At 44.0% G+C, this 57,671-nt stretch carries 57 protein-coding genes and 1 riboswitch (1 of these 58 running past the window's edge); of the genes, 22 read left to right on the forward strand and 35 right to left on the reverse strand.

All coding sequences use genetic code 11. The features are described 5' to 3' along the window. Positions 1 to 170: 170 nt before the first annotated feature. Both K6Y31_RS00005 and K6Y31_RS00010 read right to left on the reverse strand, forming a co-directional pair. Entirely contained in the window at positions 171 to 458 is a 288-nt protein-coding gene (locus tag K6Y31_RS00005) for a hypothetical protein (protein WP_233050826.1), read from the reverse strand. Between the two features lie 75 nt (positions 459 to 533). Further along, the gene (locus tag K6Y31_RS00010; RefSeq protein WP_233050827.1) at positions 534 to 824 is read right to left on the reverse strand and encodes a hypothetical protein; all 291 of its coding nucleotides are present in this window, start codon (positions 822 to 824) and stop codon (positions 534 to 536) included. Between the two features lie 655 nt (positions 825 to 1,479). Here K6Y31_RS00010 and K6Y31_RS00015 point away from each other — a divergent pair. Then, entirely contained in the window at positions 1,480 to 1,740 is a 261-nt protein-coding gene (locus tag K6Y31_RS00015; RefSeq protein WP_233050829.1) for a DUF5062 family protein, read from the forward strand. A gap of 3 nt (positions 1,741 to 1,743) precedes the next feature. Here the strand turns inward: K6Y31_RS00015 and murQ are convergent, their stop codons facing one another. The 3 genes from murQ to ppsR form a co-directional block, all read right to left on the reverse strand. Then, the gene (gene murQ / locus K6Y31_RS00020; protein WP_233050830.1) at positions 1,744 to 2,637 is read right to left on the reverse strand and encodes an N-acetylmuramic acid 6-phosphate etherase; all 894 of its coding nucleotides are present in this window, start codon (positions 2,635 to 2,637) and stop codon (positions 1,744 to 1,746) included. A 27-nt stretch (positions 2,638 to 2,664) separates the two neighbouring features. Then, positions 2,665 to 3,021 carry a DUF2956 domain-containing protein gene (locus K6Y31_RS00025; RefSeq protein WP_233050831.1) on the reverse strand — a complete coding sequence of 119 codons (357 nt, stop codon included), beginning with the start codon at positions 3,019 to 3,021 and terminating at the stop codon, positions 2,665 to 2,667. A 245-nt stretch (positions 3,022 to 3,266) separates the two neighbouring features. After that, on the reverse strand, positions 3,267 to 4,100 hold the full coding sequence (gene ppsR, locus K6Y31_RS00030; protein WP_233050832.1) for a posphoenolpyruvate synthetase regulatory kinase/phosphorylase PpsR: 834 nt from the start codon (positions 4,098 to 4,100) through the stop codon (positions 3,267 to 3,269). Positions 4,101 to 4,346: 246 nt separating this feature from the next. Here ppsR and ppsA point away from each other — a divergent pair, with 246 nt between their 5' ends. After that, positions 4,347 to 6,728: a phosphoenolpyruvate synthase gene (gene ppsA, locus K6Y31_RS00035; protein WP_233050833.1), complete on the forward strand. Its 2,382-nt coding sequence runs from the start codon at positions 4,347 to 4,349 to the stop codon at positions 6,726 to 6,728. A gap of 311 nt (positions 6,729 to 7,039) precedes the next feature. On the opposite strand, the gene K6Y31_RS00040 is transcribed toward ppsA, so the two are convergent. Next, entirely contained in the window at positions 7,040 to 9,931 is a 2,892-nt protein-coding gene (locus K6Y31_RS00040; protein ID WP_345790218.1) for an FAD-binding and (Fe-S)-binding domain-containing protein, read from the reverse strand. 92 nt (positions 9,932 to 10,023) lie between these two features. Further along, positions 10,024 to 10,398: an ATP-binding protein gene (locus K6Y31_RS00045; RefSeq protein ID WP_233050834.1), complete on the reverse strand. Its 375-nt coding sequence runs from the start codon at positions 10,396 to 10,398 to the stop codon at positions 10,024 to 10,026. A 101-nt stretch (positions 10,399 to 10,499) separates the two neighbouring features. Between K6Y31_RS00045 and K6Y31_RS00050 the strand changes: the two genes are divergently transcribed. Further along, positions 10,500 to 11,330 (forward strand): hypothetical protein, encoded by an 831-nt coding sequence (locus tag K6Y31_RS00050; protein ID WP_233050835.1) that lies wholly within the window; start codon positions 10,500 to 10,502, stop codon positions 11,328 to 11,330. Between the two features lie 4 nt (positions 11,331 to 11,334). On the opposite strand, the gene K6Y31_RS00055 is transcribed toward K6Y31_RS00050, so the two are convergent. The 14 genes from K6Y31_RS00055 to cobU all read right to left on the reverse strand — a co-directional run bounded on the left by K6Y31_RS00055 (position 11,335) and on the right by cobU (position 23,144). Then, positions 11,335 to 12,222 (reverse strand): ABC transporter substrate-binding protein, encoded by an 888-nt coding sequence (locus K6Y31_RS00055; RefSeq protein WP_233050836.1) that lies wholly within the window; start codon positions 12,220 to 12,222, stop codon positions 11,335 to 11,337. After that, on the reverse strand, positions 12,212 to 13,105 hold the full coding sequence (locus K6Y31_RS00060) for a metal ABC transporter permease (RefSeq protein ID WP_233050837.1): 894 nt from the start codon (positions 13,103 to 13,105) through the stop codon (positions 12,212 to 12,214). Before K6Y31_RS00060 ends, K6Y31_RS00055 begins: the two co-directional genes overlap by 11 nt. Then, positions 13,102 to 13,866, reverse strand: coding sequence for a metal ABC transporter ATP-binding protein (locus tag K6Y31_RS00065; RefSeq protein WP_233050838.1), 765 nt, complete (start codon positions 13,864 to 13,866; stop codon positions 13,102 to 13,104). The genes K6Y31_RS00060 and K6Y31_RS00065 overlap by 4 nt, the downstream gene beginning before the upstream one ends. 52 nt (positions 13,867 to 13,918) lie before the next feature. Further along, entirely contained in the window at positions 13,919 to 14,842 is a 924-nt protein-coding gene (locus tag K6Y31_RS00070) for a metal ABC transporter solute-binding protein, Zn/Mn family (RefSeq protein ID WP_233050839.1), read from the reverse strand. 27 nt (positions 14,843 to 14,869) lie between these two features. Beyond that, complete coding sequence (locus K6Y31_RS00075) at positions 14,870 to 15,463, reverse strand: DUF6162 family protein (protein WP_233050840.1); 594 nt, start codon at positions 15,461 to 15,463, stop codon at positions 14,870 to 14,872. Then, positions 15,460 to 15,804, reverse strand: coding sequence for a hypothetical protein (locus K6Y31_RS00080; RefSeq protein WP_232802887.1), 345 nt, complete (start codon positions 15,802 to 15,804; stop codon positions 15,460 to 15,462). Before K6Y31_RS00080 ends, K6Y31_RS00075 begins: the two co-directional genes overlap by 4 nt. 15 nt (positions 15,805 to 15,819) lie before the next feature. Beyond that, entirely contained in the window at positions 15,820 to 16,656 is an 837-nt protein-coding gene (locus tag K6Y31_RS00085) for a DUF4198 domain-containing protein (RefSeq protein WP_233050841.1), read from the reverse strand. Between the two features lie 52 nt (positions 16,657 to 16,708). After that, positions 16,709 to 17,254 carry a DUF2271 domain-containing protein gene (locus K6Y31_RS00090; RefSeq protein ID WP_233050842.1) on the reverse strand — a complete coding sequence of 182 codons (546 nt, stop codon included), beginning with the start codon at positions 17,252 to 17,254 and terminating at the stop codon, positions 16,709 to 16,711. 23 nt (positions 17,255 to 17,277) lie between these two features. Then, positions 17,278 to 17,904, reverse strand: coding sequence for a PepSY-associated TM helix domain-containing protein (locus K6Y31_RS00095; RefSeq protein WP_233050843.1), 627 nt, complete (start codon positions 17,902 to 17,904; stop codon positions 17,278 to 17,280). Between the two features lie 82 nt (positions 17,905 to 17,986). Continuing rightward, positions 17,987 to 20,062, reverse strand: a complete 2,076-nt coding sequence (locus K6Y31_RS00100) for a TonB-dependent siderophore receptor (RefSeq protein ID WP_233050844.1) — start codon at positions 20,060 to 20,062, stop codon at positions 17,987 to 17,989. A gap of 159 nt (positions 20,063 to 20,221) precedes the next feature. Next, positions 20,222 to 20,881, reverse strand: coding sequence for a response regulator transcription factor (locus K6Y31_RS00105; RefSeq protein ID WP_233050845.1), 660 nt, complete (start codon positions 20,879 to 20,881; stop codon positions 20,222 to 20,224). 80 nt (positions 20,882 to 20,961) lie between these two features. Then, positions 20,962 to 21,864, reverse strand: a complete 903-nt coding sequence (locus K6Y31_RS00110; protein WP_233050846.1) for a cobalamin-binding protein — start codon at positions 21,862 to 21,864, stop codon at positions 20,962 to 20,964. Beyond that, the gene (gene cobO / locus K6Y31_RS00115; protein ID WP_232802893.1) at positions 21,864 to 22,469 is read right to left on the reverse strand and encodes a cob(I)yrinic acid a,c-diamide adenosyltransferase; all 606 of its coding nucleotides are present in this window, start codon (positions 22,467 to 22,469) and stop codon (positions 21,864 to 21,866) included. The genes K6Y31_RS00110 and cobO overlap by 1 nt, the downstream gene beginning before the upstream one ends. A 141-nt stretch (positions 22,470 to 22,610) precedes the next feature. After that, complete coding sequence (cobU, locus tag K6Y31_RS00120; RefSeq protein ID WP_233050847.1) at positions 22,611 to 23,144, reverse strand: bifunctional adenosylcobinamide kinase/adenosylcobinamide-phosphate guanylyltransferase; 534 nt, start codon at positions 23,142 to 23,144, stop codon at positions 22,611 to 22,613. Positions 23,145 to 23,760: 616 nt separating this feature from the next. Here cobU and K6Y31_RS00125 point away from each other — a divergent pair. The 7 genes from K6Y31_RS00125 (at position 23,761) to K6Y31_RS00155 (ending at position 31,737) form a co-directional block, all read left to right on the forward strand. After that, on the forward strand, positions 23,761 to 25,431 hold the full coding sequence (locus tag K6Y31_RS00125) for an ABC transporter substrate-binding protein (RefSeq protein WP_233050848.1): 1,671 nt from the start codon (positions 23,761 to 23,763) through the stop codon (positions 25,429 to 25,431). A 78-nt stretch (positions 25,432 to 25,509) separates the two neighbouring features. Next, positions 25,510 to 27,204 (forward strand): ABC transporter permease, encoded by a 1,695-nt coding sequence (locus K6Y31_RS00130; protein WP_233050849.1) that lies wholly within the window; start codon positions 25,510 to 25,512, stop codon positions 27,202 to 27,204. A gap of 58 nt (positions 27,205 to 27,262) precedes the next feature. Continuing rightward, positions 27,263 to 27,892 (forward strand): ATP-binding cassette domain-containing protein, encoded by a 630-nt coding sequence (locus K6Y31_RS00135; protein ID WP_233050850.1) that lies wholly within the window; start codon positions 27,263 to 27,265, stop codon positions 27,890 to 27,892. Positions 27,893 to 27,944: 52 nt separating this feature from the next. Next, positions 27,945 to 28,679: an alpha/beta hydrolase gene (locus tag K6Y31_RS00140; RefSeq protein ID WP_233050852.1), complete on the forward strand. Its 735-nt coding sequence runs from the start codon at positions 27,945 to 27,947 to the stop codon at positions 28,677 to 28,679. Positions 28,680 to 28,745: 66 nt separating this feature from the next. Then, positions 28,746 to 29,306 (forward strand): hypothetical protein, encoded by a 561-nt coding sequence (locus K6Y31_RS00145; protein WP_233050854.1) that lies wholly within the window; start codon positions 28,746 to 28,748, stop codon positions 29,304 to 29,306. 223 nt (positions 29,307 to 29,529) lie between these two features. Further along, a complete protein-coding gene (locus K6Y31_RS00150; RefSeq protein WP_233050855.1) occupies positions 29,530 to 31,218 on the forward strand; it encodes a sensor domain-containing diguanylate cyclase in 1,689 nt (562 codons plus the stop codon). Between the two features lie 66 nt (positions 31,219 to 31,284). Then, positions 31,285 to 31,737: a low molecular weight phosphatase family protein gene (locus K6Y31_RS00155; RefSeq protein WP_233050856.1), complete on the forward strand. Its 453-nt coding sequence runs from the start codon at positions 31,285 to 31,287 to the stop codon at positions 31,735 to 31,737. A 244-nt stretch (positions 31,738 to 31,981) separates the two neighbouring features. Here the strand turns inward: K6Y31_RS00155 and K6Y31_RS00160 are convergent, their stop codons facing one another. From K6Y31_RS00160 to fadI, 4 genes are all read right to left on the reverse strand, one after another. After that, positions 31,982 to 32,593, reverse strand: coding sequence for a GNAT family N-acetyltransferase (locus tag K6Y31_RS00160; RefSeq protein WP_233050857.1), 612 nt, complete (start codon positions 32,591 to 32,593; stop codon positions 31,982 to 31,984). 106 nt (positions 32,594 to 32,699) lie between these two features. After that, positions 32,700 to 33,350, reverse strand: coding sequence for a glycine-rich domain-containing protein (locus K6Y31_RS00165; protein WP_233050858.1), 651 nt, complete (start codon positions 33,348 to 33,350; stop codon positions 32,700 to 32,702). Positions 33,351 to 33,472: 122 nt separating this feature from the next. Then, positions 33,473 to 35,578 carry a fatty acid oxidation complex subunit alpha FadJ gene (gene fadJ / locus K6Y31_RS00170; protein ID WP_233050859.1) on the reverse strand — a complete coding sequence of 702 codons (2,106 nt, stop codon included), beginning with the start codon at positions 35,576 to 35,578 and terminating at the stop codon, positions 33,473 to 33,475. A 1-nt stretch (position 35,579) separates the two neighbouring features. After that, positions 35,580 to 36,881: an acetyl-CoA C-acyltransferase FadI gene (gene fadI / locus K6Y31_RS00175; RefSeq protein WP_233050860.1), complete on the reverse strand. Its 1,302-nt coding sequence runs from the start codon at positions 36,879 to 36,881 to the stop codon at positions 35,580 to 35,582. Positions 36,882 to 37,021: 140 nt separating this feature from the next. Between fadI and K6Y31_RS00180 the strand changes: the two genes are divergently transcribed. From K6Y31_RS00180 to K6Y31_RS00220, 9 genes are all read left to right on the forward strand, one after another. After that, the gene (locus tag K6Y31_RS00180; protein ID WP_233050862.1) at positions 37,022 to 37,981 is read left to right on the forward strand and encodes an AAA family ATPase; all 960 of its coding nucleotides are present in this window, start codon (positions 37,022 to 37,024) and stop codon (positions 37,979 to 37,981) included. After that, positions 37,978 to 38,925 (forward strand): DUF58 domain-containing protein, encoded by a 948-nt coding sequence (locus K6Y31_RS00185; RefSeq protein ID WP_233050864.1) that lies wholly within the window; start codon positions 37,978 to 37,980, stop codon positions 38,923 to 38,925. The genes K6Y31_RS00180 and K6Y31_RS00185 overlap by 4 nt, the downstream gene beginning before the upstream one ends. Before the next feature lie 63 nt (positions 38,926 to 38,988). Next, positions 38,989 to 39,501, forward strand: a complete 513-nt coding sequence (locus K6Y31_RS00190; protein ID WP_233050865.1) for a DUF4381 domain-containing protein — start codon at positions 38,989 to 38,991, stop codon at positions 39,499 to 39,501. Further along, the gene (locus tag K6Y31_RS00195; RefSeq protein WP_233050867.1) at positions 39,494 to 40,462 is read left to right on the forward strand and encodes a vWA domain-containing protein; all 969 of its coding nucleotides are present in this window, start codon (positions 39,494 to 39,496) and stop codon (positions 40,460 to 40,462) included. Before K6Y31_RS00190 ends, K6Y31_RS00195 begins: the two co-directional genes overlap by 8 nt. Position 40,463: 1 nt before the next feature. After that, entirely contained in the window at positions 40,464 to 42,344 is a 1,881-nt protein-coding gene (locus tag K6Y31_RS00200) for a vWA domain-containing protein (RefSeq protein ID WP_233050868.1), read from the forward strand. A 16-nt stretch (positions 42,345 to 42,360) separates the two neighbouring features. Further along, on the forward strand, positions 42,361 to 43,980 hold the full coding sequence (locus K6Y31_RS00205; protein WP_233050871.1) for a BatD family protein: 1,620 nt from the start codon (positions 42,361 to 42,363) through the stop codon (positions 43,978 to 43,980). A gap of 36 nt (positions 43,981 to 44,016) precedes the next feature. Next, a complete protein-coding gene (locus tag K6Y31_RS00210; RefSeq protein WP_232802941.1) occupies positions 44,017 to 44,586 on the forward strand; it encodes a sigma-70 family RNA polymerase sigma factor in 570 nt (189 codons plus the stop codon). Beyond that, positions 44,579 to 45,289 (forward strand): DUF3379 domain-containing protein, encoded by a 711-nt coding sequence (locus K6Y31_RS00215; RefSeq protein ID WP_233050872.1) that lies wholly within the window; start codon positions 44,579 to 44,581, stop codon positions 45,287 to 45,289. Before K6Y31_RS00210 ends, K6Y31_RS00215 begins: the two co-directional genes overlap by 8 nt. A gap of 142 nt (positions 45,290 to 45,431) precedes the next feature. Continuing rightward, on the forward strand, positions 45,432 to 46,652 hold the full coding sequence (locus K6Y31_RS00220) for an EAL and HDOD domain-containing protein (protein WP_233050873.1): 1,221 nt from the start codon (positions 45,432 to 45,434) through the stop codon (positions 46,650 to 46,652). Between the two features lie 67 nt (positions 46,653 to 46,719). Here K6Y31_RS00220 and K6Y31_RS00225 read toward each other — a convergent pair whose 3' ends face one another. Beyond that, positions 46,720 to 48,300, reverse strand: coding sequence for a Na+/H+ antiporter NhaC family protein (locus K6Y31_RS00225; protein ID WP_233050874.1), 1,581 nt, complete (start codon positions 48,298 to 48,300; stop codon positions 46,720 to 46,722). 39 nt (positions 48,301 to 48,339) lie between these two features. Beyond that, positions 48,340 to 48,512, reverse strand: a riboswitch (Lysine riboswitch). Between the two features lie 294 nt (positions 48,513 to 48,806). Between K6Y31_RS00225 and K6Y31_RS00230 the strand changes: the two genes are divergently transcribed. Beyond that, positions 48,807 to 49,199, forward strand: a complete 393-nt coding sequence (locus tag K6Y31_RS00230) for an H-NS family histone-like protein (RefSeq protein ID WP_233050875.1) — start codon at positions 48,807 to 48,809, stop codon at positions 49,197 to 49,199. Between the two features lie 189 nt (positions 49,200 to 49,388). On the opposite strand, the gene galE is transcribed toward K6Y31_RS00230, so the two are convergent. The 3 genes from galE to queE all read right to left on the reverse strand — a co-directional run bounded on the left by galE (position 49,389) and on the right by queE (position 51,419). Further along, positions 49,389 to 50,405 (reverse strand): UDP-glucose 4-epimerase GalE, encoded by a 1,017-nt coding sequence (gene galE, locus K6Y31_RS00235; protein ID WP_233050876.1) that lies wholly within the window; start codon positions 50,403 to 50,405, stop codon positions 49,389 to 49,391. A 112-nt stretch (positions 50,406 to 50,517) separates the two neighbouring features. After that, positions 50,518 to 50,739, reverse strand: a complete 222-nt coding sequence (locus tag K6Y31_RS00240; protein ID WP_233050877.1) for a DUF3820 family protein — start codon at positions 50,737 to 50,739, stop codon at positions 50,518 to 50,520. A gap of 2 nt (positions 50,740 to 50,741) precedes the next feature. Beyond that, entirely contained in the window at positions 50,742 to 51,419 is a 678-nt protein-coding gene (gene queE, locus K6Y31_RS00245; RefSeq protein ID WP_233050878.1) for a 7-carboxy-7-deazaguanine synthase QueE, read from the reverse strand. Between the two features lie 67 nt (positions 51,420 to 51,486). Here queE and queC point away from each other — a divergent pair, with 67 nt between their 5' ends. After that, positions 51,487 to 52,143: a 7-cyano-7-deazaguanine synthase QueC gene (queC, locus tag K6Y31_RS00250; protein ID WP_233050879.1), complete on the forward strand. Its 657-nt coding sequence runs from the start codon at positions 51,487 to 51,489 to the stop codon at positions 52,141 to 52,143. Between the two features lie 45 nt (positions 52,144 to 52,188). On the opposite strand, the gene K6Y31_RS00255 is transcribed toward queC, so the two are convergent. Continuing rightward, positions 52,189 to 52,776, reverse strand: coding sequence for a tRNA-uridine aminocarboxypropyltransferase (locus K6Y31_RS00255; protein ID WP_233050880.1), 588 nt, complete (start codon positions 52,774 to 52,776; stop codon positions 52,189 to 52,191). Between the two features lie 32 nt (positions 52,777 to 52,808). Here K6Y31_RS00255 and rrtA point away from each other — a divergent pair, with 32 nt between their 5' ends. Beyond that, positions 52,809 to 53,390 (forward strand): rhombosortase, encoded by a 582-nt coding sequence (rrtA, locus tag K6Y31_RS00260; protein ID WP_233050881.1) that lies wholly within the window; start codon positions 52,809 to 52,811, stop codon positions 53,388 to 53,390. A 36-nt stretch (positions 53,391 to 53,426) separates the two neighbouring features. On the opposite strand, the gene pyrF is transcribed toward rrtA, so the two are convergent. The 5 genes from pyrF to rpsA form a co-directional block, all read right to left on the reverse strand. Continuing rightward, positions 53,427 to 54,140, reverse strand: a complete 714-nt coding sequence (gene pyrF, locus K6Y31_RS00265; protein WP_233050882.1) for an orotidine-5'-phosphate decarboxylase — start codon at positions 54,138 to 54,140, stop codon at positions 53,427 to 53,429. Between the two features lies 1 nt (position 54,141). Beyond that, positions 54,142 to 55,311, reverse strand: coding sequence for a lipopolysaccharide assembly protein LapB (lapB, locus tag K6Y31_RS00270; protein ID WP_233050883.1), 1,170 nt, complete (start codon positions 55,309 to 55,311; stop codon positions 54,142 to 54,144). A 6-nt stretch (positions 55,312 to 55,317) separates the two neighbouring features. Continuing rightward, on the reverse strand, positions 55,318 to 55,605 hold the full coding sequence (locus K6Y31_RS00275) for a LapA family protein (protein WP_233050884.1): 288 nt from the start codon (positions 55,603 to 55,605) through the stop codon (positions 55,318 to 55,320). 125 nt (positions 55,606 to 55,730) lie between these two features. Further along, complete coding sequence (ihfB, locus tag K6Y31_RS00280) at positions 55,731 to 56,021, reverse strand: integration host factor subunit beta (RefSeq protein WP_232802976.1); 291 nt, start codon at positions 56,019 to 56,021, stop codon at positions 55,731 to 55,733. A 172-nt stretch (positions 56,022 to 56,193) separates the two neighbouring features. Next, positions 56,194 to 57,671, reverse strand: partial view of a 30S ribosomal protein S1 gene (gene rpsA / locus K6Y31_RS00285; protein ID WP_232802978.1) — the 3' portion only. It continues 199 nt past the right edge of the window; only the last 1,478 of its 1,677 coding nucleotides appear in the window; the start codon falls outside the window, past its right edge — the gene reads right to left on this strand; it ends in the stop codon at positions 56,194 to 56,196.

Consider the following 57,671-nt stretch of genomic DNA (forward strand, 5'->3'; position numbering starts at 1 on the left):
TTTTGCCATTTGCTTCCTTCAGATTTCACCTCGCGGTGAACACCCTTGCATAGGCTAACGGTTCTCTCTCGATTGAGCCCGTAGAGGACTTTCACCTCCTAGATCAACGCCATGCTCGGCGCACACACCTGAATATGGGGTGTCGGCTTCGCGACACCTATTCTTGTATGTTAAGTTTGCTCTTCACTAGTATTTATATTGGAAGGATTTAACTTCTCTTTATTAAATAGGAAGAATAAGAAAAATGCATATCCAATAATGCCCAAAAACATATTAATAAAAACCCAATACAGCGGCATTTGTTTAGGGCAAGCTTTAACTGCATGGATTATTGGCCACAGAAAAAGAAAGAGACCGGCAATAATTAATAAATTTTCACCTGCATGTTTAGATTCAAGAGCAACTGCAATTGCAACTACAATTAATGTAGTGGCAATTGCTATAAAAACTTTTTTCATATTACAACTTCCTTGTTATTAAATATTCGAGCTATCTGATAATTAACAATAAAACTTAACGACTTGTTAGGGATATTACTCCAACATAGCCTCTTTAGTTTCAATGAGTAAGCGAGCAACTTCAAGTGCCTTTTTATTATTTGCGGACAGTCCCATTGAGCCTGATTCTACTTTAATTAAATAAGCTGAAACCTCATGATCTTTAGAATCGTTGAGTAACAACTTAAAAACTTGAGGTAAATAGGATTGATATTCATCACGAGCCATCGGTATGTCACAAACACCTATAGGATCCCAAAGGTAAAATAGGATTTCATCAACTCGACGATATAGTCCTTTTTCCGAAGTGCTGAGCTTATTATTCATATATCCCTAACAGCGTATTACACGTTTTTCTTGATAAACCCAAACACTACCATCTAAGCCTAACCCATTAAAATAATTATTTATCATCCACTTACCACCGCTTTTCGCCATTAACTCTGAGCCCAGAGGAAAACAAAGCGAGCCTAGTATTTACCGAGACCAAATTTGGCCCCCATAAAGGATTTAGCTGATTTTTTTGTGATTATATATCAAAGCGTTAGAGATGAGGTGTGAACAAAGCGAGACTTTTACAATTTATTTACCGCGCCAAAACTTGGCAAAATCAGCCAACCCCCCATTATAACTGTATAAATAAACAGCACAAAAAGCAGGCGGTAGGTCATAGCTAAACCTCCATTTATCAAGACTATTAAAGCAAAGTTAGCCCTACTTGCTGATGGGCCACTGAGTTTGCTCGATGATAAGCCACCGATTCCGGTCGGCTGGCACAACCCTATCTCACGAGTATCAGGTATGAATGATACTCGTGTTAACATCTGTTGTAATCGCGCACTAAAACCAGCAACAATCTGCTACAAAACTGTTTTTTCCATTGGGCTCGTTCATTAATTTAGTTATAGTGAACCCAGATGTCTTGCCGTACTAACGGTGAAATAATGCTTTTGAACAGATAGTTAGCGATGCAGGATCAAGTATGAAAAAAGTAAAGAACGAAGCACAATTGCTGAAAAAAGCACTGGAAATTGGCCTAAAATACGCCGCTCAGCGTGGTTATGGTCAGTTAGAAAAGTATGTCACGCAAAAAGATAAGGTTGAGGTGGTTTATCGTTTGTTGGTACAAGATAAGCAAATTACGCCGTTGCCTGCCGATAAAGAAGACAGCCAACAGCTTAAGCATAAGTTGATTATTTGGATCAGTAAGATGCTGCCCGCTGATCACGAACTGCTCAAATAAACGTTACAAACAAGGGCGAATAAAGCCTTTATTGTCAGCTAATAACGCTTTTGCGTCACTGGCTGACAACTGAGCTAACAGCATCACAATGGCGGTTTTACAATGACCGCCACATTGTAACAAGGCATCACTCGCCTGCTCTCTACTGCATTCTGTTGCTGCCATCACAATGTTTTTTTGCCGTTCAACCAGTTTGGCATTGGTCGCTTCTACATCCACCATTAGGTTGCCATAAACCTTACCAATGCGGATCATCGCGCCAGTGGTAAGCATATTCAAAATCAGCTTTTGCGCTGTACCTGCTTTCATTCTTGATGAGCCAGTTACCACCTCTGGACCAACCACTGCGCATATTTCAATGTCAGCCAATTGCGCCATAGGGCAAGCCGGATTACAGGCCACGCTGATCACTGTCGCGCCTTGCGCTTTAGCATAATCCATCGCGCCCAGCACATAAGGGGTACGGCCACTTGCCGCAATGCCCACCAGCACGTCTTGGTCACTAAAATTAATCTGCTGTAAATCGATTCCGCCCTGCTCGCGATTATCTTCTGCGTTTTCCACTGCCGCTAAAATGGCTTGATGACCACCAGCAATTAAGCCCACCACTTGGCTAGGGTCGCTGCCAAAAGTAGGCGGACATTCACTGGCATCTAAAATGCCTAATCGTCCTGAGGTACCAGCGCCAACGTAGATCAACCGTCCTCCTTGTTGCAAGGCGGCGGCGATAACATCCACACTATGACTAATAGCGGGTAAAGCAGCCTCAACAGCAAGGGGCACCTTTTGGTCTTGCGCGTTAATCACTTTTAGCATGTCGAATGTGCTTAGGGTATCAATGTGCTCACTGGCAGGGTTACGACTTTCAGTAACAAGATGATTCAATTTTATTTGCATGGATTGGGCCATCGCCTTTGCAGAATATTAAGGGTGAAGTAGAAAAAAGTAACCCGCAAAGCCGAGCCAACTGACCGCTAATAACAGCCAAGGTAATACGCTTTGTTTTGCCGTTGTTGGTTGTGTCGGCAATGTTTCATTACTTATGGTTGGGTTAGTATGCTCTTGCTCAAGGGTTGATTTAGCTTGTTGTAACTTACGCTTTTGCTTATCTAATTCGCGGGCTTTTTCTTTATTGCGCTTTTTATATTCTTCAATGCCCTTTTGAATGCCTTGTGCAATCAGTTTGGTCTGCTCTTTGGTCTGACCCGGTTTTTGCGTGGCTTTTGCTACTTGCAATGCTTCAGCAACCACTTCCGGTGACACACTATTTCGTTTTGCCATGTTTACTCTTTGCTTAGGTACGTTAGGGCTATTATGCAATAGCATCAGAGCAACGCAACGGTCAGCGTGATAAAGATCCATTACTGACTTTTAACTCAGTGATAACAGCCACGCTCATTCCGCCAAAGTAGTTTACTTTTAGCCAGCTATCACCATAGAGAACACTAATAAGGGCGTATTTATACAACTTATTTATCCATGAAAATTAAGTTGTATAAATTATCAAGCCTATAAAATAAAAAATATCAGCACATAACCCTTTTTAAGCCACTAAGTTCTAACAACCTCGTTGAGATTTCTTCTACTGATAACGTAGTGGTATTTAGGTAAGGGATCGCTTCACGTCGAAATAAAGATTCCACTCGATTTAGCTCTTTTTCACATTGTTTTTGACTGCAATATTCACTATTTACATAACGCTCGTGTCGGATAGCCATTAAACGGTCAGTATTTATGGTGAGCCCGAAGGCCTTGAAACGAAAGGGCTCAATCTCTTTTGGCAGCTTTAACGACGCCATATCATCTTCAATAAACGGGTAATTAACGGCGCGAATACCAAACTGCATAGCAAGGTATAAACTGGTGGGGGTTTTTCCACATCGCGACACGCCAAGTAGAATAATATCAGCTTGTTCTAAGTTGTTTAACGACATGCCATCATCGTGGGCCAAGGTGTATTCCACAGCTGCTATTCGGTTTTGATAACTGGCGGCATCTTTTTCAATGCTGTGGGAACGGTGTAACTGTGGTGATGGCGCTAACCCAAGATCGCGTTTTAATGGTGCAACTAAACAATTTAATACATCATAAAAATACCCATTCCCTTGTTCAATAATGGCCTTGACTTCAGGGATCACGATTGAAAAAAACACTAATGGCTTTTGCCCAGTGCTAACATGCTTTTGATTAATAAGGCTTTTAACATAAATGGCACGTTCTTCAGTTTCAACAAAAGGCAGTGTTATCTGCGCAATTTCAATCGGAAACTGGCCCAAAACCGCATGACCTAATGTCTCAGATGTAATAGCGGTACCATCAGAAACGTAAAACACATCACGAAAATTTTTTTTGCACTGCATAAGAAGTTGAATCCTTTATGACGTCCTGTAATTTCAAAGCCGTGAATATTGATAACTAAATTTTCACAGTAATTTTACAAACCTATGGCTAAAGTGAGCATCATTGTGGATCAGTGGCTAACTTCACGCCACTGAAAAACAGCTAATTGAGACTTTAGTAACGCGCGACTAGCAACCTCACCGTTGCGTAGCGACTAAATGATAAGACGTAACATTTATTGTAAAACAAAGTCTAGGAGACATACCGTGGATCAGAATGTGGTTTGGTACGATGCTTTATCAATGAACGATGTTGATAAAGTGGGAGGTAAAAACGCATCTTTAGGTGAGATGGTTGCCAATCTTTCAAATGCTGGGGTAAAAGTGCCAAATGGTTATGCTACCACCGCTTTTGCTTTTAACCAATTTTTAGAAACCAACCAGTTAAATGATCGAATTTATCAATTGCTTGATAAATTGGATGTCGATGATGTTAACGCATTAAAAGCAGCGGGAACCACAATCCGCCAATGGGTGCTGGATGCCCCTTTTCCTGCTGAATTAGAAGATGGCATTCGACGCTTTTATCAAGCTCTGGGGGACGGTGACGAAATGCTGCCGGTGGCCGTTCGCTCTTCGGCAACTGCTGAAGATCTCCCCGATGCATCTTTTGCAGGTCAACAAGAAACCTTCTTAAATGTTCGTGGCATTGATGCGGTAATTGAAGCGACTAAACATGTCTTTGCTTCGCTGTTCAATGATCGTGCTATCTCCTATCGCGTTCACCAAGGTTTTGACCATAAAGGTGTTGCTCTTTCTGCTGGTATTCAGCGCATGGTGCGTTCAGATAAAGCGTCATCTGGCGTGATGTTTACTCTTGATACTGAATCAGGCTTTGATCAAGTAGTGTTCATTACCTCCTCATGGGGCTTAGGTGAAATGGTAGTGCAAGGTGCGGTGAATCCAGACGAATTCTACGTTCACAAACCTATGCTACAAGCGGGGAATCATGCCGTGGTACGTCGCACATTTGGCTCGAAACTCATTAAAATGGTTTACGCCGACGGCAAAGAAATCGGCACGCAAGTTGAGGTGATTGACACCACCACCCAAGAGCAGCGCCAATATTCCCTAAGGGATGACGAAATTGAAGAGTTGGCAAAACAGGCGGTGATCATTGAAAAGCACTACGGTCGCCCAATGGATATCGAGTGGGCAAAAGACGGTGTAACGGGTGAGCTATTGATTGTTCAAGCCCGCCCTGAAACGGTTCGTTCGCGCGATGATAAGCATGTAATGGAACGCTTCCAATTAAACAATCAATCATCAAACCAAACCTTGATTGAAGGCAGAGCAATTGGTCAACGTATTGGTGCGGGTGTGGTACGCGTTGTCACAAGCCTTGAGCAAATGGATCAAGTGCAAGCTGGCGATGTGCTGGTTGCCGATATGACAGATCCGGATTGGGAGCCGGTGATGAAAAAAGCGGCGGCAATTGTGACCAACCGCGGTGGCCGGACTTGTCATGCTGCAATCATTGCCCGTGAATTGGGCATTCCCGCGGTCGTTGGTTGTGGTGATGCCACCAGCTTACTAGAGAATGGGCAATCGGTTACGGTTTCTTGTGCTCAAGGTGAAACCGGTTATGTGTTTGCAGGAGAATTGGATTTTGAAATTAAACGTTCATCAGTCAGCGACCTACCCGACTTGCCATTAAAGGTCATGATGAATGTCGGTAACCCTGACCGCGCGTTTGATTTTGCCACTATTCCAAATGAAGGAGTTGGACTTGCACGTTTAGAATTCATTATTAACAAAATGATCAGCATTCATCCAAAAGCCCTGCTGAATTACGATGAACAATCAGCCGAGTTAAAAGCTGAAATTGATCAACGCATCGTCGGTTACGCGAGCCCCGTTGAGTTCTATATTGAAAAACTAACTGAAGGCATTGCAACGTTAGCTGCCGCATTCTGGCCAAAACGGGTGATAGTGCGAATGTCTGATTTCAAATCAAATGAATACCGTAATTTAGTGGGTGGCGTTAATTACGAACCCACTGAAGAAAACCCCATGCTCGGTTTTCGCGGTGCATCTCGTTACATTTCAGAAAAGTTTCAAGATTGTTTTGCTTTGGAGTGTGAAGCAATGAAACGAGTGCGTAACAAAATGGGTTTGAAAAACGTTGAAATAATGATCCCATTTGTACGCACCACGACAGAAGCGGCAGCTGTGATTGATCTACTGGCAAAGTTTGATCTACGCCGCGGCGAAGATGGCTTAAAAGTGATTATGATGTGTGAATTACCTGCCAATGCTATTTTGGCTGACGACTTTCTAAAGTTCTTTGATGGCTTCTCAATCGGCTCGAACGATATGACACAATTAACCCTTGGTCTTGACCGCGATTCTGGCGAAATTGCTCATATGTTCGACGAGCGCAACCCTGCGGTGAAAGCCATGCTTGCAATGGCGATTAAAGCTGCCAATAAAGCCGGTAAATACGTGGGTATCTGTGGCCAAGGCCCATCCGATCATGATGATCTAGCCCAATGGTTAATGGAGCAAGGCATCGATTCGGTTTCTTTAAATCCCGACACGGTGCTTGAAACTTGGCTACATTTAGGTGCAACTAAACCTGAGCAGTAACGACTAATTAATAGTTAAACACTATTCAGCCTGGGTTTTGTTTAAGTTTATCGCAGCCAGATAGAGTATGTTATACGGCAAAATTTCATTTTCAGGGATGAAAAGGCGAAACGTATAGGCATATATTCACAGCATTTTTGCAGGAAAGCATGCGATTACGCTTATCCAAAATTCAGGTTCTTAAATTAAATAAATCACCACGGCCTTGGCTGTGGTGATTGGTTGATATACAAAGAACTTTTTTAATCTAATGGGTGGATACGCTCACTCAGCGAGGTGTAACGTTGCCGCCAGCACTTGACATTTTTAATTTAACTGAGGGATGCACTCACCTGATGAACCAAATACACTAAGCCCTTATAACTTATGCCACTGTGTTCAGATAAACCTATCTCACAGGTACGGCTGTTACTCACGCCGATCTTACAATCATTAGGCACTTGCGATTTCAAATCCGCTAACGCAGAAGCGTTCAACTCGGGGTAAAGTAAGCCTTTATCGCCTGCAAAACCGCAACACTGCATATCTGGTGGCACAATCAATTGATGGGTACACATTGCTGCTATGCGCTGCATCGTCGCGGCTAAGCCACGTTTACGAGTACTACAGGTGATATGGAGCATTACCGGCTCATCAAGTGGGGTTAGGCTTAAACGCGGTAACACAAACTGCTCAATAAATTCAACAGAATCATATATTTTTAGGGTAGAAGTGATGCCCGCATTAGCGGTCATTGCGCAGGGGCTGGTATCCATGTAAATCGGATATTTACCGTGTTCACTGGCACTGAGTAGCGCATGCTCAAGTTGGTGAGACTTTTGCCGGGCTAAGTTCATTCTGCCTTTACTTTGATAAGCCATACCACAACAAAGCTCGGTGGTGGCTTCCGGCAAAATTACTCTAAAGCCCGCTTTATGTAATAAGGCAATGGTGGTTTCCATTAAGCTCAACTCTCCCTGCGCTGCCATGTCGGGATCTGGCCCCATCACGCGGCTGCTACAACTGGGAAAGTACACCACGGTCGGTTGCTCAATTGCTGCATCTGTTTGCGTGTTAACGGCTAGGCTTTGTATTGCAGTGAAATCCGGCGCACTCAGCGGAGCAAATTGACTCCACTTTATAAAACGATGTCCCGTTGCGTGATTTAACCCTTCGGTTAAACGCTGCAACCCGTCTCGGCCCAGTACTCGGCTGGTTAACTGGGCAAGGTTTAACCCCTGTTTGGCCAAGTTGATAACCTGGGAAAAATTCGCCGCGGTCCACTTTGCTAACTTAGAATGACTGGCCAATTGTTGACTGCGCAATTGTTTAATTAAGGCGCCAGTATCAATGCCAACGGGGCAACTGTCGGCACATAAACCGGTGGCGGCGCAAGTATCAATGCCTTGATATTGAAAGGCATCGAGTAAAGGCTCTAAGGTTTTTTCACTTTCACCAAGATTACGCCGTTGCTGAATATGCCGCCATAAAACAATACGTTGGCGCGGGGTTAAGGTCAGATCTTTACTGGGGCAGTTGGGCTCACAAAAGCCACACTCTATACATTTGTCAATAATGGCATCAGCAGCTGGTAAGGTTTTTAGATTTTTTAAATGAATAAAAGGATCTTCACTGAGCACCACTCCTGGGCTGAGAATATTGTCAGGGTCTAACAACCCTTTAATTTCCCACATTAGCTCATAGGCTTTTTTGCCCCACTCTAGTTCGACAAACGGTGCCATGTTACGCCCCGTGCCGTGCTCAGCTTTTAACGATCCTTGATGATCTAAGGCAATGAGCTGCACTACCCTTTGCATAAAATTCTGGTAACGCTCTATTTGCGCTGGACTATTAAAATCTTGGGTAAAAACAAAGTGCAAGTTGCCATCAAGGGCATGACCAAAAATAATGGCTTCATGGTAGCCATATTCTGCAAATAATTGCTGCAGTTGGCGTGTAGCGCTGGCTAATTGCTCTACGGCCACTGCAATGTCTTCAATAATTACCGTGGTGCCTGTATCACGCACCGCGCCTACCGCTGGAAATAGCCCTTTGCGAATCGCCCAAAGTTGCTCACAAGTAGCACGCTCTTGGGTAAAAGCGATACTATCTATTGGTTTAAACGCCGCTAAAACCTCTGCCAACTGGCTTATTTGCTGGCTTAACATAAGTTGATCATTCGCGCGGGTTTCTATCAACAACGCAGCATTGTTAATGTTTAACTGAGCAATAAAGGCTGGCATATCAGGTTTATCGGCAATGGCTTGTAAACTTGCACCGTCCATCAGTTCAACCGCTGCCACGTTCATTTGCTTTAATTTGGCCACCGCCAAACAGGTGGTTTCAATGTTTTCAAACACCACTAAAGAGCTCGCTTTAAAGGGTTGCTCTGGCACGGTGTGATAGGTGATGTTTGAAATAAAGCCCAGCGTTCCTTCTGAGCCAATCATTAAGTGCATCAAAATATCAATAGGGTCGGTAAAATCGACCAAGGCATTAATACTGTAACCCGTGGTATTTTTAAGGCGAAACTTATGCTTGATCAACGTGGCTAATTGCGCGTCATTTTTGGTTTGAATCGCTAATTGAGCCAGCTCATGTAGTAAGTGTTTATGGCTAACACAAAAGTCTCGTTTGCTTTGCTCATTGGCCGTATCAAGTACTGTGCCATCGGCTAAAATAAGCCGCATTGCCGCTAACGTACTGTAAGAATTTTGCGCGGTGCCGCAGCACATGCCACTGGAATTATTGGCCGCTATCCCGCCAATTTTACAGCTATTAATGGAAGCGGGATCAGGACCAATTTTGCGCTGCAATGGTGCTAGAATTTGGTTGACCCGTGCACCAATTAAGCCCGGTTGCAGGCGAATAAGCTCACCCTCATTAAGTAATTCATAATCGCGCCAATGGTTCGTCAGCTTAATTAAAATAGAATCGGTAATCGCTTGGCCCGATAAACTCGTGCCCGCCGCGCGAAAGGTAACAGGGAGATAAAACTCGGCGGCGAGTTGTAACACACGGATCACTTCGCTTTCATTATCAAGTAACAGTACCGCTTTAGGCACCAACCGATAGCAACTGGCATCGGTGCCGTAAGCTAAGGTGCGCAAGGGGTCTAGCATCACCCTGCTTTCAGGGATAAATTTTTTTACCTGTTCGGAGAACTGTTGCAACACGTCCAAATTAACCACCACTAACGAATGAATATCATTGATAACATTCACTAAAAGCGATGATCAGTGACAACACAAGTTTTAAAGGATGATTGCGCTTACAAGCTCACAAATTATCTTATTATTCCTTATTTAAATAGTGATTAATCCTGCCACTTCTGACGCATTTTTTTGATGGTTTCGGCTGGTACGCCATGAATGTTTTTATATTTACCGTGACAAACTTTGATGGTTAATGGAATGTTTAGAGTATTGGCCAAATCAACATAGGCCTGCATTTCCCAATGCTCAATAAAGGTATTAGATACCACCACTGATTGACCAGCTAATAAATATTCACGCGTCTGCGCTAAACACCATTGATGAGCATCTGGCAGTAATTGAGGTTGAAAATGATAATTCCCCTGTTCATTAACAAAGTATTGATCTGCCTCTAAATGAACGCCATCAAGGGTTTTAGCTAAGGTGGATTTACCGCTGCCGGGTAAACCTCGAATTAAGGTAAGTTGTTTGGCCATATTTTAATCCCAGACGCCATTAACTCTCATTAAATAAACCAAAATAGGCATTGCATAGCATTATGGCTACACTTATTAAACCAAGCAAAAAGGGCTAGCTTATGGTATTGGCAAAATATTTATGTCGTTATAGTGCGCTTATACTAACGCTTTGTGCCTTCAGTAGCACCAGTTACGGTAAAGAAACCATTACTTGGATCGAGTATGGTTTACCGCCTGTATTCATTTCCTCTGGACCACATAAAAACCAAGGTTTTGCAAACCAATCAGCCAAGTGGTTACAGCAACGTATGCCGCAATGGCGCCATGTTACTAAGTTGGGGGCGATCCCGCGCTTTTTGAGCATGGCAAAAACAAAACATTTGGTATGCAGTAGCGTATTGAAAAATGCAGCACGTGAGAACGATCTTTACTTCTCAAAACCACTGCAAAGTCTTTCACCTCATCGACTTTACTTTTTAGCCAAAAATAAAGCGGTATTAGAAACGAAAATAGGTCACTCCCTAAGCCAAATTATTAGCCTAGAAGAAATAATGAAACACCTAGATAAATTGGTGTTTGCTATCGCAGGGGGACGCAGCTATGGCGATAATCGCGATAAAATTCTCGATAAATACCGCGACCAAATGCATATTTCTACTCAATACAAACTCAGCTCTCAATTCATTACCCGACTACTCGCCGATCGGGTGGACCTTATCATTGAATACCCTTGGATTATTGCCTATGAACAAACGCAATTAAACTTCGAAAGAGACGATCTCGCTTCTGTCGCCATTGCTGAATCCGCACCTATTCTTGAAGTTTATATTGCTTGCTCAAAAACACCTGCTGGTAAAGCCGTGATTGACGCGATCAATCAGATCAGTGATGCGCATCCAGAAAGTCCGCTGCAACAATTTGTTGAACAATGGAATACCGCCACTAATTGAACCTTTAAAACTGCCAACGTTTCAATGGTGCTATTTCATCTATTCCTTGGCGACCAAGCCTGTCTATTGCATCCACTTGCCACCATTGTTCTGGCGTGACCAGTTCATTTAAAGGGTGCTTATTCGATAGCGCTTGTGTTGATAACACCCTTACATAGGGTTCACTTAAGATTTTTGCCAGTGCCTTTTTGTCTGCCTCGCTCCATGATAAGGCAGGCTTAAATTGACGATGTAGCACATATAACTGTAGCCCTGCCGCTAAGTCTTCCAATTCAGGAGACAGCAGCACCACCGCATCCAGCTGGTGTTGCGCGACATAAGCTTGCTGTGACAAACGTAGCGCTTTAATTTTAATGAGTAAATCAGCTTCATTTTGCGCTATCACTGGGGCTAATTTTGGCCAAATTTGCTGAAAATCATGGCTTACTATCTTGGCCATAGTGACTAAGTTGGCGCTATTAAGCCAAACATAAGGCGACACGCCTTGCTCGGTGCGCTGATAGACTACACCTCTCGCGTTTGGTCGCAGCGCTTGCGCCGCATCCACTTCAATAATCTGTATATTATACTCGCGCAAAGCCAAATAGAGCGGGTCTTGTGCCCATACCGAGCCTAACGTCACCACCACCTTTGCTTGCTTGGCTATTGGTGCCATTTTTTCTGAATGTTGCTTAAACCAATTGGGCAGGCGCGATAGTCCATAACGTGCGGGTGCCACGTAGTTTGTCTGCAATGGCGTATTAACGGTCAGCGCTTGACTTAACATGAGTGTCACGGGCGTTGTGGTAACAATATCAACTTTCTCGGCCATTACTGGCTTAGTGAATTCCAGCAAACACAGCAGAGTTATAGCCAAAAGTTGTAACATAATAGAGGAAAGATTAGACAGCACGTCTGCGCTCCTTAAAGATAATTTGATACAAACAAGCAATCAGAAAAAAAGTGGCTGAAACCATAATGATGGCCGCACCAGATGGCACCGGTAGTTTCAGCTCCATTGGCAACCAAGTGCCCAACAAACAACTCACAGTCGCAAGCACGGCAGACCAACGGACAAAGCTGCTCATATTAGGCGTAAATAAACGAGCCGTTGCACCAGGAATCAACAACAACGCGCCCACCAGCACGGCACCAATCATTTTCACCGCAGCAATAGTGATTAAAGTGATCATGATGACAAATAGATAATCGAAAAATGTAGCAGGCACACCTCGGACTTTAGCGATGTCAGGGCTGATACTACTCAACAAAATACGGTTAAACGTTGGCAGTAAACAAGCCAGAATCACCACACAGCTGATCAACAATAGCCATAGGTCTTGATCGGTCACCGTTAGAATCGAACCAAACAGCACATTTTCTAAAATATGCACGTTTACCTTACGCGCAACAAAGGTCAACATCGCCGCCCCAACGGCCAAGGCCAACGCCAAAAACACCCCAACTAAGGTGTCATAAGGCACTTGGGTTCTGCTACGGACAAAGTGCAGCAATAGAGCAAAGACCATACAGAAGGTGAACAGTCCAATCAGTGGACTTTGCACTGGCTCGCCTAACAAAATACCAAGGGCAATACCGGTTAATGCACCATGACCCACCGCTTCAGAAAAAAAAGCCAAGCGTTTAGCAATCACTAATGTGCCTAAACCTCCTAAAATAGGCCCTAAAATAAGCGCCGCTAATAATGCATTAATCAAAAAGCCATAGCTAAAACTTTCACTTAACCAACCTTGCTCGGCGGCATAAGCCGCGCCATCTCGAATACTTTGGATCACGCCATTGCCCTTATTTGATGGTTAGACTGATGCTGACTAAGCTGGCATAAGCTCACAAAGTCAGTCGGCTGCGCCTTAGGTAACACTTGGTCTACGCTACCACTGGTTACCAAGGTTTTATTTATAACATGCACCTGATGAGCGATACGTTTGATTGCGTTTAAGTCGTGGTGCACCGCCACAACGCTGGCACCTTTGGTGACTAATTCTTTGATTAAAAATTCAATTAAGCTTATCCCTTGCTCATCCATGCCATTAGCGGGCTCATCCAACATAATGAGATCCGGCGCATCAAGTAAGGCTTGAGCGAATAACACCCGCTGTTGCTCACCGCCCGATAAACGGCCCATTTTACGCTCTGCTTTTTCAACCATGCCCAGTACAGCCAGCTGGTCTTTTATCCGCGTGATGGTTTTCGCTTTGCGGCGCCAAAACAGTGGGGTTTGACTTTGGTTAAGTAACATAAAGTCCATCACAGTTAACGGCAGGCTGGGTTCGAAACTGGCTTTTTGCGGCACGTAAGCAACCCGGCCACGGCCGTTAGGCCAATCAAGATGAATGCGCCCAGTGAATGGCGTTAAGCCCAGCATGGAACGCAATAAAGACGTTTTACCTCCCCCATTTGGTCCCATTACCACATGACATTGACCGGCAGCTAAAGTATGGGTGATCGGGCCTAATATTTGCGCGTCGTGCTCGCCATAACTTAAACATACATTTTGCAGTTGAATTTGTGGCCCAGTGATTTTTATATTCATCATATCTGAAATGCACATTTTGCGGTTGAATTAGCGTTCCGTTCGTTTATTTGCATTATTGAACGGCCTCTTTTTGGGCAGACGCATTGGCGTAATGGATGGCTTTGATTAGGGTATTAATGTTACTTTGCATCTCAAGCATTACCTTTTCTGGCTCATAGTCACCATGGGTCATGTGGGAAAAGCGGAACAGCTTTACACCTGTCGCTTGCTCAATGGTGGTCACAAATCGGTTAGGCATGTCGAGTTCATAAAACAACACATCTATGCCACTGCTGCGAATTTGATTAATAGTATCTTGTAGCTGGCTGGCACTTGGGGCCACGCCATGGGCTGGTTCAATCACTGCGGGTGCGTCAATACCGAATTCTTGCAATAAATATCCGTATGCATCATGAGTGGTTGCCACCTTGATAGTTTGCATATCAACTTGCGCAAGCGCTTGCATGGCTTGGTATTTCATTGTTCTTAGCTGTTGGCCATAATGACGCGCATTTTGCCGATACAGACTGGCGTTACTTGGATAAAATGCCGCCAGTTGGTTAGCAATTTCATAAACTTGCGTCATGGTGGCACTTAGCCCCATAAAAGTGTGTGGGTTTACCGCCCCCTGCCCCACACTTTGCCCTCTGGCGGATAATAAAGGCACACTGGCATTCGCATCGATCACCAATAGATCACTACGCTGAGCGGCTTTGATCACCTTGAGAGCAAAGTCATCATGACCGATACCGTTAACCACAATGGCATCCATTTTTTGCACACGGGCAAGATCTTCTGGCTGCGGTTGATAGTTGTGGGGATTAAAGCCCGCAACCACGAGAGGCAATACCTCAGCGGTATCCCCAACAATGGCGCTAACATAGCTGTAATAGGGCTGTAAGGTAATACCAATAGTCGGTTTGTCTTTGGCTATTGCACCATTTGAATGAAGTAGCAAACTAAACCAAAACAGTAGACATAAATAGATTTGTTTCATGTAATTTCCTTGTGACCAAATAACCGGTTACTTTGTTGCTCGGGGACCCATAACCTGTTGCCAACCTTGCTTGATAAGCAGGTTGTCATTGATCGCAACATTAATATAAGAGGACGCAGATTTAGCCTTAATATCGGCCTCTTCATGGCCATGGCCGATGTTGCCACGAAACCATATTTGTGATGGCGTGGCTGATACATTAAGTAAATATTGTGGGTATGTTTGTGCTGACAGGCTGATCCCCTGATAAACCCCTGGGCTAATTTGCTGCCATTGGTGCTGTCCTTTATCAAGCCAACCTTTGTCGCGGACAAAAGGACTTAGCCACATGGCTTCAAGCTGCGCAATAGACGGCCAGTGCTCAGCGGAGCCAGACACTGATGCAGCTTTAAGTAGCTGAATTTCCATGTCCGCCAAGCGTAACTCAGACACCATGGCGTTGATGTTAGGATCTAACTGATTAACATCAACTTCATGGCTTGCTAATGATCTGCCCTGTTGCTGAGCTTGATGAAAAGGCAGCAGCCCAGCCCCAATTGCAACTAGCAGCGTAATGACCAAAGCAACCCAGCGCATTTCACGCACACCATTAGCGGCATGAATAACTTGCTGCACACTCATTTTTCACTGATCTCACTGCCATCACGTTCAACGGGCATCTCATGGCCAGCATCAAACACCACGTAAAAATCCCCTTGCGGTCGCGGCAGTTGTACCCGTGACTGCGCATCGGTGCGCGCCATCGCAATAACATTATCACTGTAGTCGTATACCTTGACGTCATAGTCCACGGCGCCGCTACCATCGCTGTATCCCGCTTCACAAATTAAGGCTTGCTGCTGATACCAACAAGCCATTAACGGAAAATGCGCCCAAGCAGGTGCGGCAAATAATGCTGTAAAAGCCACAGCAAAAGCCGGCAAGTTGATCTGTGGGTGCTTAACACCTTTGCTAAATAACATGATCTTCTCTTCTCACTAAGGCAAAACGGCTTCAAATGTTAAATGCAACGTTGCACCCGACTCGTCTGCCAGTGGGTTGCCTTCAAGCGGGCCTTCATGACGGGCTTTAAAGATGTAGCGGCCTGCATTCACTGGGGTAAAAGTCACTTTACCTTGCTCATCACTGGTCACCTCAATTTGCTCTTGGCTATTACGGTATAAGGTGCCATCTCGGGTGATCTCGGCTTTGACGCCGCTTTTTGGCTGACCTTGGTAATAAAGTTGAAAAGTCACAGGCGACCCCGCAACAATGTCCGCCGGATGCGTAATGGGTTTTAACTCTAAATACTTGCCTTCTAATTTAAAGGCTTCAGTGCTTGGTTTACCCACGGTAATGTAGGTTTCGACTCGGCTGACAGACAGTGTTGTGCTAATGTCTCGCGCATTACTCGGCAGTAATTGCAAACGGCTTACTTTATCTGCGCGTAACCATTTCTCCGTGTCACGCTTACCGGCTTTGTAACGGGTGTAATAGACAGGCTCGCTATTCACCGTTACTTTATGGGTACCCGTTTCAACAAAATGAAAGTCGAATACCGAGCGGCGCTTACCACGACTCACATGATCGGGGCGTAGCACCTGACCCGTAGGCAAGATGATACTGGCTGACTCGGCACTGGCAGGTTTATCCATTACAAACGTGCCATGTGAGGCTGTCACATCAAAGGTGATCCACTCACCGTCCGATTTAGAGACATTGAAGTGAGAAGGCAAGATCCAGCGCGGATGCGCCTGAGCTAAACCGCTGGCGAGTAACCCCGAAATAACAAAACTAGCGATGGCTAGTTGGCTAACACTCTGTTTAAAAATCATAAAAAGTTCCTATTCTTTAATCGTTAAAATTAACTAGCAACGATAAGCTTGGTTAGGGCTGATAAATCAGGCTGATAGGCCCTGTTTCAGCAGTGGGCTCTAACACTTTAACTACCCCTTGTTCGCCAAGATGTATGGGTTGCTTTAGGTAGTTGCGACCGCCGTGCTCACGGACGACTTCAATATGAACCGTGTAATCACCTGCTGGAATTTTTTCGCCCTGATCATCAATTAATGACCAGTCAAATTTATAACTGCCCGCGGGTTTAGTGGCACCTGTTACCCCGTCAAGCCATGGCTGTTGGTAGCGACCAATTTTTCGCCACCAACTGCGTAAGTCTTTATGCCATTCGTCTTTTCCGAGCCACAAACTCACGGTGCGAACCACTTCGCGATCTGCATTTTCAACCCAAACGGCCACATAAGGTCGGTTATATTGACTGGTTTTAATGTCAGGTAAGGCTAACTCAAAGGTTAACTTAGTCGCTGCCGGCACCGTTGTAGCAGCGCCGACAAAGGGCCAGCCCAGCGCAACAACTAAACAGGCGATAACACCAAGCTGACGTTTAATACCATTAGGTGAAGTAAAATTATTCATTGCTATCCTTGTACCAACTCCGATTAGGGAACTGCGATCCAATAGAGTAAAAAAGTCGCTAAACTGCCCCAACCACACCATTTCAGTCCAGCCATGAAGCTTTTCTTTTTCGGCACTAACAAACACACACCGGTTAGGACAAAACCCAGCATTAATAACGCGCTAATGTCGATAAATAACTGCCAAATTGCACCGCTGTTTCGACCTTTGTGTAAATCGTTTAACACCGCTATTAAGCCAAAACGCTGCTCTTCTACTTCTCCTTGACCGGTTAACATATCGATAAACACCGAGGCGCTATAACCCGGTCCTTTGAAGCTAAAGCTAATTTCACCCGCCACTAGCTCATCACCATCACGATCGCGGTACAACTCGTAGCCCGACACTTGGCCCGATAGCCCGCCATGGCTTTTGACAAACTCAACTAATGCCAATTGGTTTGGCGTGTCTGCTTGATCGTTACTTCGTAATAAAGCGGCCGGCACAGTGAATTCAACCAACCGCACAGCGGGCGTATCACTAACAAACCAAGCCGCACGATTTAATGTGATTCCCGTCACCACAAAAAACAGCACCACCATTAATAACGCCATCGAAATATAGATATGTAAAACCCGTGCCCAAGACTGAACACTTTTATTTTTCAACATGATAATTGTATTTTCAGTACCAAAAGCGGTGCACTAATGAAATGCAGGCAAAGGCGAGCCTTGCCTGCTATTGTTGTATGCCTTAGTAGCGGATCATCACAGATGCATTAAGGTTACGCCCTTCGCCGACTGCCGTACCAGATTGACCGCCACCTTTCAGGTAGTCTGTGTCTAGCAAGTTCTCAACATTAACGCGCATAATCACGTCTAGGTTTTCATCGTAATTAAGGGTATGAGACACGCCTAAGTCAAAACGGGTGTAAGCGTCTTTCTTATAGGTGTTTTGTTCATCGCCGTATCGCGCGCCTTGATAAATAGCGCCAAGGTTTACATCTGTTCCTTGCTCAAACGAATAACGAGCCCACAAGCTACCTGATAGTTCCGATACATCTGCAGGACGGTTACCATTAATGCTGGCATCAAATTTATCTTTAATTTCAGCATCTAATGCCATCATTGAGGCGCTTAATGACAGTGCATTGCTGATATAACCCGTGGCTGCAAGCTCCATACCGCGATGCACTTGTTCACCTGCTTGCGTGGTTTCGATTTGGCCATTTGGCGCATCTTGGCTGATTAAAATGTTCTCTTGGCTAATATCAAACAAGGCGCCAGAAAGGTACAAACGGTTATCAAGTAGCTCCCATTTGGTCCCCAACTCAAGTAACTTGCCTTTTATGGGGTCAAGCTCCATGCCATTGTTAACATCACGCGGGTTGTCAATCGGGCTTTTCGGCTCAAAACTTTCCGAATAAGTGAAGTAGATTGAGCTATTCACTTGTGGGTGCAAAATCACCGCCGCTTTTGGCAAAATGTTACTAAACGAGTCGGTTTTAGTTTCTTCGCGATCGAAGCGCACGCCCGCTAACACCTGCCAGTATTGGTTGATAGTCACTAAGTCTTGTAAATAAATACCGTATGAGTCGGTTTTAGTCGGATCGGATTTTTTGCCATTTTGGTAATTCAAACCAGCGGGTTTAGGCAGAGGCTGACCCACCGTACCCGTTAACCCTTTGATTTGTTGCATTTGTCTGGCGTAGTAATACTTTAACCAGTTTGCGCCAACTAAAAGCTGATGATCCATGCCCATGGCTGTCACGTGACCCGTTAAATCAACGTATGCCGTGTCAAAGCGCCAGTTGTCCCAGCGATCGTAACCACGATATTTAAATTGCCCGGTTGCCGGATCGTAAGACTTTGCGTCTGAGAAACTTTCAACGTCGCGACGCTCAAAATCCTGATGGTTATATGCCACGCTGAGGTTCCAGTTTTCTGATAACGCAGCATTGATGTCAAAACCAATGTTTTCAACATCGTTTTCAATTTTAGACCACTGCGCATCCCAGATATGCTTGTTGCCCAATACGGCTTTGCCATCTTGAATGTAGGCGCCAGAATCGACACTGCCATGATCATTGGTGCGATCGTAATGCATCGACAGCAGTACTTTATCGCTTAAGTCATAGTCCAAAAATAGCCCACCAACAAAACGCTCTGTTGAAGGGGTGCTACCATCGGTATAGCGACGCCAGTTATCATAACTTTGCTTAGCGAGCACAGTGCGGCCACGCAAAGTTTGCGCTTGGTTTAACGAGCCGCTGACATCGAGCACACTGCGAAAAGCATTATTTGCCCCCACGTCTTGAGAAAAATTAACCAAGGTGTCATGGGTTGGCTTTTTTGACACCATGTTAACTAAGCCGCCCGGAGCCGACTTACCATACAATAAGCCAGCGGGCCCTTTTAGCACTTCTACACGCTCAAGTAATTCAATAGGCTGACGATAGTGTGACCAATGCTGCTTACCATCACGTAAAAAGCTGCTACTGCTGCTTAATTCAAAACCACGCAAGGAAAATCGCTCACGGTTACGGCTATCACCACCCGCAGAGATACTGGCGTCATTTTCCAACACATCACCCAACGTACTCGCCCGTTGTTCATCGATAATTTGCTCATCAATTACATTCACTTGTCCTGGCGTTTCTAACTGCGTGGTTTCCATACGCATTGACGTTGAATTAGTATCCACTTTATAACTTGAGTGTTGACCAACCACGACCATGGCCTCATCACCGTTACTCGCTGTTTGAGCCAAAACAAAAGAAGGGGTTAAGATGGCCGCAATAATCAAACTGAGCGGGCTTTTTGCAAACATATTCCGTTATCTCCGAAAACAACTTATGCTACTTGCCCTGAAATTCTTCGTCAGCAAGTAACTAATTTAGGAGCCACCTAGGTGACTAACGCTTTAAGGGTGTGGAATATAACTGATAACTATTTTCATTTGCATTAAATTTACAATCTTTGCATTTGTCTATTTTGGCAGCTCAAATCGATAACCGACTCCGCGGACTGTTTTGATCAACAGCATATTGAGCCCCGTTTTGATCATTTTTTTTCTGATATTACTAATATGCACATCAAGGTTTCGATCAAACGGGCTATATTCACGCTGCAATACCCTTTGCTGCAGCTCTATTTTTGATACGGCATCACCACTTCGTTGTAACAAGTAGTTCAACAAGTCCATTTCGGTTGTGGTCAACGGAAGGCGTTTCAAACGTTGGTTAAATTGCATGTCGGCTGAAACCAGGTGTTTACGCTGCTGCTCAATACTCACGCGACGTAACATGGCATAGACACTGGCCAATAGCTCGTTACTGTTGCTCGATTTGGTTAAGCATAAATCTGCACCAAGGCGATAGGTTTGGGTGCGTTGCTCGGAATGGACAAAATCAGACCAGGCGATAATAGGCATCGCAAAGCGTTGACTGGCTCGCTGAATAAACGCGCGCCCTTGCACGGCAGGTAAATTAACTTCACTGATCACCAGATCAATCAGTTCAGTACTAAGAAAATTAAGTGCTTTTTCTGGGCAAGTTAACACTTGGCATTCATAGCCAGCTTGAAATAACTGCTGTTGGTTGGGTGCGCTAGCGGTGCGATCGGTATCAACAATAATAATACGAGACATTCAAAAAAATCTGTAATGATAATTGTTCTTATTGTATTTAAGTTTAGCCTTGAGTGCTAGCCCAAGGCTGGTGCTCAGGGCTAACTTGATTTAGGTTTGAGTTTTTGCTGCCTTACTTGGTCTAATGCATCACACAGGGCGTTAACGCCTAAGATTGATCGCGGCGTCGCGCGGTGCAACCAATCGGCATTCAAGGTAAAAATAGCATCATTGGCAACGGCAGGAATAGCGTACCATTGCTGCCAATTGATGGTCTGTTTTTGCCCCACTTCATCGGTCATAATAATGGCTTGTGGCGCAACCGATAATACACTTTCGGTGCTGATCACTGGGTATTGAGCAGGATTATCATAAAAAGGGTTTTCACCGCCACACACTTCAATATATTGCTGCACCCAGCTGCCTTTTGCTACGGTGCGCAGCGGATTAGGCCATAGCTGATAAAACACCGTCACTTTCGGCGCATCGCTATATTTTGCCTGTGCTAGTTGCAACTGTTTAAGGTAATCGTTCGCAACTTGCTTGGCTTTTTCTTGTGCGCCGGTTAATTCACCTAGCATGATAATGGTATCGGCAATGCCTGCTAGTGTCTTGGTATCACTGTCTACCAGTGTTAATCCTAAACTGCTTAGCTGGTTGAGTTCACGCGCGGAATTACCGCTGCCCCAACTGATGATCACATCTGGCTCAAGTTGAATGATTTGTTCAATATTTAAGCCATTATAGCCGCCCACGACGGGAATGCTTTTGGCCGCTTCGGGATAATCAGTGAATCGAGTCGTACCGACAATTTTATCGCCTTGACCAATTGCAAAGAGCATTTCGGCTGAATGAGGCGATAGAGTGATGATACGTTTAACAGGTTGTTTAATAGGTTGTTTAATAACTTGCTGCGACTCGGCTGCGACATGAGCAGTAACTAGCATTAACCCTACCCCCGCTAAGGCGCTAGCCTTAACGAGAGAAATAAAGCTTTTAATCATTAATAGTCAAAGCCTTTCTGCGCCTTAATACCCGCTTCAAAAGCGTGTTTGATACTTTGTACTTCACTGACCGTGTCGGCAATGTCGATAATACCACGATGACAAGCGCGGCCCGTGACCACGACATGCTGGTGCGCAGGACGATTTTGCAGTGCTTGGATCACTTGCTCTAGTTCAATGTATTTATAGGTAACCATGTAGGTTAATTCATCAAGTAACACGAAATCTAAGCTTTCATCTTGAAGTAATTTTTCGGCTTCAGCCCATGCTTGTTGCGCCGCTGCCGTGTCTTTTTCTTTGTCTTGTGTTTCCCAAGTAAAACCAGTGCCCATGACAAAAAATTCAACGCCATGCTGCGCTAATAGATCGCGCTCACCACAAGCCCATGTGCCTTTAATAAACTGCACAACCGCCGCCTTTAAACCATGACCCACCGCGCGAGTGACAGTACCGAAACCTGCAGTAGACTTGCCCTTACCGTTACCGGTGATCACCATTAACACCCCTTTTTCATCGGTGGCGTTAGCAATACGTGCGTCTACTTTTTCTTTTATACGTTGTTGGCGCTCTTTATGGCGTTGTGCTTTTTCATCTTGAGTCGACATGTTACTTCCTTCATTTATTTTATTTGTAGGGATAATTGTGCTGTTGCACTAATGTATGTGATTTAAATTTATTTAATCTCAGTTTTGCTTAAGCTAATTACAAGAGTAGAAATAGACTATTCTGCTTATCCAAAACTTGGGTTATTTAATTCGCTGCGGCAAGCCGGCTACCACCCAATAAACCTCGTCTGCAATCTCTGCAATGGCTTGATGTAGCCAACCTGTTTCATCAACAAATCGTCGGTTGATTGCCCCCATAGGTACGATGCCTGTGCCCACTTCATTGCTGACCAGAATGATGTCACCCGGCGCTTGCTTTAACGCTAACAAAAACTGTTGTTTTTGTTGCTGCCAGTGGGCGGTTAACTGGGTGTTTGCTTTGTCTATGTCATAACGCAATAGCTCGTTAGTCACCCACAGCGTTAAACAATCGACTAATAAGCAAGTGTCCGCTTGGCTGTGCTTGATAATTGCATCGCCAAGATCATGAGGCACTTCAAGTGTTTGCCAATTGGCTGGGCGGGTTTGTTGATGCCTAGCAATCCGTTCGCGCATTTCATTGTCCCAAATTTGCGCCGTTGCCACCACCGATACAGTATATGAAGATTGTAATGCCAGCTGTTCGCCATAGCTGCTTTTACCACTGCGAGCACCGCCTAGAATGAATCGGATCATCGTTTGCTTCCAAACTGAACATAAATCCGCGCTACGATACTGATTTTATCTCAGATTACAATGCGGACCGTTTTACGGCGGTCATAGAAAACAGCGGATTAGTCTATTTTTCATACTTAAGTAGCCACGCAAGTCACGAATTCTGAACTAAAATTAGACCTACAAAGCAAATTTCTTGGGTTGTTTTGCATTTATTGATCAAACCAGTAATCTGTTACTTATTCCATTGTGTGGGTCTAACCATTCGCCAGCAAGTACGCGGTGCTATCGAGTTTAGATCAATCATCAAGCATATAACGTGGCAATAACATTGTATTACCGACTCAGTAACGAAAATCGCCGAGTCAAGTGAGATTGATCTCAGTGGCAGAAAAAGCCAAAAGATTAGGCTAGTATTATGTAATTGTGTGCTTTATAAGGTTTAAGCTGATGCTAGGGCGTGATGACCTTTTGTGTTTTTTGCAGCTAAACGTTAGGCATTTTTACCTAACAAGGTCCTTTGGCTTGGCTACACGAAAGATAATTTGCCTCTAACAGGCTTAATGTTCAAAACCGATTACTTCTCCTTATCAGAGAATTTTGTTGTATCACCGATTAAGGGTAAAAAGGAATTCGAATGCTCGCGAAGATAACTAAACTATCCACCGCACTTTTGTTAGGTTTTTCTCTAACTGCACCATCAGTCAATGCGGCTGACCAAGTCTCCCTGACCATAGTGTCTGAGTTTCGTCCTCTTTGGCAACGCAACTTTAACCCTTTTGCCGCGACCGACCGCTTACCAACGACCATGCAATTCATTTACGAGCCGCTGGTAGTATTTAACGAAATGAAAGGCGGCACTCCCCATTATCGTTTGGCCAAAAAGCACTATTTTTCAGATGATTTAATGTCGTTATATTTTGATCTTCGCGAAGACGTGAAATGGTCTGATGGCACACCGTTTACCGCAGACGATGTCGTTTATTCTCTCAACCTAGCAGCCAAAGGCGGCAAAACAGACGTACAAGGTTTATCCAGTCATATTCTCAGCGTACATAAACTTTCAGACTATAGAGTAGAAGTGAAGCTGACCCAGGTAAATACCGGCATCGATACCCAAATTGTTCGAGCCCCTATCGTACCGAGACATATTTTCAGTAAAGCTGGCGACTTAACCACCTTCAAAAATGAAAACCCGGTGGGTACAGGGCCATTTACCAACATAGAAGTGTTCTCTTGGCAGGTTTATACCCAGTGTCGAAATCCTTATTACTATGACAATGACAACCTTGCCATTGATTGCTTAAAAAGCCCGATTATTCAAAACAACAAACAATTATTGGCGGCGGCCATTAAAGGCCGTTTAGATTGGACTTCTTCATTTATACCAAACATTGAAGAAGTGCTTCTTAGTAAAAACGCCAGTACTAAATACTGGTTCCCCGCAGCGGGCTCGGCCTCATTTATGGTGAACTTTAAAACCCCAAATGAGAACAACCGCAAAGCCTTTAACGACATTCAATTTCGCCGCGCCTTCTCAATGGCCATGGATAGAGAAAAAATTGTCAATGTGGCTGGGGCGGGTTATTGGTCAGTCAATGAATATCCATCCGGTTTAGGCGATCAATTTAAGGCCTGGGCTGACCCACAAGTTAAAAGTAAGTATGGTAAGTTCAACAAATTTGATATTGCTGGTGCACAAATCTTACTATCAACTGCAGGGTATCGCGATATTGATGGTGATGGCTTTGTTGAAAACCCCGATGGCAGCAAAATTGAGTTTGAAATTTTAGTACCTAAAGGTTGGTCGGATCATATTCAAACAGTAGAAATTGGCATTGAAGGATTAAACAAAATAGGTATTAACGCGAAGATCAGCACACCTGAATTTGGTGTGTTAAATGAATTAGTGAAAAGCGCCGATTTTGATGCCGCTTTTACCAACTATTTTGCCGGCGCTAACCCACATCGTTATTACTACACCGCTTTTCATTCTGAACAAATGGATAAAGCGCGTTTCGGTGGCCATCACTATATAGATAAAGATCTCGATAAGTTGATTGATTCATTCAACCAAACTGCCGATGAGCAAGAAAAACTAAACATTATGCATCGTATTGAGAACTACATCGGTGAGCGTCAAATTACCATGCCAGTGTTTAGTTCAAACTTTAACTTCCAATATGATGATGTCAGCTTTAAAGGATGGTTTAGTGCTAACAATCCCAAAGCAATTCCTGTAGTTTGGCCCGATACGCCAGAGCGTTTACTTCATGTGCTTGATATTGAGCCAGTAAAAACGCAATAAGCCGACATAGCGCCTGCTTTATGCAGGCGCATTAGTTTCACCTTCTAAAGACCAAGGATAGCGATCATTCTTTCCCGCTTGTCTTTTTGGCTGCTGGCCTTTTGTTTCATCGCCCTATTCTTGTTGCCACTGGCTATCGGGCTTTTCGGTACACTATTACCCGCACTTAATTATCTCCCCAGCTTAGGTCATAACGAGTTATCAACCACGGCTTTTTCAACACTGTTTAATCATCCAACTACTTTTAGCGCGACGTGGTTAACTTTGCGAGTCGGCTGGATCAGTACATTTATTTCGCTGTGTTTAGCTTTGTTTTTATTTGCCTGCTTTTATTTGCGGCCCAGCTGGCGTTGGATCAATGCCGCTTTAAGCCCAGTGCTGGCAACCCCCCACGCCGCATTGGCCGTTGGCTTAAGTTTTGTTATTGCGCCTTCCGGTTGGCTATTACGATTAACGTCTCCGGCTTTAACCGGCTTTGACTACCCGCCAAATTGGCAAACCACACAAGATCCTTGGGGTGTATCACTGATCTTGTTAATGGTATTAAAAGAAACCCCATTTCTGCTGTTAATGTTACTGTCGGCAGCCAAGAGTGTGCCGATTAAGCAAACTATTACGTTGGCACAAAGTATGGGCTATCACAGCAGCATAGCTTGGTTAAAATTGGTGCTACCGCAACTATTACCGCCACTGCGTTTACCCATCTGTGCGGTGCTGGCATGGTCGTTAAGCGCAGTGGATGTGAGCGTGATCTTAGGCCCATCAACTCCGCCAACGTTATCTGTATTGGTTTACTCTTGGTTTAATGACGCTGATATTGCTCTGCGCCTGCAAGGCGCTGCAGGCGCCATTTGGTTGTTAGGCCTCAATTTAGCCTCAATCGCCGTGTTATTTGTACTGCCTCGTATCGCTTGGCCTTGGCTGCAAGGTTGGTTAGTTAATGGTCAACGCCGCGGCCTATTAAGCCATATCAATAAATTAGGCACTGCCGTAGCAGTTAGCTATTTAATTTTAATTATCAGTAGCTTATTTGTCTTAGCTATTTGGTCTATCACCAAGCAATGGCGCTTTCCCGACCCGCTCCCTAGTCAATGGCGCTTGAGATACTGGCAACAGACCTTAGACCAATTTAGCCCTACCTTGATCAATAGCTTAAGTTTGGCTCTGCTCAGTGCGGCTATTGCATTACTGCTCTCGGTGGTTATTTTAGAATTAGAAACACGTCAGGCACAAATTGCCAAACACCGCGCTAATCCGCTGCGTTATGTGGCGTTGTTTTATTTGCCTTTGCTTATTCCTGATATTGCTTATCTATTTGGTATTCAGGTCAGTTTAGTTTTCACCGGCCTTGATGGGCAATATTTGCCGTTACTGTGGGGCCATTTGATGTTTGTATTGCCTTATTGTTTTTTGTCATTAGCACCTTATTACCGCCGCTTCGACTCACGGTATTGGCACCAAGCCATGCTATTGAGTGGCAGCCCATGGCGCAGCTTTTTCCAAATAAAATTAATGATGTTGCTCCCTGCTTTATTCAGTAGTCTCGCTTTAGGCTTTACCGTCAGCATGACATTATACCTGCCAACTTTATTTATTGGCGGCGGACGCTTCCCTACCCTTGCCACCGAGCTAGTCGCATTGGTCGCAGGTGCTGACAGGCGCTTAATCGCTGTATATGCACTGCTGTTACAAGGTTTACCCTTGCTAATGTTTGTTGCGGCCCTCGCTTTGCCGAGGATAATTTTCCGCCATCGCAAAGGCATGCGAATTTAAACAGCTGGCTTCAATTGTGATAAACAACGACCCCAGCAGTCATAAAGGATTAAACAATATGCGTTTTTGCTGTGAACAATTTTCAATCACACTTGAAGGCAAAGTCTTGTTTGCGCCCCTTAACTTTAATGCACAGGGGGGAGAGCAAGTGTGTATTATGGGGCCAAGTGGCTCAGGCAAATCGACCTTACTAAGCGCCATCGCTGGCACCATTGAGCCTATTTTTAGATGCCATGGCGACTTACGCTTAAACAATAACTCACTGATTGGGCAAAACTTAGCAAACCGTAAAGTGGGCATGATGTTTCAAGAAGACTTACTGTTTCCTCACTTGAATGTAGCGCAAAACTTAGCCTTTGCCCTGCCCCAAGGACTCTGCGCTGATCAACGTCGAGATAAAATAAACCAAGCTTTAGCTGCAGCTGACATGGCAGGTTTTAATACCCGTGATGTCGCGACTTTATCCGGTGGTCAACGTTCACGTATCAGCTTGCTACGCACCTTACTGGCTGAGCCCAAGTTATTGCTATTGGACGAGCCGTTTGCAAAGTTAGATAAACCCTTACGGCAGAGTTTTCGTCAATTTGTACTCAGCCATATTCAAGCCGCACAAATCCCTGCGATCTTGGTCAGCCATGATTTAAGTGATGCTGAGGATTGTCAGGTAGTTGAGTTATGTATACCATAGGACGCCCTGCAACCACTTAAAATATAAAGAAATTTAGCCTTAGGAAAAACTAATGATAAGCAGACTTGGCCTGATTGCCTTAATGTATTGTTGCCTTAGTTCGGCGCAAGCTGAAATCATTTATGATCAGTCTAGAAGTCGGTCTATTCCAATCGAGGTATCATATCCTGTTCAGAAAGCGAGTTGTCAGCCTCAACAACCGTGTTCCGTTGCATTTCTCAGTGCCGGCTATGGTGTACCTCATACTCATTACCAATTTTTAACCAAGCAACTCATTGAACTCGGTTATTTGGTTATCGCAATTGGCCATGAGCTCGCGGGCGACCCTGCGCTATCGGTCACAGGGGATCTTTTTGCAACCAGAAGTGAAAATTGGCACCGTGGCGCAACTACCCTTAACTTTCTCAGAAACGAGCTGCAACCGCGCTTTTCTCATTATGATTTTAATAACTTGCTATTAATCGGTCATTCTAATGGCGGAGATATTTCAGCTTGGCTCGGTAATGAGGGAAAACCTTATATTAAGTCAATCATAACTTTAGATCATCGACGCGTACCTTTACCACGCTCAGCTTCAATTAAAGTGCTTTCAATTCGTGCTAGTGATTTTCCTGCTGATAAAGGGGTGCTGCCTTCTGAGCGGGAGATGAGTCGCGATGGCAGCTGCGTCATCACTATCCCGAAAGCAAAACATAATGATATGTCAGATCAAGGACCACAATGGTTAAAGAGTCGTATCAACAGTGTTGTTAAGCTATTTTTACAGAGTCAGTCTTGTCCAAACTAATTCCTGACAATCACCATTACAAAACCGCCTAAAAATCAATCCACATTAGGTTCAATCGAGGTCAACTTGAAAACTCAAATTTATTGCTTGATGCTGTTATTTGTTACCGCAGCTGCAATGGCAGTGGATGAGAAGGTAAACTGCACGAGTGATACAAAAGAGCGCATGTTAGTGCTGCCAGCACCTCTAAACAGCATTGCCCGCATTGAATGTGGCTTGTTTGGCCAATCTATTGTCGCCAATGAACAGTGGACTTGGACACAAAGTATGCCTTATACCCATGGATTACCAGGTGGTATACCCGCCATCGGGACAGCGCGTTTATCAGCAGTATTAATGCAAGGGAATGAAGCTGAACTGGCCTACTTCACGCAAATATCCGTCTCTTCTCTACCAATAACAGCGCTAAAACAACAATCGATGGCAGAGTTAGCGTCCTTGGTTGATGCTGACATTAACCAAATAACTAAGCTATTCCACATCACCACAATCAACCAACTAGGTGATAAAAATACCTTAATCGCCTTAGAATATACTGACGAGTCTTATCGTTTTTTTGATGCCAACGAACGCGGTGATGTCATCATGCCAAAATTTAGTGCTTTCAAGCGTCCGCAGCGCCATTAAAAAATAGCCATGTTCAAGGTGATTGCCGTTAGTGAATTTACATCCAAGCAAACTATCTAATAAAACACTTGGTTTTTCTCAACGTAACAGCGGTTTTATCATAATTAATCATAAACAATTACCGAGATGTGCTGAGTGCCGCATTAATCGCGCTTGGCTCGCAAGGTGAATGTCTTAGGCCTGTGCTAGGATTTATTCATACTTAATTGAAATATTTGATGAAATGGCATTTTTACCATGCTCAATTTTGACCGCTGCTCGGATCACGTTATACAGCCTTGTGTTATTGTTCGTCATTTGCATTCCGGTCACTGGCTTTGCCTCCCCCTCCGCCACACTTGTTGGCAACGAAACGGTGGTTATTGACGATGTTGAACTTTGGCGAGCGATAGATCTAAAAAACCATGCAGTACCTGTGTCATTAACTGATTTAAGCCAATTATTCGCACATGCAAATGCGTTAAACGCTTCCTTAACAAATCAGTCCGGCGCTTATCTAGCGCGCCTGACATTGACAAACAGCGAGGACCGCGCCAGTAGCCGCTTTTTTCGTATTAATGCCAATTTTGTTGATATAGGGCTCGGCTTTTGGCAGTCCAATCAAACAACATCACTGCACCAAGTGGATTTTTCCCAGCACCATGACACCAACAATCCAAAATTAATGCACGCCCAAGCATTTGAACTCACATTAAACCCCAATGAAAGTGGTGAACTTTGGCTTTATATCAAAGCTGACCATTATGCTAAGCCGCTTACACTCAAGATCATTAGCAGCCAGCACTTTTTCCAGCAAATGTTTATGACTAACGCACTGACGATTTTTTCTATTGCTACCATGCTAGCGTTAGCCATTATCGCACTGGCCTTATACATAAAAACACGTTTAACCGTTACCCTTGCCTGCTCCGGCTATATTGGTTTACATGGTTTAGGTTGGGCGGCCGCCTCTGGCTTGATTGATGATCTGTTTAATATTCAGGTTATTAATACTACTTACCTTGGTATGATTTTATTTCCATTTGCCATAGCGGCAGCCTGTCAATTCACTAAACTTCTGTTTAATATGAATTATCACCGAAAGTCATGGGCAAAATTATTTAATTATGTGGCACTGGCTTGTATATTTTTTGGCGTGGTGACTCCTTTTGTTCCTTTCTCAATATCATTTGCCATCGCCCATATCATTGCTGTGCTTTGGGTACCATTAGCCATTTTAACCGGCTTTAAAATGATGATATTTAATGATTTCAGAGCAAAGTATTACCTCATTGGTAACATTTTGTATGGCGCATCTTTAATCTACTATATGCTTTCTCATAGCCCATTATTGCCAGCAGCAAGTCAAGCCGAGCTGGTGGTATTAGTAGCCCTCGCTGCCGATTGTATTTGTATTTTGCTGTCATTAGCCACTTGGTTACAGCATAAAAAACAAGATTACAGCCGCGCTTACAGCCAAGCTCGTATCGACCCTCTTACTCATGCGGGTAATCGACACGCATTGAATGAAGCATTAGCAAAATTGCCCAAGCATTATCTTGTCTGTTTTATTGATTATGATGGTGTAAAAACCATTAATGACAAACAGGGCCATGGTAAAGGTGACGAGCTATTACAATTTGGTACCCAACTCATGAATGAGGCGTTTAGGGGAGAAGGCGACATTTTTCGCACCGGCGGCGATGAGTTTATCTGCTTATTTAGCCTAAAATCTGCCAATCAATTTACACCAACGATACAAAACATTAAGCAGATGATCACAGACTGCCAAGTACGCTTACACGAAAAGTGGCCCACTAGCGGTATCAGTTACGGTATTGCAAGCTCTTTGGAAAGTGCGAACCAATCACAATGCTTAGCCCTAGCAGACCAGCGCATGTACCAACAAAAACGCAGTAAAAAAACGATATAACTCAGTAAGTAAAACGCTATGATTGGGTACTAGCAACGTTATATTTATTACCTAACTGGAGAAGTAATGAAAAAAGTTTTGTTTCTATGTACTGGCAACTATTATCGTAGCCGCATGGCTGAAGAATATTTTAACCATCTTTGTCAGGAGGCTAATCTAGACTACCACGCTGATTCGCGTGGTATTTCACAGTCACTAGAAGGCAATGGCAACGTTGGCAATATTGCACACGAAGTGGTTGAGATACTTAAGGCTATCGCAGTTACATGCCATAGCCAAAACCGCAAACCAATCAGCGTATCACCCCAAGACTTCGTCGAATATGATCATATTATTGCGCTTGATCGTACTGAGCATTTGCCCATGCTCAACGAAAACTTTGCCGCGTTTGCTGACAGGGTACACTATCTGAACGTTGGCGATGTACATGTAGAGCCTGTTTATGTGGCCGTGGTTAAATTAGTGAAGCAAATTGACTCGCTATTTCATAACTTGAACGCCGGAGATAAAGCGTTTTAGCGTACTGTCCCCTATGGAAAAATTCATCTGACGCGACTAAAAGCAAGATCTTTTCGACCTTCATCTAACTTTTAAGCAGCCGCTTTGGCATTACTTAAACTGATAACTAAGCTTTTGGTATCAAAAAGATAGTAAGCTTTTAAGGAAAAGAAATGAGAGCGCTTTTTTGGATAGTATTACTAAGCACTAAACTGCCCAGTGGTGAGTCTTGAAGGGCAGCATTTTTTACAACAAGCTCAATAAGTCAAAACTTGATACCATAACCAAACGAATGCTCAAACTGAGCGATTTGGCTAAAGCCCATTTTCTCATAAAAACGGATCGCAGTTTGATTCGATGCCGACACTTCAAGATGCAAACCTGACACGTTTAGCTGTTTCAGATTCTCGATAAAGGTTTCCATCAGTTTACGACCAATACCGTGTCCTTGAGTTTCTGGCAGTAAGTTAATGTGAAGATGGGCCGGATAGTCACGATATTCTGGTCGCGGTTGATAGCCTTGATGAAGATAAGATATTAACTTGTCGTTCAAACTGACTGGAGCCGAGTTAAGTAGCGGAAATTGTGCCCTCAGTTGAGGAAACCATTCATTTTCACAACGCTGTGCAAATCTTTGTGAACAACGCGTACCGACGACAAAGCCACAGGGCTTTTCATTATGGGTTACGATGAAACAAACGTCAGGTTCAAACACCCCATAAGGGGCAGCGTAGAAATGACCTACCAGCTTTTTATCTGCAAATAGATGGGAAGCGTCTTTACCGCCATCGGCTGTTAATAAGCAAATTTCATACAAGGCACTCAAATCACTTGGCTGATAAGGACGGATCTCAAACGGCAGTTTTTTTGTGGGCATGTTTTTTCCAGTACTAGTTTTTTATTTTGAGAATATCCACAAACTCAGTTCATAACAATGCATGAATAAACCATTTTAGCTATAAATAACAATTCATTGATTTAGCTTAATCTCCCCCGCCACAGCTGCTGCAACTTGAGCCGCCACAAGATGAATCGCTACTATCATAACCATCACCACTCCCGCCGCCACAACCAATGTGCCCAGCACAATAGCCACTGGCACCAGCAACTTGGCAGTTTAAATGATAAGTAAAACCATCGGCAATTTGTAATTTGGCATCAATGGCAAATAATAACGGCAGGGTAAACGCTGCATTAGGGTCAATGCGGTCTTTTTTACATGCAAAACGCCAGGCTCGTTTAATGCCCTCTTGGGCTATCGTTGGTGAGGTCATGGCTTCGGCGGGCGTGTGATGTAAAAAACGGCCCAGCCCTTGTTGACAAAACAAGGCATAATTACGCGTGAACAAAATAAACTCATGCCAAGCGACATCTACAACCTGAGAAGGCATAGACACCATTTTGTTACCCGCTAAGTTACATACTTGAAAGTAATCCCGTAGCCCTTGCATCACTAAGTCTATTTCTGACTCCGTTAAATGCGGGTAAACTTGCAGCACTTTAGCCTTGATGGATACGGGGAACTGAAAGGACAAAATGTACGCCTCTCGACGCTGAACTCTTTGTCCAGTGAAAACCTTTAATAGGCCAATAATGGCTATCACTATGATGGCTGCAATGATCACTTCAAACACTACAAACAACCTTTATCAATTTTTTGTAAAATGATAAAAGATATTGCTCTGGCTAGCAACGCAATACTGAGTGCTCATTGGGTTATCAGCCAACAATAAGCACGCAGCTAACTAAATCAATCCTACGGCACTGATGGTGCTGATATAGCCTTAATCATATTAACAACATCAGCTTCAGGGATAAAACGATCGCCATATAGCTTAGCAAACAGGGCCAATTTATCTAATATTACCGCTGCGCCCAGTTGTTTAATCATGTTAACAGGGCCACCTAAATGGGGCGGAAAGCCAATACCGAATACCGCGCCAACATCAGCATCGCGATCACTTTGCACGATGCCTTCATTTAAACAGCGGCACACTTCGAGCACCATTTGCAATACACAGCGCCACGCCATCTCGTCATCCGTTAGATTGGCATTTAAACGGATATCCAGCACATCATAAACCCTATCATCGGCTTGATTTAGAGACTTAGCATGATCATAACGATAAAAGCCTTTGCTGGCTTTTTTACCTAAACGCTGGTCACCCAGTAAATGATTAAATACATCGGGTGGCGTAAATCGCTTGCCTAACTCACGACTTAAAATAGGCGCAATTTTTGCCGCTACATCTAAGCCAACTTCATCCAATAAACGCAGCGGTCCCACCGGAAAACCAAATTGTGTTAACGCATGATCAATTTTGGCCACTTGCTCTCCCGCTAACAATAAGCGAGCAGCTTCGTTGATATAAGGCGCAAGAATACGGTTAACGTAAAAACCAGCGCAATCTTTCACTACTATGGGGGTTTTACCTTGGCGTAAAGCAAAGTTTACCGTGCGATTAATCGTTGCTTCGCTGGTATTCGCATGGGGGATCACTTCAACTAAAGGCATTTTTTCTGCCGGGCTAAAGTAATGTAGCCCTATGATGTTTTCTGGTCGCTTAGCATTCTTGGCAATGGCGGCGATAGGAATCGATGACGTGTTACTAGCAAAAATAGTGTCCTCTCGACCATAATGCTCTACGTCTGCGACCATTTGTTGTTTCAACTTAAGGTCTTCAAACACGGCCTCTATCACCAAATCGGCTTTACCCATGCCTTGATAATCTAACGTGCCTGAATAACGCGCCATGATTTGGTCATATTCAATCCGTGACAAATGCCGTTTACTGCGCTTTTGCTGTAATAAGCCATCACCGTAAGCCATCGCATGCGCCACACCGGATTGATGAATATCTTTGATCCGCACTGCTACGTTTGCGTTATTAACGCAGCTATAAGCAATACCGCCGCCCATAAAGCCACCGCCCAATAACCAAACTTGCGAGATGGCCTGATCATTGGCATCTTCGCGCTTTTTCTTTAGTTGGGTTGAAGCAAAAAACAAACCTCTCAAGGCTTGAGACTGCTTTGTCATCACTAATTGCGCAAACTGCTCAGCTTCAGTAGTGAAGGCTTTTTTACTCATGTTACGCACACTGAGTACATCTAAAATTGCGTCAATCGCGGGGTAATGACCTTTCGATTTAGCCAAGGCTTGTTGCCGCGCTTTTTTAAGTAAAAAACCGCGGCCAATAAATGAATTAAGCAGCGTTTCGGAAACATTTTGGCGACTCGAGCGTTTCACTTTTTTGCTTAATGCTGCGTATTCCATAGCGCTATTGAGTAACACGTCTTTAGGCAATACTTCATCTACCAGCCCTAATGCCAATGCTTGCTTTGCTCTTAGCTGCTTACCAGTCAAGATCAAATCCAGAGACTTCATCAAACCAATTCGTGCAACTAAGCGCTGGGTGCCGCCACTGCCGGGCAACAGGCCAAGTTGCACCTCGGGTAAACCTAAACGGGTTTTCGGGCTGTCAGACACGATGCGCATATCACACGCTAACGCTAACTCTAAGCCGCCGCCTAAACAGCTGCCGTCAATGGCAGCCACTACGCGAAACGGTAATTTACTTAAACGCTTAAATAGCTTTTGGCCCGCTTCAGACAAAGCCTGCGCTTGTTGCGCGGTTTGGCATTGATCTAACATGTTGATGTCTGCACCAGCAATAAAACAATCTTTTTTGCCACTGTAGATAACCAACCCTTTGATGCTGCTGTCTTGCTCAAGTTCATCTAATAGCGCTGACATTTTTTCGATGGCCGATTCTTGTAAGGTATTCACTCTCGCATCTGCCATTGAAATACAAATTTGCGCGATGTTATCTTCGGCTCGGATCAAGGTTAAATCTGCCATATTAATTCACCTCCAAGATAACCGCGCTGCCTAAGCCACCTGCGGCGCAAGCGGTACATAAGCCTAACCCGCCGCCACGGCGACGCAAATAACTTAAGGTTTGCAATATCATTCGTATTCCCGTAGCTGCAAAAGGATGACCATAAGCAATTGAACCACCAAGCGGGTTAAACTTATCCATATCTATGGTACCGATAGCGCCAGTAAGGCCGATGGAACGGCCAAATTGCTCTGATTCAAACATCTTTATATTGGCTAAAGTCTGCGCAGCAAAGGCTTCATGCATTTCAATGTAATCCATATCAGACAAACTTAAACCGGCTTTTTTTAATGCGATAGGCGTGGCGTGAGCAGGACCAAGTAGCATGTCTTGCCAGACATCAATCGCAGCAAATGCCCAACTGCGAATATAACCCAGTACAGGTATCCCTAGCGCCTTTGCTTTCGCTTCACTCATTAACATAATGGCACCCGCACCATCGGTCAGTGGCGTGGAATTTGCCGCCGTTACTGAGCCGTGTTTTTTATCAAATGCTGGCTTGAGATCGGCGTAATCTGCTAAATGTGAATCGGTGCGAATATTATTGTCTTGCAAGATGGCCTCGCGAAAAGGCGGGGTCCACGTTGGCATGACATGTTCTTTTAGCCAGCCTTGTTGCCATGCGTCACTAGCAAGACGATGTGAGCGATGAGCAAACGCATCTTGATCCGCTCGGCTAATAAGCCAGCTTTTAGCCATTTGCTCCGCCGTTTGCCCCATCGATAGCCCGGTGGAATATTCCGCGATAGCCGGCGCGACGGGCACTAAATCGGCCAATTTCAACTGGGATAATAATTGTAATTTCTGCCGTACATTCTTGGCCTTATTGAGTCGCACTAGTTGTTTTGCTAGCTGCTGCGACACACCAATGGGTAACACAGAGGTAGAATCCGCGCCACCAGCAATGCCTGTCTCAATGGAGCCCGCTAGAATAGACTCGGCAATATTGGCCACCGCCTGAAAACTAGTCGCACACGCACGTGACACGGAATAGGCGTCAGTGCTCGCGGGTAAGGCCGTGCCTAGCACAATTTCTCTGGCAATATTGGGCGCGGCAGGCATTTGCACCACTTGACCGAATACCACTTGCTCAATGGCGCTAGCTGGCAGGTCGGTGCGTTGTAGCAACTCAGACACCACCAGCTTACCCAGCGATAATGCAGGGATATCAGTATAGGCCGTCATTTGCTTAGCAAAGGGGGTTCGTAGCCCCGCAACAATAGCGATACGTGGTAACGTCGACGATGGTGAAACAGCTGACATACGGGCACCTTGAATTATTAGCAGCGTAAATTAATGTAAATGTTTATTATAATTCAACTATTTAATCATAGTCGGTCTTTTCAGATCTGTTGCTTAAGGGTAAGATTTGCACACTTATTTAACAGACTAAAGTTTTTCTCATGCCAGCACAAAATATTCAAGCGCTTAGAGCGTATCTAAATAACGAAATTCTGGGCCAAGCCGAGTTAGTGGACAGTTTGTTGATCGCCTTATTGGCAGACGGCCACATAATAGTAGAAGGTCCCCCAGGACTTGCCAAAACGCGCGCCGTAAAAGCCTTAGCCGATGGCATAGCGGGCGATTTTCACCGTATTCAGTTTACACCCGACCTATTACCCGCCGATTTAACCGGCACGGATATTTTTCGCCCACAAACCAGTGAGTTTGTATTTGAGTCAGGCCCATTGTTTCATAACTTAATTTTGGCCGATGAAATCAATCGCGCCCCGGCTAAGGTGCAGTCAGCATTATTAGAAGCCATGGCCGAGCACCAAGTGACCGTCGGAAAAAAAACCTACCCCTTACCAGAGCTATTTTTAGTGATGGCAACGCAAAACCCGCTTGAGCAAGAAGGTACTTACCCACTACCAGAAGCGCAACTAGACCGCTTTATCATGCATCTAGAGCTAGACTACCCAGATGGCGAAACAGAAAAAGCGATTTTGCGCTTAAATCAAAGTGAGATTGTAGGCGCGCAGAAAAAGCCACTAACAAAATTAACACCTGAAGACATCTTCTCCCTTCGCCAAGCCGTGATGAAGGTGACACTAGCGCCACAACTTGAACAATACGTTGTCGATCTTGTAATGGCCACGCGCCACCCTGAAAAATACTCAGCGGAGTTAGCCAGTTGGATCAGTTACGGCGTGAGCCCAAGGGCAACAATAGCGCTGGCTCGCACCAGCCGCGCGCGCGCTTGGTTAGAAGGCCGTGATTTTGTTACACCAGATGACATTATCCGCTGTTGCTATCCCGTATTTAGACACCGTTTACTACTGAGCTATGAAGCAGAAGCTGATGGCGTCAATGCCAACCAAGTGATCCAAAAAATTGTTCAACAAGTGGCGTTACCTGCATGATCAATCCAGCCCTTCCTTATAGTGACGGACTTAATCTAACACTAAAAGAGTTGCTGTATTATCAACAACAAAAGAAACCTCGCGCCAGCCAAGGCATGGCTAAAAGCATGTTAGCGGGCCCTTATCGCTCGCTCATTAAAGGCCGAGGCATGGAGTTTGATGAAGTTCGTCAATACCAAGCCGGTGATGACGTGCGCGCCATTGACTGGCGCGTCACAGCACGCACCGGCAGTACCCATACCAAGGTGTTTAAAGAAGAAAAAGAGCGCCCAGTGCTGCTTTTGGTCGACTTTTCTGACAGTATGATTTTTGGCTCTCAGTTATTATTAAAGTCCGTTCAAGCGGCTCATTTGGCTGCGCAACTGGCTTGGCAAGCTAAGCAAAGAGGCGATCGTATTGGCGGCGTGATCTTTAATCATGATCAGCACCTAGAGCTACGCCCGAAAGGCCGAGCCAGCGGTGTATTAAAATTAGTTCATCAATTACAAAATTTACATCGAAATCAGCCTCAAGCCTTGCAAAACGCGCCCAACCAGCCTGAAAGCGGCGAACGACATATCGATCCGGGACAGTATTTTACCGAGCAGCTTACCCGGCTCCGCCGCTTGGCCAATACCGGCAGTCAGATCCACATTATCAGTGATTTTGCTCATTTAAACGACGAAGGTGAAAAACAGCTGGCGTTAATTAAACGGCATAATCAAGTCACCGCTTGGCAGCTTCATGATCCTTTAGAACAGAGCATCCCAACGGGCGCCACCGCTTCTTTGAATGTGGTTAGCGAGCAAGGCCGCGGCTGGCTAAATTTAGGTAAGGACAATCGCCGCTATCAGCAGCAAGCACTATTACGTCAACAATCCCTAGAGCTGCGCCTTAAGCGTCGTGCAATTGGACACCGTCAAGTGAATGCTGGACAGCCGTTACTGCAACAAATGTCAATATGACCACGCTGAGATGTGTCTCAATGAAGTGATATCCGTGATTAAAACTTTTGGAGTGTAACAACAATGCAAGCAAATCCCGCCGTGCCAGATTTGGGGCTGCATGACATTATATTGCCACCCCCGCCATCAAGTTGGCCGCCGTCTCTATTAGCCCTACTGATTGCCTTGGTAATTGTTATTTTAATCGTCGTAGGTGTGGTGTTTTTTATTCAATATCGCGCTAAACGCAAGGTGAAACGCGCCGCAATAACACAACTCATGCAACTAAAAGCGACCCAAGCATCCATTACCGAGCTGAGCGCGTTACTCAAACAAGCTGCATTACATTATTATCCACGCGAGCAAGTCGCTTCGTTGCACGGCGCAGCTTGGTTGGATTACTTAAGTCAAAGCAGCCAACAAAAAGCAAACTTTAGCGATGTTAAATCACGCTGGCTAGCCGCATTTTATCAACGCAGTGTCATGGCCAATGACGCTGATTTTACCCTTGCGAAAAACTGGCTAATCCATGCCTTGCCAGCCAATCATACAGAATTAAAAGTAACTAGCAGCAAGGGGAGCCCGGCCCATGTTTGAGTTTAGTTATTTATGGTTAGCATTATTACTGCCTTTACCTTTGCTATTACTACTGTTAAAACCCCTCGCCCGCCAGCAATTAAGTTTGTGGCTACCACTCGCCCCCATTAGCGAGCAGCAAACAACGGTCAATGTTCAAACAAAATTGCCTCAACTATTGCTTTGGCTGGCTTGGCTATTTTTTGTATTAGCGTTAATGCGACCAACCTGGGTTGGAGAGCCCATTCGCATCACCCAACAGCATCGCGATGTGATGCTCGCGCTGGACTTATCCCGTAGTATGGAAATTGAAGACATGGAGCTTGGCATAAGCCAAGTCAATCGCTTAGCCGTGAGTAAAAAAGTGATCAGTGACTTTATCTCCCGTCGCAGTGGCGATCGCCTGGGCTTGATCTTGTTTGCCGATCACGCCTACTTACAAGCGCCATTAACATTTGACTTAGCCACACTGCAAACATTAATGCAGGAAACTGAAATTGGCCTAGTCGGTGATAAAACAGCCATCGGCGAAGGAATTGGCTTGGCAGTAAAACGCTTCATTGAAGCGGAGAATGAACAGCGCGTGCTGATTTTACTGACCGATGGTCAAAATACCTCTGGTAGCTTAACCCCCCAGCAAGCTGGTGAATTAGCCAAACAGCAAAACATTAAAATTTATACTATTGGCTTAGGAGCTGATGTGATGATCCAACGCAACCTGTTTGGAAGTCACAAAGTGAATCCTTCCGCTGATTTAGATGAAAAAACCTTGTTTGATATCGCGACGATGACAGGTGGACAATATTTTCGCGCCCGCAGCAGTGAAGATCTCGAGCAAATTTACCAAAACCTCGACCAGCTTGAACCTATCGCCAATGAAGAGCAAAGTTTTCGGCCTGAGAAAAATCTCTTTTTCTGGCCCTTGTTACTTAGCTTAATTCTATTTAGCTGTCGTTTAGTTTTAGTTAAGGAGCGCAATTAATATGGAATTACTCCGCCCTTATTATTTATTGTTGCTGCCAATGGTGGCATTAGTATGGTGGCAATTAAAGCGCCGCTGCCCCAAACAGTCGTTGCAACAGTTAATCGCGCCCCATTTAAGTAAGCAGCTAGTGACAGGCGATACGGCATCGCAACAGGGCGTTAATTTAATTGCTGCGCTGCTCGTTATTGCTGTAATCGCACTTTCTGGCCCGAGTTTTCGCAGTCATGAAGTACCGATAAAACAAATTAGCCCTGCCCGCGTTATCGTCATGGATATGTCTGCTAATATGCTGGCCACGGATTTAAAGCCGAACCGTTTAACCCAAGCTCGATTTAAAGCATTCGATTTGGTAAAGCAACGCACCGAAGGTGAGCAAGCTTTGATCGCCTACGCAGGCGACGCTTTTACCATTAGCCCGCTTACCTCAGACGCGGGTAACTTATTAAACCTTATCCCTAATTTAGCGCCCAACATTATGCCAGCAATGGGCAATAATCCCCTATCAGGCTTAGATTTAGGAATTGAACTGCTTACTAATTCAGGCTATCAACACGGTGATATCATTTTTATCAGCGGCGGTTTTAGCGCCAGCCAAGCTGAACAAATGCAATCACGTTTAAAGGGTCAACCGTGGCGCATATCGGTGCTGGCGACAGGTACAGCAAAAGGTGCGCCGATCAGCTTAGCTAACGGTGACTTACTCAAAGATGCACAAGGCAACATAGTGGTTGCACAACTGGATGCACCAGCAATGCAGCAACTGGCTCGAGCAAGTGGTGGCATTTACGTGCCTCTGAGTGCCAGCAAACGAGATATCGAGCTACTCAATAACATTGAGTTGTTAGACGCTCAGCTCAGCCGCACCGATAGCCAAGAACAACAGCAAACCAATCAAGCCGTTGATGATGGCTACTGGCTGATGTTTCTGATCTTACCTTTTTTCTTATTGGCTTTTCGCCGTGGTCAGCTGGCTTCAATCATCTTGGTGGGCATATTGACAGTCCCTCAACCAAGTCAAGCCAGTTGGTGGCAAAACAGCCAAAAACAAGCCTATGATGCGTTTGAGCAACAAAACTACGAGCAAGCCGCACAACAGTTTGATGATCCCCTTTGGCAAGGCTCCACACTTTATAAAGCGCAAGATTACCAAGGCGCCGCCGAGGCATTTAAGCAAGTTGAAACTGCTGAAGGCTTTTACAACTTAGGCAATGCCCTTGCTATGCAGCAAGACTTTAAAGGCGCAATAGCAGCGTATGATCAAGCCCTTAAGTTAGCACCTAACTTGCAGCCAGCTAAAGACAATAAAGCTAAGATTGAAGAATTGCTCAAACCCCAAGAGCAACAAAACCAGGACCAGCAAAATAATCAACAATCAGAACAGCAAGATAAAGAGCAACAGGGCCAGGATCAGCAGTCCCAAGAGCAACAATCACAAAGTGATCAGTCGCAGCAGCCATCCGAGGATCAACAATCCAGCGAACAGTCACAACAAAGTCAGTCTGGGCAAAATCAATCGCAGCAAAACAGCGAAGAGCAAAACACGCAAAACCAAGAGGCACAAAACGCTGAAAACCAACGTGATCAACAACAAGATGAAAATGCACAGCGACAAGACCAGTCTCAACAAAATGAGCAGGCACAAACTGAGCCCAGCCCTGTCCCGTCAAGCCAACAAGGCAGCGTAGCCAGTCCTGAGCCAAGTGACGAACAACAATCAGCTCAACAGGCAATAAGCCAAGCAATTGAAGGCGAAGCAGAGCCTGAAGAGGAAGGCCCTGAAATGCCTTATTTATTGCAACAAATGCCCGATGATCCAGCCATTTTATTACGCAATAAAATGCGTCTTGAATATCAAAAACGTCAACGTGAAAACCGCTAACAGCAAGGAACAACAAGTGAAACGAGCAGTGAACAAGATAAACGCTTTTTTATTACTTTTGTGTGGGCTATGGTCTTTCTCAAGTTTGGCGGCCATTAATGCCAGTGTCAGCCAAAACCCTGTTTATGTCGGTGAAATTTTCACTTTACAGGTAGAGGCTGATGAAAGCTTGGATCCTGATGAACTGAGCACTAAAGCACTTGAGCCCTATTTTGACGTCTTTCAACCTTCGGTAAGTCGGCAAAAGAATTTTATTAATGGTGAATTTTCCAGCAGTACCCGTTGGAGTATCTCGTTAATGGCGAAACAAGCAGGGCAAGTATTGATCCCGCCTTTAACCGTTGCCGGACAAACCACTTTACCGATTAAACTCACCGTATTAAGTGAAAACCAACAACCTGACCAACAAAAAAACCAAGATGTGTTTATTGAAGCCTCGTTGGATCAAAACAATATCTATGTCGGGCAACAGATAATTTATACCTTGGATCTTTATATCGGTGCAATGTTAGAAAATGCCAGCCTATCTAATCCAGAATTAGTTCAAGCCGATGTCGTTCAAATGGGACAAGATGCTAAAGAGGTAGTGGTAAAAAATGGCATGAAGTACCAAAAAATTACCCGTAAGTTTGCTATCACACCTAACCAATCGGGTGATCTAACCATTGCTGGCCCTAAGCTAACCGGTGAATTATATAAAACCGTTAGCCAAAGCGGCTACCGCCCTCGCACCGTGCGTCAGGTATTAGATATTCAAGCTGATGACATAAAATTAACGGTGAAAGATAAACCCGCCATTTTTACTGGTAAACAATGGTTAGTCAGTGATGAAGTCATGTTAAGCGAAGAGCTGCAAGACAATGTGATCACATTGACCGTTGGTCAGCCTGTCACCCGCACCTTTACGCTTATTGCCGCTAACACCAGTGAAAAATCACTGCCAAAGCTAACGTTTGACTACCCTAATACAGTCCGTGTTTACCCCGATAAAGATGAGGTAAGTGGTTTTATTCATCAAGGTACTGCTTTTGCACAGCGCATCAGTAGCCATGCTATTATCGCCGAGCAAGCTGGTGAATTAATATTGCCTGAGGTAGTTATTCCTTGGTGGAACAGTCAAACAGACCAACTTGAATATGCAAAAGTCCCCGCGCGTAAACTGAAGGTAGTTGCCAACAGTGAAACACCTGAGGTAGCACTACCAGAAGTGACTCCCTCACCGACCACTGTTGTCAATGACGCCGGATTTTGGCCTTACCTAACATTGCTATTTGCCATTGCTTGGTTTATTACCTTATTGCTTTATCTACGTAAGCCAAGCTACCCTGTGGCAAAAAATGACATAACCAAAACAGCTTCTTCAGACCCTTATAAACAATTATTGGCAGCAGCTAAAGCCAATAATAGTCAAGCAGCTTGGCAAGGGTTAGTCGAATGGTCTAATAGCCAATGGCCTGAGATTAAATCTGTCAGTCAGATTCCCGTTTCTACTGAACTACAATTAGCCATAAAAGAATTACAACAGGCCATTGCAAAAGGCGAAGCATGGCAAGGGGCTTCGCTTAGTAAGGCATTAGGGGCACAACGGAAATCGCCAACCCCAACCAATACGTTAGGGCCAATTAATCCGGTATAAAGATGAGCATAATCATTATGCTCAGGAGATTTTTACATGTTGAGTAAAATTCTGGGAAATAAAAAGCCCCCGAATACGGTCATTAAAGATATGGCTAATAAACAAAAGCGCTATGAAGCCCTAGTACAGGTTTATCATGGCGATATATACCGATACGCGTACTGGTTATGCCGTGACAAACACGTGGCTGAAGACATTGTTCAGGACACGTTTTTACGGGCTTGGCGAGCATTAGACTCATTACAAGATGAAAAGGCGGCAAAAGCGTGGTTAATCACTATTTTACGCCGCGAGAATGCAAGGCGATTTGAACGCAAACAATTTGATATGGTCGATATGGAAACTGATACCGTGGTTGATACGGTATCAACAGACAGTGAACAAACCATGGAAAACGAGTGGTTACGCCGACAAATAGATAAATTGCCAGAAGAGTATAGGCAGCCCTTAATTCTTCAGGTGCTTGGTGGACTGTCAGGTGATGAAATAGCCGAGCAACTGAACTTAAACAAAAATACCGTGATGACTCGGCTTTTTCGTGCGCGCAATCAGCTCAAAGAAGCACTGGATAACAAAACACAACTAAGGGGGCAAAATAATGGATGATCTCGAATTTCGTCGCCGCGCTTATAGTAACCCTAACGATCAAGATGAAGCGTTCTTGTCTGCCGCTTTTGAAGACGAGCAAAATAAAAAATTTTTAGACGAAATAAAGCATTTTGATGAACAAATTGAAGCCAGTCTGAAAGATATACCGGTGCCTGAAGGCTTAGCGGATCGCATTTTACTCAATCAATCTTTTGAACAATTCCAAGAGAAGCAAAGAACGAGTCGTTGGCATCTAGCCCTCGCGGCTTCTATTGCCTTTTTAATAGGGATGAGCGTTAACTTAGTGCAATTTCCAACGTCACCCAATATGGGGGAAATTGCAATTAAACATGTACAAGATGAGTGGATTTTTACCGAAAAAATTAATGAAAACGCCGACCTTAATGCCGTTAATGCAAAATTAATCAAATATGGCGGTACCGTTAAGGAAGATATAGGCCACATTTATTACGTCAATCACTGTTCGTTTAATGGTGCCCCTGCTTTTCATATGATCATGGCCGGCGAGAAAGGTAAGGTAACCTTATTCGTTGTGCCAAAATCTAAGTCTTTAACCATAGATCCTATGTACAGCAAGGGAGACATGCGCGCACTAGTGATGCCGGTGCAAAATGCGAACCTCATTATCGTTGCTGATAAAAATGAGCCTGTTGGCAAACTTGAGCAAAAGCTAGAATCGACTATTAACTGGTCTATTTAGCCTTGCACTAAAAGTCATAAAAATGTGAAAGCAGAGCAAGCTCTGCTTTTTTTGTATCCTTTGCTATAAAATAACTATTTTATTAGTAATCGATCCCTGATACTGAAACGACTATACGATAATTAGGATTTTAGTTTCGCCTATGTATTCTTTTGTAGCCCGCCAGCCGATATTAAACCAGCGTAAACAAGTGGTCGCCTACGAACTTTTGTTTCGAGACAGCGCTGAAAACATATTCCCTAACATCGATTCTGATGATGCGACTAGGACGTTAATGTCCAACAGTTTTCTGAATGTAGGCTTTGAAAACATTGCTGACAATAAAACCTGCTACATCAATTTTTCTTATCAAGCCGTATTACAGCAACTGCCTCGTATGCTACCCAAAGAAAAAGTTGTGATTGAGCTACTCGAAGACATTCAACCAACAGAGGAATTACTAGAAGAAGTCAAAGCTTTACATAAATTGGGCTACACGCTCGCCTTAGATGACTTTGAATACACCTCCGACTGGCAACGCTTTTTTCGCTATATCGATATTATTAAGTTTGACTTACGTGCAACTTCTTTCGCAGACATCAGGTCAGTTATTGGATTTTCCCGGCATCACAACATTCAATACTTAGCTGAAAAAGTAGAAACTCATGAAGAGTTTGAACAGGCAAGCCGACTAGGCATTAACTTATTTCAAGGTTACTTTTTTAGCCGACCAGAGCTACTTAAACATCGAGCCCTTTCACCAAGCCAGTTGGTGGTGCTGGAGCTTTTAAGTGAAATTAATAAGCCAAATATTAATTTTAATCAGATAGAAGATATTTTTGCCCATGATGTTTCTCTTTCTTACAAATTATTAATGTTTGTTAATAAACAAATAAAATCTGACGCCAAGCCGATCGCCTCGTTCAAACAAGCCACCATTTATTTAGGCGAAGAGCGACTAAGAAAGTTTATTTCACTGGTGGCGACGTCCCTTTCCAGTAAAGATAAGCCATCTGAGCTATACGTCATGTCGGTGATCCGAGCGCGGTTTTGTGAAAGAATTATCAGCGAATTTTCTTCAACATACTCGCCTGATGAAGCGTTTATGACCGGTCTGTTTTCTTTACTTGATAGCCTACTAGACCAACCAATGAATTTATTAATAGAACAAATTCAATTAAATGACCGAGTGAAAGAAGCATTATTACAACGTCAAGGACCACTTGCTTTATGCCTTCGTTGTATTGAACACTTTGAGATGGGGTTGTGGCCAAAAATTGATGAGGATGCAGTGCAGTTAAACACCACACAAGAAAAGGTCGCACAGGTTTATCTTGAATCGCTTATTTGGGCGAAAACATTTAGCTTAACCTCCCCCCCCTAGCTATGACTGTGATAAGTAGAATTAGCTGAGCACTTGCCCAGCTAATTCCATTGCTTAGACCTGAACTTTAAGAAGTCGCTATCACTTCTTTTGGATTAGACACTTTTTCTTTATACACATAAAAACTAACAAGTGTGATAAAACTTATTAGTGCTACACATAAGCCTACCAATACTGAGCCTGTAAGACCAAGTACCACGTAACCTATTAGCGTTACTCCCGCCACCACTAGCGCGTAAGGCAACTGGGTCATTACATGATCAATATGATGACAGCTCGCGCCCGTTGAAGACAAAATAGTAGTATCAGAAATAGGTGAACAATGATCGCCAAACACCGCACCTGCTAACACACTGGCCATCATAGGTAAAAGTAATGTGGTGTCGGTACCCATGGCTAAATCAGCAGCAATGGGTAGCATGATGCCAAACGTGCCCCAGCTGGTCCCCGTGGCAAACGCCATAAAACCGGCCAATACAAATAAAATTGCTGGCAAGTAAGCCGTGTGAATACTGCCATCCACTAAACTAGACAAGTATTTACCGGTTTCTAATTGGCTAATAACACTGGCCATGGACCAAGCAAAAAGTAAGATAATAATAGCGGGAAACATAGAGCGCGCGCCATGCCAAAGAGAGATAAAAAAGTCCTTTGCTTGAATACGCCCACGCAGCACCATGGCGATTGTGACAAATAGCCCAATTAAACCACCATAAACCAATGCCCCTGTTGCATCGGTATTAGCAAATGCCAAAATAAGATTGAATGGCCCATCGGTAGCCTTTGCTCCCAAATAAACAATTGAAAATACAGTGGCAATAATCAGGCTCAGAATCGGAATTAATAAATCTTTTACTTGTGCTTGGTTAACTTGTGCCGGAGGTACTATTTGGCCTGCAGGTACGCCCGATTCAGGATTAAATAACTGCCCTTTTTGCGCAGCGTCCTCGTGGCTTTTCATTGCGCCAATGTCTAATTTAAACCACGCCGTCAACAGCACCAGTAGTAACGCAAAGACCGCATAAAAATTCATCGGCGCCATTTCAATAAACACCATTAATGGGCTCATGTCGGTTAATTTGTGCGTTGCTAGAATGCCACCTAAAATAGCGATAATATAGGCACCCCAACTAGAAATAGGCATAATAACGCACATAGGCGCTGCGGTGGAATCAAGTAGGTAAGCAAGCTTTGCGCGAGAAATTTTATATTGGTCGGTCACGGGCCGTGCGATACTTCCCACCGCTAGGCTATTAAAGTAATCATCAATAAAAATGAAAATACCTAAAAGTACCGTTAGCATTTTTGCACCGCGTTGGCTCTTTATTCGCGTCGCGGCCCAAGTGGCAAAAGCCTTAGTGGCACCTGAGATGGTCATTAAGCTAGTCATCATGCCCAACAAGACCAGAAATACTATTATATCGACATTCCATTTGTTAATTTCACCCTCTTGCCAAAACAGTGAAAAAACCGTTTGGAATAGGTATTCAAGACCTAAAATCGGGTTAGTGTCTGCGACCAAAAATGAGCCAAGTAATACGCCAAGCCCCAATGACAATAAAACACGTCGAGTAATGATCGCAAGCAAAACCGCTACAACGGGCGGTAACAGTGAAAGCGCGGAGTGAGATAAGCTTATTAATTCCATTTGTTTTCTTTTTTGTAAATGGGGAATAAGCAAAACAAGGCATGCAGTAGCTCCCCATAGTGATTAACTATGACAGTGTTGTACTTATTCAATACAACCCCAACCAAGTCGCCTGATAAACGGCTCGATTTCGGCGCCATAACCTTTCAATTCAGCTCACTGGTATCACCCTAACTGAAAATACTAATTTATCGCGCACCTCTACGATTAAGCGCCATAAAATAACAAAAACATGGTCAAAGATAAACAGAAACAGAAATATTTCAGATTTAAATGATAGTAGGCATCATTAACAATAAGATTAATATAAAACAAAAAATGATAAAAATTAAAACGTCAAACATAGTGAAAAGAAATCAAATTAATACAATGGTGTTTCAATCATAAATAAACACTGTTTAATCAATAGTTTTAGGTTAATCTATAAACTAATTGAGACTAGAATTATTAAAAAAATAAGTCTATATTGTACCACTCTCTCACTAATCCAAACGATGGTAATAAAAATGAGCGATATAATTAAAGCACTGCTAAATGCTCGCAGCTTAAAAGCCGCTGCAAAAGAACTAACCCTAGAGCAATTGGAAGAATCATTAGCTAAATTCAGCAAAATTGTTGAAGATCGCAGAGCAGAAGAAGAAGCAATTCGCGCAGCAAATGAAGATAAGCTACGTAAACTAGAAGAATACAAAGAAATGCTTAAAGCGGATGGAATTGATCCCGCTGAATTATTAGGCGCACTTGCTACTGAAACGAAAAAACGTGAACCTCGTCCACCGAAGTATCAATATGTTGATGATGAAGGCCAAACACAAAAATGGACCGGCCAAGGCCGTAAGCCAAAAGCAATCCAACGCGCATTAGACGAAGGTAAACGCTTAGAAGATTTTCTAATTTAGTCTGTCTGATAGATAGTTATAAGAAGAACGAATAATAAAAAAGGCCGATTCCGGCCTTTTTTATTATTGTAAATGACTATTTATTAACCTGCCGTTTTACTTATCACCCTGAAGATCGTTTTTATTACTAACGCGCGGGTATTTTCTATTTGTAACCCTGCAGGTTATTCTTATTTATAACCCTGCGGGTTATTCTTGTTTATAACCCTGCGGGTTATTTGACTGCCAACGCCAGCTGTCTGTAGTCATATCATTAATGGTTTTTTCTGCTTGCCAATTCAATTCCTGTTTCGCGAAAGCCGGATCTGCATAACACTGCGCGATATCACCCGCACGACGCGGTGCGATTTGATACGGAATATCTTGTTCTGACGCAGCAGCAAACGCTTCAATCATTTCAAGCACTGAATAACCACGGCCAGTGCCTAGGTTATAAGTGGCTAGTCCCGGGATTTGTTTTAATTTTTCAACTGCTTTAACGTGGCCTTTGGCCAAATCAACTACATGAATATAGTCGCGAACACCCGTTCCATCTGGCGTATTATAATCATCACCAAACACATTCACTTGCTTTAATTTACCAACCGCAACTTGCGCAATATAAGGCATAAGGTTATTTGGAATACCGTTCGGGTCTTCACCTATGGTGCCACTAATATGTGCCCCCACTGGATTAAAATAACGTAAATTAATCACATTCCATGAATGATCACTACGATATAAATCAGCCAATATCTCTTCAATAAACAATTTACTGCGGCCATACGCATTTGTGGCAGACGTAGGAAAATCTTCAGTAATAGGCACAGTTGCAGGATCGCCATATACGGTGGCAGAAGAGCTAAACACGATGTTTTTAACATTATGTTTTGCCATCACTTCACACAAAGTGACTGTGCCTGAAATGTTGTTATCGTAGTAAGTTAGCGGAATTTGGGTTGACTCCCCTACTGCTTTTAATCCAGCAAAATGAATAACGCTGTCAAAATCATGCTGACTGAATAAGCGGTCAAGTGCCCCTTTGTCACGAATATCCATTTCAAAAAAAGGAATTTTTTTCCCCGTTATGGTTTCAACGCGAGCCAATGATTCCACATTAGAATTGCATAAATTATCAATTACTACTACGTCGTAGTCCGCCGCTAATAGCTCCACTAAGGTATGACTACCGATATAGCCGGCACCACCCGTAATTAGAATGCTCACATTCATCTCCATTGAGTATTGATTAAATCAAAATATTTATAATAAATTGATTGTATTACAGTGCGTAGTTAAAGTGTAGTAATTCGCTAATTTTGACTTTTTAGAGGAAGAATTAGCGCTGCAACAATGGTTTTAACATGGTTTCTAAACCATTAAGTTTAACTTCATAAGCCAGAGCCAATTGCTGGCCTAATAACCCTTCAGGAAAACCTTGCTGAGAAAACCACACTAAATAGGGCTCAGGTAAATCTATTAGCCTTAGGCCTTTGTATTTACCAAAAGGCATCACTTGTTCTAATGCGGCTTTCATTTGCTCAATATGTGCTTGGTCCATAATTAATCGATCCCTAGGTACTTATGAGTTTGAATAGATAACCGCCAATTACGCGCGATACACGTTTCCATGGCGAGTTGGGTCGCTCTGGTTTTTTGGCTAATGGGCTGCAAACAAACCTGAGGCGGTGTTGTCCATTTGCACTGCGCTAAAAGCGCATCAAGGGCATCGATGTCTTTCTCGGTGGCCACGGGGTGCTTTATTTCATTGGCGCGCAGCAGTGCGTCAGGACGCACCACTAAGCCCCCCTTCATTTTTACTTTTGGCGAAACCGTCACAAACGCAGCGTCATCAACCAGTACTTCATAAGTACCGCTGGTTTCAATTTGGCTTTGATAACCCTGCACTGCTAACGCTTGGGTTAGCTCACGCAAATCATACATACAAGGCTCACCACCAGTGATCACCACATGATTAGCTTGATACCCCAAACGAATAAATTCATTGAGAATTTCAGCTGTAGTGGCATTTGCCCAAGCATCCGAAGTGTCGCTTTTGTCGGTTACCTGGTTCAGATTTGTCTCTCGGTCTGGTGAAACCGTCCAAGTGTGCTGTGTATCGCACCAAGGGCAGCCAACATCACAACCCTGTAAGCGAACAAAAATAGCGGGTACGCCAGTGAATAAACCTTCCCCTTGGATAGTTTGAAATATTTCGTTGATTGGGTAGCGCTGAGCCATTGGTTTATACACCTGTTTTGCGTAAAATCGGCTGTTATATGTGAATAATAAGCGAAACTCAAGACTTATGAGCAAAAAAGTAGTGGTGATTTACTCCGGTGGCATGGACTCATTTACCGTATTAAACAAAGCCATCAGGCAAGGCTATGAAGTTTATGCCCTTACGTTTAATTACGGCCAACGTCACGTTAAAGAAGTGGATGTGGCCAGTCAGTTTTGTATGCACAATCATATCAATCATAAAATCGTAGATATTTCAGCTATCAACCAGCTTATTGGCGGTTCATCGCTAACTTCAGATATCGATATTCCAGAAGGCGATTACGATCCTGATAATATGTCATCAACGGTCGTGCCTAACCGCAATATGATCTTACTCTCTCTGGCCATTGGTTATGCTGTTTCTATCAAAGCCGAACAAGTGATGTATGGCGCCCATGGCGGCGATCACGATATCTATCCTGATTGTAGGCCTGAGTTTGTGCGTCGCATGAATGATGTTGCTGCGATCGCAAATTATGAAGCCGTGGAAATTGTTACGCCTTATCTTACCGCCTCAAAAGAAGCCATTTTGAGGGACGGCATCAAAATGGGCTTAGACTATCAATATACTTGGACTTGTTATAATGGCCGTGAACAAGCCTGCGGTAAATGTGGTGCCTGTAAAGAGCGTTTAGGCGCATTTGCCGCTAATGGCATTAATGACCCACTAAGCTACGAATAACTATCCCGCGAGAGGCTTATACACGCCTCTCGTTACTTTTACAGGCTATTTAGCGTAATGCTTTGCGACAATACTGGACGGCATTTGCTTAAGCTGAAAATCTATCATCCCTTGGAACACCTCCAGTAACGGTTGGTATTTGGCTTCGTTACCTTCCAATTGACTTAATAAATAATACCCCGCTTCAACACTCGACACGCCTTGCTGTTTAGATGACTTGCGTATCTTATACTGTGTTTGCTGTTTTACATCTATTGCCACACAAGGCAAGCTTTGCAAACTAGGATTGGTTTGCAGTAAACGATAGGCTTTTTTCCAACTGCCATCAAGTAACACAAATTGACTGTCCGCTGGAATACAAGTGTCACCAGCCTGAGTTGTGTTTTGCTCACTGGGATAAAGTAAATAGGTAGGCGCTGCTTCAATTAACCCAGCAGGTAAGGTTTCAGAACAAATAATCTCACAGCGTTTCAAGCTTAACGATAATATGCGCGCCGTTCCGATGGCTTTATTTGCTTCACTGGGATGCTGTAGAATGATCAGTTTGTATTGATTGTCTATCTCAGTGATCATATGACAAATACAAGCTACTTGTGCCTTTTTGCAACGCGTGCACCATGGCCGAGTCGACATGCTTTTTCCTCTTTCTTGGAGCGCTCAGACAGATGAGGTCCACTTTTTTATTCATCGTTATTCTAATCTTTACCATGGCGCTGATCATGCTTAATCAAACATGGGCTCAAATGTGGCTCATTTATTCGCGCCACGATCTACCTTGGCAAGCTTGGCGTTTTTTAACCGCCTCGTTTTGTCATACTAACAGTTACCATTTCGCTATCAATAGCGCTGGGCTAATCGTCATATGGCAGCTATTTAAGCCTCACTTACCTTGGCAACGCTTATTCGCTCTGATAATCATGGTTAGCAGCTTCGTCGGGCTTGGCTTGTGGCTATTTAATCCTGACGTTATTTGGTATGTCGGCTTATCCGGCACACTACACGGCCTATTTAGTTATGGGGTTTGTAAAGACATCGCGCAGAAAGTGTCATTGGCTTGGCCGTTGCTGTTTGGTCTAATCGGTAAGTTAGCGTTTGAACAATTTGGCTCAGAGCCAACCATGATGGCCAACTTGATTGAGGCAAATGTCATGGTCGATGCCCATTTATATGGCGCCATAATAGGATTAATTTGCTATTTAACCGGCTTTTTTACGCTTCAATTTAAACACAAAGAATCAAAGCATTAGCCCTCGTCACGGCAAAGGGCTAATGACCTTGTAGCATTACACCATTAAGCTTTGATTGATTTCTGCCAACACTTGAGCAGGATTTACTGCTTGGGTAATTGGACGGCCAATAACTAAGTAATGCGAGCCTGCTTGAATCGCTTCTGCTGGGGTCATGATACGACGTTGGTCGCCAGCATCACTGCCAACAGGTCGAATACCGGGAGTGACAAGCTTAAATTCTTTACCAAGGGATTGGCTCAGCATGCTGGCTTCTTGCGCCGAACACACAACACCGTCTAGGCCTGAATCTTGAGTGAGTTTAGCTAAACGTTTTACGTGCTCTTGCGGTGAGACATTAATCCCCACTTCCGCTAAATCCTGTGCTTCCATACTGGTTAACACCGTCACAGCAATAAGCAGAGGTGCATCTTTACCATAGCTATCAAGTGATGCCTTCGCAGCTTCCATCATGCGACGACCACCACTAGCATGTACATTGACCATCCAAACACCTAAGTCAGCCGAGGCAGCAACCGCTTTCGCCACCGTATTTGGGATATCGTGAAACTTAAGGTCTAAAAATAAATCAAATTTGCGATCGACAATTTGTTTGGCAAAGGCAGGGCCAAAATGAGTAAACATTTCTTTGCCAATTTTTAAGCGACAACTGCTGGGATCAATTTGATCAATAAAATTTAGTGCCGCTTTTTGGTCGGCATAATCAAGCGCCACCACAACTTTAGGATCGGCAACAAGGTTGGTATTCATTTTATTCTCCATCTAATCCGCGTATCGGTTTTACTGAGCCCCAACTCTTACATGAGGGGCACTGCCAAAAAATCGATTTAGTGGCAAAGCCACATTTTCGACACCGGCAGTTGGGACTCATCTTCAATTGTTCTAGTACCAGTTTTCTTAAACTGTCCAAGCTGGTTTTTGCTCGACCATCTTCAGCTAATTCGAGGTGATAGACCATCAGCTGATAAAAACCTTTCATGGTTGGGTTTTTAACTAATTGTTTCGCCACAGCGGCCTCACCACTTTCAATACCTTGCCTTTGAGCAATATAGTCAGCGATTTTTAAACCAACGGATGCACCCGCCCCTTTATTCCAGGCATTGTCTAAACAGCTGATCATCCCTTGTTGGTCTTGAGTCTGGCGAAAACATGTTTCTAGGCGCGGCAAGGTTTCACTGACAAAGTCGATATCTTGCTCAACCACCATCGCAAGGTACTTTAATGCTTGTTTATAATCTGCTTGTTCTATCATCAGATCGGCTAAACCAATACTGGCTCGAACGCAACGTTTATCTATTTGCAGCGCCTTTTTCAGCTCAGATATGGCGGCTTTTATTTCACCCGCTAAATGGGCTTCATTGGCTAATTCACAATGAAAATGCGCAATGTCACGCACGGCTGTTTTCACTTGGCTTTTTTGTAATTGCTGCGCTACTTTAATGGCTTTAAGCCATTCTTTAGTTTGTTGATAAATCAGTAATAACTGCTGCAACGCTTGAATTTTGTAATCAGGTTCAACTACCAGCTGTAAAAACAATGCCTCACTGCGGTCAATTAACCCCGCGGCACTATAATCCTTAGCCAGTTGTGACATGGCTAAATGCTTTTGCTCTGCGGTGAGTGAAGGCCGTGCAATAAGATTTTGATGAATGCGGATAGCTCTGTCTACTTCACCGCGCTGGCGGAATAAGTTACCTAACGCCAAATGGGTTTCAATGGTTTCACTGTCAACTTCCAATAGGTCGATAAATAGATCGACGGCTTTATCAGGCTGGTCACTCAATAAAAAGTTAAGACCTGTGACATAGTCACGGCTTAACTTATTGGAACTTTGCTGTTGGTTTTGATGTAAGCCTCGACGGCCCATATACCACCCATACCCTGCAGCAATGGGTAACAGCAAAAATAGCAGCTCAAGCATTCGGGATTAATCCTTTAACGGAAGCTTCCTTAAATGTGCGAGCTCTTCTGTTTGGCGGGTAACTTTCTTGGTTAGACGTTTGTTACTGATCTTGAGCTTTAGGTATAACAAGCTACTGATGGCAGCGCCTAGAGTGAAGGCAATGCCAAAGGTAATCGCAATTAATACCGATAACCTGACATCTGATTGGGCAATCAAATAATTGAATGTCACTAAGGTGTCATTTTTTAAACCAACAAAGATAGCTATCGCGAAAAGAATTGCGAGAAAAATAAAAGTAATAACAGCTTTCACTTGGCCTCCAAAATGCCCATAAACACAGAGAGATGCATAATTCGGCATAGATTACACCAAATCATGTTTCTATCCTATTGTCAGGCAATAAAAAACGGCACTAGGCCGTTTTTAAATATTCGTTACTAAGATCCAAGACTTAGGTTTACACGCTCTCTTAATTCCTTGCCAGGCTTGAAATGAGGCACGTATTTGCCATCCAATTCAACTTTTTCACCGGTTTTAGGATTGCGACCAACACGAGGTGCGCGATAGTGTAATGAAAAACTACCAAACCCTCGGATCTCAATGCGATCGCCGGAAGCGAGAGTTTCTGTCATTTGCTCTAGGATTTCTTTAATCGCTAGCTCAACTTCTTTCGCTGATAACTGCAAATGTCTGCTGGTGAGTCGTTCAATGAGATCTGACTTTGTCATAGGTGCTCCCATAGGGTTAAAAACTGTTTGTGCTACTGCAGAAACAAATAAGAGGGGCAAAGCCCCTCTTCTGACTCTGTAACTACTTATTCAGTAACTATTTTTTAGTTTACTCTAAGTAGCCCAGTTTACAAATATAAGGGTATAAAATTTTACCCTTTATTTATAATTATTAGTCGTTTTTAGCCGCTTTGAAAGCTTCAGCCATTGCATTGCTGAATGCGCCTTCGTCTTGCTGCTTGCTGTTTAGGCCTTCGATAGCCGCTTTCTCTTCAGCTTCATCTTTAGCACGTACAGATAAGCTTACGATGCGGTTCTTACGGTCAACACCAACAAACTTAGACTCTAGATCGTCGCCTACAGAAACAACAGTTGTTGCATCTTCAACGCGGTCACGAGAAATGTCAGCTACGCGGATGTAACCTTCAACGCCTTCAGCAAGTTCTAGTTTAGCGCCTTTAGCGTCAACTTCGATTACTTTACCTACGATTACAGCGCCTTTTTTCTTGTCAGCGATGTAGTTGTTGAAAGGATCTTCAGCGATTTGCTTAACGCCTAGGCTGATGCGCTCGCGCTCTGGGTCAACTTGTAGTACCACAGCTTCGATTTCGTCGCCTTTCTTGAAGTCACGAACGGCTTCTTCACCAGCAACATTCCAGCTGATGTCAGAAAGATGTACAAGACCGTCGATACCACCGTCAAGACCGATGAAGATACCGAAATCAGTGATAGACTTGATCTTACCGCTAACACGATCACCTTTATTGTGAGTGCTAGAGAAAGATTCCCAAGGGTTAGCAATACATTGCTTAAGACCTAGAGAGATACGACGACGTTCTTCGTCGATATCAAGAACCATAACTTCAACGCTGTCACCCACGTTAACAACTTTAGATGGGTGGATGTTTTTGTTAGTCCAATCCATTTCGCTTACGTGTACTAGACCTTCAACGCCTTCTTCGATTTCAACGAAACAGCCGTAATCAGTTAGGTTAGTTACACGACCAGTCAGCTTAGTGCTTTCTGGGTAACGGTTAGCAATTGCTACCCATGGATCTTCGCCTAGTTGCTTAAGACCTAGTGATACGCGAGTACGCTCACGATCGAACTTAAGTACTTTAACGTTGATTTCATCACCTACGTTAACGATTTCACTTGGGTGCTTAACGCGTTTCCAAGCCATGTCAGTGATGTGTAGTAGACCGTCAACACCGCCAAGATCAACGAATGCGCCGTAGTCAGTAAGGTTCTTAACGATACCTTTAACAGCTTGACCTTCTTGTAGGTTTTCAAGTAGTTCATCACGCTCTGCACTGTTTTCAGTTTCGATAACAGCACGACGAGAAACAACAACGTTGTTGCGTTTTTGGTCTAGCTTGATAACTTTGAATTCTAGGTCTTTGTACTCTAGGTGAGCAGTGTCGCGAACTGGGCGCACGTCTACTAGAGAACCAGGTAGGAAAGCACGGATACCGTTTAATTCAACAGTGAAACCGCCTTTAACTTTACCATTGATAACACCAATAACAGTTTCTTGCTCTTCGTAAGCTTTCTCAAGAACGATCCAAGCTTCATGACGCTTAGCTTTTTCACGAGATAGCTGAGTTTCACCGAAACCATCATCAGTTGCATCAAGAGCTACGTCAACTT

It is taken from the genome of Motilimonas cestriensis, from assembly GCF_021295315.1.
Classification (GTDB): domain Bacteria; phylum Pseudomonadota; class Gammaproteobacteria; order Enterobacterales; family CBDFNC01; genus Motilimonas; species Motilimonas cestriensis.

What these genes read in the sequence shown, in the direction of transcription:
- K6Y31_RS00095 (WP_233050843.1), bottom strand. Translation starts at nt 17,904, where the DNA reads ATGTTGAAAAATAAAAGTGTTCAGTCTTGGGCACGGGTTTTACATATC.
- cobU (WP_233050847.1), bottom strand. Translation starts at nt 23,144, where the DNA reads ATGATCCGATTCATTCTAGGCGGTGCTCGCAGTGGTAAAAGCAGCTAT.
- K6Y31_RS00105 (WP_233050845.1), bottom strand. Translation starts at nt 20,881, where the DNA reads ATGTCTCGTATTATTATTGTTGATACCGATCGCACCGCTAGCGCACCC.
- K6Y31_RS00070 (WP_233050839.1), bottom strand. Translation starts at nt 14,842, where the DNA reads ATGAAACAAATCTATTTATGTCTACTGTTTTGGTTTAGTTTGCTACTT.
- fadI (WP_233050860.1), bottom strand. Translation starts at nt 36,881, where the DNA reads ATGTCAGCTGTTTCACCATCGTCGACGTTACCACGTATCGCTATTGTT.
- K6Y31_RS00220 (WP_233050873.1), top strand. Translation starts at nt 45,432, where the DNA reads ATGTATTCTTTTGTAGCCCGCCAGCCGATATTAAACCAGCGTAAACAA.
- cobO (WP_232802893.1), bottom strand. Translation starts at nt 22,469, where the DNA reads ATGTCGACTCAAGATGAAAAAGCACAACGCCATAAAGAGCGCCAACAA.
- K6Y31_RS00065 (WP_233050838.1), bottom strand. Translation starts at nt 13,866, where the DNA reads ATGATGAATATAAAAATCACTGGGCCACAAATTCAACTGCAAAATGTA.
- K6Y31_RS00185 (WP_233050864.1), top strand. Translation starts at nt 37,978, where the DNA reads ATGATCAATCCAGCCCTTCCTTATAGTGACGGACTTAATCTAACACTA.
- K6Y31_RS00230 (WP_233050875.1), top strand. Translation starts at nt 48,807, where the DNA reads ATGAGCGATATAATTAAAGCACTGCTAAATGCTCGCAGCTTAAAAGCC.
- K6Y31_RS00050 (WP_233050835.1), top strand. Translation starts at nt 10,500, where the DNA reads ATGGTATTGGCAAAATATTTATGTCGTTATAGTGCGCTTATACTAACG.
- K6Y31_RS00010 (WP_233050827.1), bottom strand. Translation starts at nt 824, where the DNA reads ATGAATAATAAGCTCAGCACTTCGGAAAAAGGACTATATCGTCGAGTT.
- K6Y31_RS00100 (WP_233050844.1), bottom strand. Translation starts at nt 20,062, where the DNA reads ATGTTTGCAAAAAGCCCGCTCAGTTTGATTATTGCGGCCATCTTAACC.
- K6Y31_RS00025 (WP_233050831.1), bottom strand. Translation starts at nt 3,021, where the DNA reads ATGGCAAAACGAAATAGTGTGTCACCGGAAGTGGTTGCTGAAGCATTG.
- K6Y31_RS00005 (WP_233050826.1), bottom strand. Translation starts at nt 458, where the DNA reads ATGAAAAAAGTTTTTATAGCAATTGCCACTACATTAATTGTAGTTGCA.
- K6Y31_RS00140 (WP_233050852.1), top strand. Translation starts at nt 27,945, where the DNA reads ATGATAAGCAGACTTGGCCTGATTGCCTTAATGTATTGTTGCCTTAGT.
- murQ (WP_233050830.1), bottom strand. Translation starts at nt 2,637, where the DNA reads ATGCAAATAAAATTGAATCATCTTGTTACTGAAAGTCGTAACCCTGCC.
- ihfB (WP_232802976.1), bottom strand. Translation starts at nt 56,021, where the DNA reads ATGACAAAGTCAGATCTCATTGAACGACTCACCAGCAGACATTTGCAG.
- K6Y31_RS00150 (WP_233050855.1), top strand. Translation starts at nt 29,530, where the DNA reads ATGGCATTTTTACCATGCTCAATTTTGACCGCTGCTCGGATCACGTTA.
- lapB (WP_233050883.1), bottom strand. Translation starts at nt 55,311, where the DNA reads ATGCTTGAGCTGCTATTTTTGCTGTTACCCATTGCTGCAGGGTATGGG.
- K6Y31_RS00135 (WP_233050850.1), top strand. Translation starts at nt 27,263, where the DNA reads ATGCGTTTTTGCTGTGAACAATTTTCAATCACACTTGAAGGCAAAGTC.
- K6Y31_RS00160 (WP_233050857.1), bottom strand. Translation starts at nt 32,593, where the DNA reads ATGCCCACAAAAAAACTGCCGTTTGAGATCCGTCCTTATCAGCCAAGT.
- K6Y31_RS00125 (WP_233050848.1), top strand. Translation starts at nt 23,761, where the DNA reads ATGCTCGCGAAGATAACTAAACTATCCACCGCACTTTTGTTAGGTTTT.
- fadJ (WP_233050859.1), bottom strand. Translation starts at nt 35,578, where the DNA reads ATGGCAGATTTAACCTTGATCCGAGCCGAAGATAACATCGCGCAAATT.
- queC (WP_233050879.1), top strand. Translation starts at nt 51,487, where the DNA reads ATGAGCAAAAAAGTAGTGGTGATTTACTCCGGTGGCATGGACTCATTT.
- ppsR (WP_233050832.1), bottom strand. Translation starts at nt 4,100, where the DNA reads ATGCAGTGCAAAAAAAATTTTCGTGATGTGTTTTACGTTTCTGATGGT.
- K6Y31_RS00045 (WP_233050834.1), bottom strand. Translation starts at nt 10,398, where the DNA reads ATGGCCAAACAACTTACCTTAATTCGAGGTTTACCCGGCAGCGGTAAA.
- K6Y31_RS00075 (WP_233050840.1), bottom strand. Translation starts at nt 15,463, where the DNA reads ATGAGTGTGCAGCAAGTTATTCATGCCGCTAATGGTGTGCGTGAAATG.
- K6Y31_RS00110 (WP_233050846.1), bottom strand. Translation starts at nt 21,864, where the DNA reads ATGATTAAAAGCTTTATTTCTCTCGTTAAGGCTAGCGCCTTAGCGGGG.
- K6Y31_RS00190 (WP_233050865.1), top strand. Translation starts at nt 38,989, where the DNA reads ATGCAAGCAAATCCCGCCGTGCCAGATTTGGGGCTGCATGACATTATA.
- K6Y31_RS00225 (WP_233050874.1), bottom strand. Translation starts at nt 48,300, where the DNA reads ATGGAATTAATAAGCTTATCTCACTCCGCGCTTTCACTGTTACCGCCC.
- K6Y31_RS00085 (WP_233050841.1), bottom strand. Translation starts at nt 16,656, where the DNA reads ATGATTTTTAAACAGAGTGTTAGCCAACTAGCCATCGCTAGTTTTGTT.
- K6Y31_RS00180 (WP_233050862.1), top strand. Translation starts at nt 37,022, where the DNA reads ATGCCAGCACAAAATATTCAAGCGCTTAGAGCGTATCTAAATAACGAA.
- K6Y31_RS00210 (WP_232802941.1), top strand. Translation starts at nt 44,017, where the DNA reads ATGTTGAGTAAAATTCTGGGAAATAAAAAGCCCCCGAATACGGTCATT.
- K6Y31_RS00200 (WP_233050868.1), top strand. Translation starts at nt 40,464, where the DNA reads ATGGAATTACTCCGCCCTTATTATTTATTGTTGCTGCCAATGGTGGCA.
- K6Y31_RS00080 (WP_232802887.1), bottom strand. Translation starts at nt 15,804, where the DNA reads ATGTTATTTAGCAAAGGTGTTAAGCACCCACAGATCAACTTGCCGGCT.
- K6Y31_RS00215 (WP_233050872.1), top strand. Translation starts at nt 44,579, where the DNA reads ATGGATGATCTCGAATTTCGTCGCCGCGCTTATAGTAACCCTAACGAT.
- K6Y31_RS00015 (WP_233050829.1), top strand. Translation starts at nt 1,480, where the DNA reads ATGAAAAAAGTAAAGAACGAAGCACAATTGCTGAAAAAAGCACTGGAA.
- K6Y31_RS00255 (WP_233050880.1), bottom strand. Translation starts at nt 52,776, where the DNA reads ATGTCGACTCGGCCATGGTGCACGCGTTGCAAAAAGGCACAAGTAGCT.
- K6Y31_RS00195 (WP_233050867.1), top strand. Translation starts at nt 39,494, where the DNA reads ATGTTTGAGTTTAGTTATTTATGGTTAGCATTATTACTGCCTTTACCT.
- rrtA (WP_233050881.1), top strand. Translation starts at nt 52,809, where the DNA reads ATGAGGTCCACTTTTTTATTCATCGTTATTCTAATCTTTACCATGGCG.
- queE (WP_233050878.1), bottom strand. Translation starts at nt 51,419, where the DNA reads ATGGCTCAGCGCTACCCAATCAACGAAATATTTCAAACTATCCAAGGG.
- K6Y31_RS00155 (WP_233050856.1), top strand. Translation starts at nt 31,285, where the DNA reads ATGAAAAAAGTTTTGTTTCTATGTACTGGCAACTATTATCGTAGCCGC.
- K6Y31_RS00240 (WP_233050877.1), bottom strand. Translation starts at nt 50,739, where the DNA reads ATGGACCAAGCACATATTGAGCAAATGAAAGCCGCATTAGAACAAGTG.
- K6Y31_RS00090 (WP_233050842.1), bottom strand. Translation starts at nt 17,254, where the DNA reads ATGAATAATTTTACTTCACCTAATGGTATTAAACGTCAGCTTGGTGTT.
- pyrF (WP_233050882.1), bottom strand. Translation starts at nt 54,140, where the DNA reads ATGAATACCAACCTTGTTGCCGATCCTAAAGTTGTGGTGGCGCTTGAT.